Annotated in this window: 60 protein-coding genes and 1 pseudogene (1 of these 61 cut by a window edge); 38 read left to right on the top strand and 23 right to left on the bottom strand. The window is 70.8% G+C overall.

Annotated features, from left to right (window positions below):
- Nucleotides 1-90 precede the first annotated feature (90 nt).
- Together GEV07_05140 and GEV07_05135 are read left to right on the top strand one after the other, a co-directional pair.
- Nucleotides 91-276 carry a hypothetical protein gene (locus GEV07_05140; GenBank protein ID MQA02121.1) on the top strand — a complete coding sequence of 62 codons (186 nt, stop codon included), beginning with the start codon at nt 91-93 and terminating at the stop codon, nt 274-276.
- Nucleotides 277-419: 143 nt separating this feature from the next.
- Nucleotides 420-983, top strand: coding sequence for a hypothetical protein (locus GEV07_05135; GenBank protein MQA02120.1), 564 nt, complete (start codon nt 420-422; stop codon nt 981-983).
- A 12-nt stretch (nt 984-995) separates the two neighbouring features.
- Here GEV07_05135 and GEV07_05130 read toward each other — a convergent pair whose 3' ends face one another.
- Both GEV07_05130 and GEV07_05125 read right to left on the bottom strand, forming a co-directional pair.
- Nucleotides 996-1790, bottom strand: a complete 795-nt coding sequence (locus GEV07_05130) for an inositol monophosphatase (protein ID MQA02119.1) — start codon at nt 1788-1790, stop codon at nt 996-998.
- 36 nt (nt 1791-1826) lie between these two features.
- Entirely contained in the window at nt 1827-3305 is a 1479-nt protein-coding gene (locus GEV07_05125; protein MQA02118.1) for a carbohydrate kinase, read from the bottom strand.
- 95 nt (nt 3306-3400) lie between these two features.
- On the opposite strand from GEV07_05125, the gene GEV07_05120 reads away from it, so the two are divergent.
- Genes GEV07_05120 through GEV07_05110 form a run of 3 tightly spaced genes read left to right on the top strand, consistent with a single transcriptional unit; the run spans nt 3401 to nt 5947 of the window.
- Nucleotides 3401-4159 carry an SDR family NAD(P)-dependent oxidoreductase gene (locus tag GEV07_05120; protein ID MQA02117.1) on the top strand — a complete coding sequence of 253 codons (759 nt, stop codon included), beginning with the start codon at nt 3401-3403 and terminating at the stop codon, nt 4157-4159.
- A 33-nt stretch (nt 4160-4192) separates the two neighbouring features.
- Complete coding sequence (locus GEV07_05115) at nt 4193-4726, top strand: orotate phosphoribosyltransferase (GenBank protein MQA02116.1); 534 nt, start codon at nt 4193-4195, stop codon at nt 4724-4726.
- A gap of 3 nt (nt 4727-4729) precedes the next feature.
- On the top strand, nt 4730-5947 hold the full coding sequence (locus GEV07_05110; GenBank protein ID MQA02115.1) for a cysteine desulfurase-like protein: 1218 nt from the start codon (nt 4730-4732) through the stop codon (nt 5945-5947).
- 6 nt (nt 5948-5953) lie between these two features.
- On the opposite strand, the gene GEV07_05105 is transcribed toward GEV07_05110, so the two are convergent.
- Nucleotides 5954-6949, bottom strand: coding sequence for a DUF368 domain-containing protein (locus GEV07_05105; GenBank protein MQA02114.1), 996 nt, complete (start codon nt 6947-6949; stop codon nt 5954-5956).
- A gap of 165 nt (nt 6950-7114) precedes the next feature.
- Here GEV07_05105 and fbaA point away from each other — a divergent pair, with 165 nt between their 5' ends.
- Genes fbaA through purD form a run of 5 tightly spaced genes read left to right on the top strand, consistent with a single transcriptional unit; the run spans nt 7115 to nt 11809 of the window.
- The gene (fbaA, locus tag GEV07_05100; protein MQA02113.1) at nt 7115-8143 is read left to right on the top strand and encodes a class II fructose-bisphosphate aldolase; all 1029 of its coding nucleotides are present in this window, start codon (nt 7115-7117) and stop codon (nt 8141-8143) included.
- A gap of 16 nt (nt 8144-8159) precedes the next feature.
- The gene (locus tag GEV07_05095) at nt 8160-8579 is read left to right on the top strand and encodes a DUF3151 family protein (protein ID MQA02112.1); all 420 of its coding nucleotides are present in this window, start codon (nt 8160-8162) and stop codon (nt 8577-8579) included.
- Nucleotides 8580-8613: 34 nt separating this feature from the next.
- Nucleotides 8614-9897 (top strand): adenylosuccinate synthase, encoded by a 1284-nt coding sequence (locus GEV07_05090; GenBank protein ID MQA02111.1) that lies wholly within the window; start codon nt 8614-8616, stop codon nt 9895-9897.
- 18 nt (nt 9898-9915) lie between these two features.
- A complete protein-coding gene (locus tag GEV07_05085) occupies nt 9916-10506 on the top strand; it encodes a DUF1707 domain-containing protein (protein MQA02110.1) in 591 nt (196 codons plus the stop codon).
- Nucleotides 10507-10564: 58 nt separating this feature from the next.
- A complete protein-coding gene (gene purD / locus GEV07_05080; GenBank protein MQA02109.1) occupies nt 10565-11809 on the top strand; it encodes a phosphoribosylamine--glycine ligase in 1245 nt (414 codons plus the stop codon).
- 10 nt (nt 11810-11819) lie between these two features.
- Here the strand turns inward: purD and GEV07_05075 are convergent, their stop codons facing one another.
- Entirely contained in the window at nt 11820-13022 is a 1203-nt protein-coding gene (locus GEV07_05075) for a mandelate racemase/muconate lactonizing enzyme family protein (GenBank protein ID MQA02108.1), read from the bottom strand.
- Entirely contained in the window at nt 13019-13837 is an 819-nt protein-coding gene (locus GEV07_05070) for an FCD domain-containing protein (protein ID MQA02107.1), read from the bottom strand. The genes GEV07_05075 and GEV07_05070 overlap by 4 nt, the downstream gene beginning before the upstream one ends.
- Nucleotides 13838-14020: 183 nt before the next feature.
- Between GEV07_05070 and GEV07_05065 the strand changes: the two genes are divergently transcribed.
- The 7 genes and pseudogenes from GEV07_05065 to GEV07_05035 all read left to right on the top strand — a co-directional run bounded on the left by GEV07_05065 (nt 14021) and on the right by GEV07_05035 (nt 21399).
- Entirely contained in the window at nt 14021-15136 is a 1116-nt protein-coding gene (locus tag GEV07_05065) for a cellulase (GenBank protein ID MQA02106.1), read from the top strand.
- 41 nt (nt 15137-15177) lie between these two features.
- Nucleotides 15178-15648 (top strand): extracellular solute-binding protein, encoded by a 471-nt coding sequence (locus tag GEV07_05060; protein ID MQA02105.1) that lies wholly within the window; start codon nt 15178-15180, stop codon nt 15646-15648.
- Complete coding sequence (locus GEV07_05055) at nt 15642-16490, top strand: extracellular solute-binding protein (protein MQA02104.1); 849 nt, start codon at nt 15642-15644, stop codon at nt 16488-16490. The genes GEV07_05060 and GEV07_05055 overlap by 7 nt, the downstream gene beginning before the upstream one ends.
- Before the next feature lie 8 nt (nt 16491-16498).
- Nucleotides 16499-17422 (top strand): ABC transporter permease subunit, encoded by a 924-nt coding sequence (locus GEV07_05050; GenBank protein MQA02103.1) that lies wholly within the window; start codon nt 16499-16501, stop codon nt 17420-17422.
- 11 nt (nt 17423-17433) lie between these two features.
- Entirely contained in the window at nt 17434-18267 is an 834-nt protein-coding gene (locus GEV07_05045; GenBank protein ID MQA02102.1) for an ABC transporter permease subunit, read from the top strand.
- A gap of 21 nt (nt 18268-18288) precedes the next feature.
- Nucleotides 18289-20562: a DUF3459 domain-containing protein gene (locus GEV07_05040; GenBank protein ID MQA02101.1), complete on the top strand. Its 2274-nt coding sequence runs from the start codon at nt 18289-18291 to the stop codon at nt 20560-20562.
- Nucleotides 20563-20614: 52 nt separating this feature from the next.
- Nucleotides 20615-21399: pseudogene (locus GEV07_05035) on the top strand (SDR family oxidoreductase).
- 4 nt (nt 21400-21403) lie between these two features.
- Here GEV07_05035 and GEV07_05030 read toward each other — a convergent pair.
- The 4 genes from GEV07_05030 to GEV07_05015 are packed head-to-tail and all read right to left on the bottom strand — an operon-like array spanning nt 21404 to nt 24653.
- Nucleotides 21404-22834 (bottom strand): adenylosuccinate lyase, encoded by a 1431-nt coding sequence (locus tag GEV07_05030; GenBank protein MQA02100.1) that lies wholly within the window; start codon nt 22832-22834, stop codon nt 21404-21406.
- 27 nt (nt 22835-22861) lie between these two features.
- Nucleotides 22862-23443 carry a TIGR03086 family protein gene (locus GEV07_05025; protein ID MQA02099.1) on the bottom strand — a complete coding sequence of 194 codons (582 nt, stop codon included), beginning with the start codon at nt 23441-23443 and terminating at the stop codon, nt 22862-22864.
- Between the two features lie 6 nt (nt 23444-23449).
- On the bottom strand, nt 23450-23989 hold the full coding sequence (locus GEV07_05020; protein MQA02098.1) for a DUF1697 domain-containing protein: 540 nt from the start codon (nt 23987-23989) through the stop codon (nt 23450-23452).
- Nucleotides 23990-24017: 28 nt separating this feature from the next.
- A complete protein-coding gene (locus GEV07_05015) occupies nt 24018-24653 on the bottom strand; it encodes a VOC family protein (GenBank protein ID MQA02097.1) in 636 nt (211 codons plus the stop codon).
- Here GEV07_05015 and GEV07_05010 point away from each other — a divergent pair.
- Both GEV07_05010 and GEV07_05005 read left to right on the top strand, forming a co-directional pair.
- Nucleotides 24619-25476, top strand: coding sequence for a helix-turn-helix domain-containing protein (locus tag GEV07_05010; GenBank protein ID MQA02096.1), 858 nt, complete (start codon nt 24619-24621; stop codon nt 25474-25476). The two genes, GEV07_05015 and GEV07_05010, sit on opposite strands and share 35 nt — an antisense overlap.
- A gap of 272 nt (nt 25477-25748) precedes the next feature.
- Nucleotides 25749-26957, top strand: a complete 1209-nt coding sequence (locus GEV07_05005) for a GAF domain-containing protein (protein MQA02095.1) — start codon at nt 25749-25751, stop codon at nt 26955-26957.
- Nucleotides 26958-27133: 176 nt separating this feature from the next.
- Here the strand turns inward: GEV07_05005 and GEV07_05000 are convergent, their stop codons facing one another.
- Nucleotides 27134-27922 carry a methyltransferase domain-containing protein gene (locus GEV07_05000; GenBank protein MQA02094.1) on the bottom strand — a complete coding sequence of 263 codons (789 nt, stop codon included), beginning with the start codon at nt 27920-27922 and terminating at the stop codon, nt 27134-27136.
- Here GEV07_05000 and purS point away from each other — a divergent pair.
- The 3 genes from purS to purL all read left to right on the top strand — a co-directional run bounded on the left by purS (nt 27897) and on the right by purL (nt 31429).
- The gene (purS, locus tag GEV07_04995) at nt 27897-28142 is read left to right on the top strand and encodes a phosphoribosylformylglycinamidine synthase subunit PurS (GenBank protein ID MQA02093.1); all 246 of its coding nucleotides are present in this window, start codon (nt 27897-27899) and stop codon (nt 28140-28142) included. The two genes, GEV07_05000 and purS, sit on opposite strands and share 26 nt — an antisense overlap.
- A 32-nt stretch (nt 28143-28174) precedes the next feature.
- Nucleotides 28175-28882, top strand: coding sequence for a phosphoribosylformylglycinamidine synthase subunit PurQ (gene purQ, locus GEV07_04990; GenBank protein ID MQA02092.1), 708 nt, complete (start codon nt 28175-28177; stop codon nt 28880-28882).
- Nucleotides 28883-29128: 246 nt separating this feature from the next.
- Nucleotides 29129-31429, top strand: coding sequence for a phosphoribosylformylglycinamidine synthase subunit PurL (purL, locus tag GEV07_04985; protein MQA02091.1), 2301 nt, complete (start codon nt 29129-29131; stop codon nt 31427-31429).
- On the opposite strand, the gene GEV07_04980 is transcribed toward purL, so the two are convergent.
- The 3 genes from GEV07_04980 to GEV07_04970 form a co-directional block, all read right to left on the bottom strand.
- A complete protein-coding gene (locus GEV07_04980) occupies nt 31426-31668 on the bottom strand; it encodes a hypothetical protein (protein ID MQA02090.1) in 243 nt (80 codons plus the stop codon). The genes purL and GEV07_04980 overlap by 4 nt on opposite strands.
- A complete protein-coding gene (locus tag GEV07_04975; GenBank protein ID MQA02089.1) occupies nt 31617-32045 on the bottom strand; it encodes a hypothetical protein in 429 nt (142 codons plus the stop codon). Before GEV07_04975 ends, GEV07_04980 begins: the two co-directional genes overlap by 52 nt.
- 81 nt (nt 32046-32126) lie before the next feature.
- Nucleotides 32127-32756 carry an NAD(P)H-binding protein gene (locus GEV07_04970; protein MQA02088.1) on the bottom strand — a complete coding sequence of 210 codons (630 nt, stop codon included), beginning with the start codon at nt 32754-32756 and terminating at the stop codon, nt 32127-32129.
- 86 nt (nt 32757-32842) lie between these two features.
- On the opposite strand from GEV07_04970, the gene GEV07_04965 reads away from it, so the two are divergent.
- The gene (locus tag GEV07_04965; protein MQA02087.1) at nt 32843-33439 is read left to right on the top strand and encodes a TetR family transcriptional regulator; all 597 of its coding nucleotides are present in this window, start codon (nt 32843-32845) and stop codon (nt 33437-33439) included.
- A 5-nt stretch (nt 33440-33444) separates the two neighbouring features.
- On the opposite strand, the gene GEV07_04960 is transcribed toward GEV07_04965, so the two are convergent.
- Nucleotides 33445-34137 carry a maleylpyruvate isomerase family mycothiol-dependent enzyme gene (locus GEV07_04960; protein ID MQA02086.1) on the bottom strand — a complete coding sequence of 231 codons (693 nt, stop codon included), beginning with the start codon at nt 34135-34137 and terminating at the stop codon, nt 33445-33447.
- Between the two features lie 231 nt (nt 34138-34368).
- Here GEV07_04960 and GEV07_04955 point away from each other — a divergent pair, with 231 nt between their 5' ends.
- Genes GEV07_04955 through GEV07_04945 form a run of 3 tightly spaced genes read left to right on the top strand, consistent with a single transcriptional unit; the run spans nt 34369 to nt 37360 of the window.
- On the top strand, nt 34369-34770 hold the full coding sequence (locus GEV07_04955) for a hypothetical protein (protein ID MQA02085.1): 402 nt from the start codon (nt 34369-34371) through the stop codon (nt 34768-34770).
- A gap of 9 nt (nt 34771-34779) precedes the next feature.
- Nucleotides 34780-36279 (top strand): amidophosphoribosyltransferase, encoded by a 1500-nt coding sequence (locus GEV07_04950; GenBank protein MQA02084.1) that lies wholly within the window; start codon nt 34780-34782, stop codon nt 36277-36279.
- Nucleotides 36280-36301: 22 nt separating this feature from the next.
- Nucleotides 36302-37360, top strand: a complete 1059-nt coding sequence (locus tag GEV07_04945; protein ID MQA02083.1) for a phosphoribosylformylglycinamidine cyclo-ligase — start codon at nt 36302-36304, stop codon at nt 37358-37360.
- Between the two features lie 48 nt (nt 37361-37408).
- Here the strand turns inward: GEV07_04945 and GEV07_04940 are convergent, their stop codons facing one another.
- Both GEV07_04940 and GEV07_04935 read right to left on the bottom strand, forming a co-directional pair.
- Complete coding sequence (locus GEV07_04940) at nt 37409-37639, bottom strand: DUF3073 family protein (protein ID MQA02082.1); 231 nt, start codon at nt 37637-37639, stop codon at nt 37409-37411.
- 151 nt (nt 37640-37790) lie between these two features.
- The gene (locus GEV07_04935) at nt 37791-38918 is read right to left on the bottom strand and encodes a valine dehydrogenase (GenBank protein MQA02081.1); all 1128 of its coding nucleotides are present in this window, start codon (nt 38916-38918) and stop codon (nt 37791-37793) included.
- Between the two features lie 92 nt (nt 38919-39010).
- Between GEV07_04935 and GEV07_04930 the strand changes: the two genes are divergently transcribed.
- The 6 genes from GEV07_04930 (at nt 39011) to GEV07_04905 (ending at nt 42748) form a co-directional block, all read left to right on the top strand.
- On the top strand, nt 39011-39736 hold the full coding sequence (locus tag GEV07_04930; GenBank protein MQA02080.1) for a prepilin peptidase: 726 nt from the start codon (nt 39011-39013) through the stop codon (nt 39734-39736).
- Nucleotides 39737-39795: 59 nt separating this feature from the next.
- The gene (locus GEV07_04925) at nt 39796-40701 is read left to right on the top strand and encodes a hypothetical protein (protein MQA02079.1); all 906 of its coding nucleotides are present in this window, start codon (nt 39796-39798) and stop codon (nt 40699-40701) included.
- A gap of 169 nt (nt 40702-40870) precedes the next feature.
- The gene (locus GEV07_04920; protein ID MQA02078.1) at nt 40871-41086 is read left to right on the top strand and encodes a BldC family transcriptional regulator; all 216 of its coding nucleotides are present in this window, start codon (nt 40871-40873) and stop codon (nt 41084-41086) included.
- Nucleotides 41087-41229: 143 nt separating this feature from the next.
- Complete coding sequence (locus tag GEV07_04915; GenBank protein MQA02077.1) at nt 41230-41889, top strand: hypothetical protein; 660 nt, start codon at nt 41230-41232, stop codon at nt 41887-41889.
- A gap of 63 nt (nt 41890-41952) precedes the next feature.
- Entirely contained in the window at nt 41953-42162 is a 210-nt protein-coding gene (locus GEV07_04910; GenBank protein MQA02076.1) for an HTH domain-containing protein, read from the top strand.
- Nucleotides 42149-42748 (top strand): peptidase, encoded by a 600-nt coding sequence (locus tag GEV07_04905; GenBank protein MQA02075.1) that lies wholly within the window; start codon nt 42149-42151, stop codon nt 42746-42748. Before GEV07_04910 ends, GEV07_04905 begins: the two co-directional genes overlap by 14 nt.
- Nucleotides 42749-42751: 3 nt before the next feature.
- Here GEV07_04905 and GEV07_04900 read toward each other — a convergent pair whose 3' ends face one another.
- The 5 genes from GEV07_04900 to GEV07_04880 all read right to left on the bottom strand — a co-directional run bounded on the left by GEV07_04900 (nt 42752) and on the right by GEV07_04880 (nt 46307).
- Nucleotides 42752-43360: a methyltransferase domain-containing protein gene (locus tag GEV07_04900; GenBank protein ID MQA02074.1), complete on the bottom strand. Its 609-nt coding sequence runs from the start codon at nt 43358-43360 to the stop codon at nt 42752-42754.
- Nucleotides 43357-44253, bottom strand: coding sequence for a 3-methyl-2-oxobutanoate hydroxymethyltransferase (gene panB / locus GEV07_04895; GenBank protein MQA02073.1), 897 nt, complete (start codon nt 44251-44253; stop codon nt 43357-43359). Before panB ends, GEV07_04900 begins: the two co-directional genes overlap by 4 nt.
- Nucleotides 44250-45113, bottom strand: coding sequence for a pantoate--beta-alanine ligase (locus tag GEV07_04890; GenBank protein ID MQA02072.1), 864 nt, complete (start codon nt 45111-45113; stop codon nt 44250-44252). The genes panB and GEV07_04890 overlap by 4 nt, the downstream gene beginning before the upstream one ends.
- On the bottom strand, nt 45110-45853 hold the full coding sequence (locus tag GEV07_04885) for a DUF2520 domain-containing protein (GenBank protein ID MQA02071.1): 744 nt from the start codon (nt 45851-45853) through the stop codon (nt 45110-45112). Before GEV07_04885 ends, GEV07_04890 begins: the two co-directional genes overlap by 4 nt.
- Nucleotides 45854-45989: 136 nt before the next feature.
- Nucleotides 45990-46307: a PadR family transcriptional regulator gene (locus GEV07_04880; protein ID MQA02070.1), complete on the bottom strand. Its 318-nt coding sequence runs from the start codon at nt 46305-46307 to the stop codon at nt 45990-45992.
- Between the two features lie 136 nt (nt 46308-46443).
- Here GEV07_04880 and GEV07_04875 point away from each other — a divergent pair, with 136 nt between their 5' ends.
- From GEV07_04875 to GEV07_04865, 3 genes are all read left to right on the top strand, one after another.
- The gene (locus GEV07_04875; GenBank protein MQA02069.1) at nt 46444-46848 is read left to right on the top strand and encodes a hypothetical protein; all 405 of its coding nucleotides are present in this window, start codon (nt 46444-46446) and stop codon (nt 46846-46848) included.
- 5 nt (nt 46849-46853) lie between these two features.
- Nucleotides 46854-48380, top strand: coding sequence for a multicopper oxidase domain-containing protein (locus tag GEV07_04870; protein MQA02068.1), 1527 nt, complete (start codon nt 46854-46856; stop codon nt 48378-48380).
- Between the two features lie 69 nt (nt 48381-48449).
- On the top strand, nt 48450-50990 hold the full coding sequence (locus GEV07_04865) for a DNA translocase FtsK (GenBank protein ID MQA02067.1): 2541 nt from the start codon (nt 48450-48452) through the stop codon (nt 50988-50990).
- A gap of 225 nt (nt 50991-51215) precedes the next feature.
- Here GEV07_04865 and GEV07_04860 read toward each other — a convergent pair whose 3' ends face one another.
- Both GEV07_04860 and GEV07_04855 read right to left on the bottom strand, forming a co-directional pair.
- Complete coding sequence (locus GEV07_04860; GenBank protein MQA02066.1) at nt 51216-51404, bottom strand: hypothetical protein; 189 nt, start codon at nt 51402-51404, stop codon at nt 51216-51218.
- Between the two features lie 9 nt (nt 51405-51413).
- A complete protein-coding gene (locus GEV07_04855; GenBank protein MQA02065.1) occupies nt 51414-52085 on the bottom strand; it encodes a hypothetical protein in 672 nt (223 codons plus the stop codon).
- A 418-nt stretch (nt 52086-52503) separates the two neighbouring features.
- Here GEV07_04855 and GEV07_04850 point away from each other — a divergent pair, with 418 nt between their 5' ends.
- The 3 genes in view from GEV07_04850 to GEV07_04840 are tightly spaced (at most 44 nt apart) and all read left to right on the top strand, a layout consistent with a single transcriptional unit that may run on beyond the window.
- Nucleotides 52504-53931: a sigma-70 family RNA polymerase sigma factor gene (locus GEV07_04850; protein ID MQA02064.1), complete on the top strand. Its 1428-nt coding sequence runs from the start codon at nt 52504-52506 to the stop codon at nt 53929-53931.
- Between the two features lie 24 nt (nt 53932-53955).
- Nucleotides 53956-55407, top strand: a complete 1452-nt coding sequence (gene rimO, locus GEV07_04845; protein MQA02063.1) for a 30S ribosomal protein S12 methylthiotransferase RimO — start codon at nt 53956-53958, stop codon at nt 55405-55407.
- 44 nt (nt 55408-55451) lie between these two features.
- Nucleotides 55452-55823 carry the 5' portion of a CDP-diacylglycerol--glycerol-3-phosphate 3-phosphatidyltransferase gene (locus tag GEV07_04840; GenBank protein MQA02062.1) on the top strand. 237 nt of this gene lie beyond the right edge of the window, so the window shows 372 of its 609 coding nt (coding positions 1-372); the start codon lies at nt 55452-55454; its stop codon lies beyond the right edge, outside the window.

The following is a 55823-nucleotide window of genomic DNA, read 5'->3' as shown; positions in this document are numbered from 1 at the left end:
CTAGGAACGGATTCTCGTAGCTCGTCGTCCGAGCGCCGTCCGACGGTGCGCCGCGACCGAATGGCGTACCTCCAACGGAAGGGGTAGCGCGTGGCCAACGAGACGCCGGCCGAGCGCAAGGCTCGGGAGCTTGCTGAGGTACTCAAGAAGCGCGAGGAGGCCAGGCAGGCACGCGAGGCGGCGAAAGCCCGGGAGGCGAAGACCAAGAAGACGGGCGACGACCTTGCCGCCTTCCACAAGAGCAACCCGCGCTGGAAGCCCGGGAAATCTCGGTGACATCGCTGGGCCCGGAGCCGAGATCGGCTCCGGGCCCGCGTAGTTGCACCCGCCGTATCGACCATGGGTCGGCTCATCCGTGCAACGATCATCTGGTCCGAGGCGTCGGCCGGCCGCCGGCGTTTGCTGCACCTGGGAGTGATGTGGGCAAGGCATCGGCCAAGTCGCGGTCCAGGCGGCGCGGTGCGCGGAAGGCGACGCCGGCCGACGACGAGGTGACGCCGGCTGCCGATGGGGGCGAGGAGGCCGCTGCCACCGAGGAGTGGGGACGCCGGCCGCGGACGGTGCTCGTCGGTGCGGTGCTGGTCTACGTCGGCGCCGGGCTGGTCGCGCTGTTCGGGGTGTTGGTCGTGATCGGGTCGACCGACCCGTCGTTCCTGCGGAGTGTGGAGTCGTCGGCGGGCCTCGCGGACATACCGACTGCCGTCTTCAACCAGTTCGTGCGCGACCTGAGCATCGTCGTCGCGGTGTTCGGCGCCATCGGGATCGTGGTGGCGGCGCTCGCGCAGCGCGGCCGGCGCCGGGCACGCATCGTGCTGACCGTCCTCGCCGTGCTCTACGTGCTGCCACTGCTCATGGCCGCCGTGGACGGCTCCCTGCCCGCCCTGGCGATGGCGGCGTACGTCGTCGCCGCGGCGGTGCTGTTCTGGGTCCGCGGCGCCAACCGCTGGTACCAGTCGGAGTGGGACCGCCGCCGCTCGAAGTGACCGCCTGGCCGGTCAGGACCGGAAGGTGAGCGCGGCGGCTACGGCGGGGTAGAGCGTCGGGCCGGCGGCGAGCACGGCGAGACTGGGTTCGCCCGCGCCGCCGGTGGCGATGCCCACGGTCGCGCCGGCCTCGCGCGCTACGAGCGCGGCCGCGGCGACGTCCCAGTGGTTCACCTCGTCCTCGTAGAACGCGTCGGCGCGGCCGGCGGCGAGGTCGACCAGGTCCACGGCGCAGGAGCCGGTGCGCCTGATGTCGCGCACCAGCGGCAGGATCTCGGCGATCTTGCCGCCCTGCTCGCCCCGCCGCTTCGCGTCGTAGGAGAACCCGGTGGCGAGCATCGCCTGGCCAAGCGACGCGGGGTCCGGGACGGCCAGCCGGGTGTCGCCGCGGTACGCCCCGCCGCCGCGGGTGGCGTGGTACATCTCGTCCCGCGTCGGGACGTAGACCGCGCCGGCCAGCGTGTTCGCGTCGTCCTCCACGGCGACAGAGACCGCCCACTCGCCGCGCCCGTAGACGAAGTTCACCGTGCCGTCCAGCGGGTCGATCACCCAGCGCAGCCCGCTGCCGCCCGCGGTGGCGCCGGACTCCTCGGCCAGCACGGCGTCGTGCGGCCGGCGTGCCGCGATCGTGGCGGTGACCGCCTGCTCGGCAGCGCGATCGGCGTCGGAGACCACGTCGGTGTCGCTGGACTTGGTATCGAGCTGCAGCGGCCCCGACTGCCGGTCGAGGAGCAGCGTGCCCGCGGCCCGCGCCGCGTCCACCGCCAGCGCCGCGAGCTCGGCCAGGTCCCAGCTGTCGTCCGGCATCGGCCTCCCACTCGGGTCGCGCTTGCGCACCCGACGCTACCGGCTGCGCGGTGCCAGCCGGTGCGAGGCGGGCCGCAGCTCGTCCTGGAGCGATCGGTACACCTGGTAGCTCTCCTCGTACGCCAGCTCCGCCTTGCCGGTCGGCTCCACCGGCGCGCCCATCCGGATCAGGCCCACCGCCTCGGCCCAGTCGGCGAACGCCCCGGTACCGACGCCGGCCGCTGCCGTCGCACCGACGGCAGCGACCGGGGTGTCCATCAGCGGGTAGAGCGGCCGGCGCAGCACGTCGGCGAGGATCTGCCGCCACAGCGGCGACGTCGCCCCGCCGGTGAGCCGGGCCAGGCCGAGGCGCAGGTCGTGCTCGGTGAGCACCTCGACCAGCTGCCGAAAGCCGTACGCCGTGGCCTCCAGGCAGGCCCGGTACAGGTCGGCGGCGTCGTGCCCCAGGTGCAGCCCGACGAACGAGCCGCGCAGCAGCGGGTCGTGCAGCGGCGACTGCTCGCCGTCGAAGTACGGCTGGCAGACGATGGTCGCCGGCAGCCGGTCGGCGGCCGCCGCGTCCAGGGTGCCCGGCCGGGGCGTGCCGGTGAGCCGTTCGACCCACCGGACGAGGGCGCCGGTGGTGGCCATCCGGCCGTACGGCAACCAGCGCCCGGGCACCGGGTGCTCGGCGAGAAACAGCCGCTGGTCGACGAGCCGCTCGCCGGCGACGGCAAGCAGCTCGCCGCTGTCGCCGAGGCCGAGCAGCAGGTCGCCCGGGTCGGTGAGGCCGGCGGCGCACGCGGTGAGCACGTGGTCCGCGCTGCCGGCGACGATCGGGGTGTCCGCAGTCAGGCCGGTCGCCTCGGCCGCCGCGGTGCTGACCGTGCCCACCTGCTCGCCGGCCCGCCGCACCGGCGCCAACCGCTCGCCCGACAGCGCGGCCGCGTCGAGCACGGCGTCCGCCGGCTCGCCGGCGAGTGTGTAAAGCCCGCTCGCACGCGCCCAGTTCGTCTCGATGTGCACGGTCGCGCCGAGCACGGTGGCCAGCCACTCCGCCGGCCCGAGCACGGCGGCGGTACGCCGCCACGCCTCCGGCTCGTGCGTGGTGAGCCACATCAGCAGCGGCGCGACCGCCGGCCGGGTCAGCGCGCTGCCGGTCAGGTTCAGCAGGTCCACGCCGGCGAGCTGGAGGTGCAGGCCGGCGCGCTGCTCCACCGCCCGTTCGTCGGCGGGGAGGATGGCCGGCCGCAGCGGCTTGGCCGCCTGGTCGGCAAGGACGACCGCGGGTGCCGTGCCGGCGACCGCGACGGCGGTGATGTCGCCGGGCGTGGCGCCGGCCGTCTTCACCACCTTGGGCAGCAGCTCGCAGACCTGCCGCCACCACTGCCGCGGGTCGACCTCCGCCCAGCCGGGGCGTGTGCTGCGCACGTCGGCGGCGCGGCTGTCGTAGGCGACGACGCCGCGTCCTGGCTCGACGACGGCTACCGTGGTGGCCGCCGTGAGGTCGATGCCGAGCAGCAAGGGATTTCGCACTGCCTACAGCTTCCCCGACCCGGCCGAGCGCGCCCACCTCCGGGTATCTGTGGACCGCTTACCAGGCGATCTTCCGGGCGTGCGAGGCTTGGAGCATGGCACGCGCACTCGTGACTGGCGCTACGGCGGGAATCGGTCGAGCCTTCGCACAACGGTTGGCCGAGGCCGGGTGGAACCTGGTCTTGGTCGCCCGCGACGCGGGGCGGCTCGAGGAGGCCGCCGGGCAGCTCAAGCGGTACGCCGTCGACGTCGAGGTGCTCCCTGCCGACCTCAGCGAGGACAAGAGCCTCGCGACCGTCGAGCAGCGCCTCGCCGACGACACCGAACCGGTCGACATGCTGGTGAACAACGCCGGCTTCGCGATCCGGCGCAGCTTCCTCTCGACCAGCGTCGACGAAGAAGACCGACTGCTCCGCGTGCTCGTCCGCGCGGTGCTGCGACTGACCCACGTGGGTGTGCAGGCGATGGTGCGGCGCGGTCGCGGCGTGGTGATCAACGTGTCCAGCGTCGCGGGGTTCGTGCCGCAGAGCACGTACAACGCGGCGAAGGCCTACGTCACCGCGCTGACGGAGAGCGTCGCGACCGAGCTGAAGGGCACCAGCGTACACGTGCTCGCCCTCTGCCCCGGCTACACGCACACCGAGTTCCACGAGCGGGCCAGCATCGACAAGGGCGCCATCCCCGAGCCGCTGTGGCTGGACGTCGAGCGGGTCGTCGACGGCGCGTTCGACGACCTGCGCCGTGGCGTGATCGTCAGCGTCCCCTCGCTGCGCTACAAGGTGATCACCCAGCTGTCCCGGCGTGCGCCGCGCAAACTGGTCACGGCGATCAGTAGCCGCCTCGGCCGCCAGTAGTCCGCCGGGCCGGGGGCCAGTAGGGTCGTTGGCATGTCCGATCGCGATGACCTCCTCGCCCTCATCAAAGAACACGCGGTCGTCCACGGCGCCGTGACGCTGAGCTCAGGGCAGGTCGCCGACCACTACGTCGACCTGCGCAGGACGACGCTTGCCGGGTCGTCGGCGCCGCTGGTCGGCCGGGTGATGCGCGAGCTGACCGCCGACCTCGACTACCAGGCCGTCGGCGGCCTGACGCTGGGCGCCGACCCGGTGGGGACGGCCATGATGCACGCGGCTGCCACTGCCGGCGAGCCGCTCGACGCGTTCGTCGTCCGCAAGGCCGGCAAGGCGCACGGCCTGCAGCGGCGGATCGAGGGTCCCGACGTCGCCGGCCGCCGGGTGCTCGCCGTGGAGGACACGTCCACCACCGGCGGGTCGGTGCTCACTGCGGTGGACGCGCTGGTCGAGGCGGGCGCGGACGTCGTAGGCGTCGCGGTGATCGTCGAGCGCTGCGCGAAGGCGGCGATCGAGGCACAGGGCCTGACCTACAGGTACGCCTACGAGCTGGCGGACCTCGGCATCTGAGGGGTGAGCGTGGCTGAGTTCGACGTGACAGCGGTGCGGGGGCGGTTCCCGGCACTGCGCGACGACACTGCGTACTTCGACGGACCCGGCGGCTCACAAGCGCCGGAACAGGTGGGGCAGGCGATGGTGCAGCTGCTCGCCGGTGGCGTGGCCAACCGCGGCCGGGTGACCAGGGCGGAGCGCCACGCCGACGACGCGGTCAGGGACGCCAGGGTCGCCATGGCCGACCTGCTCGGCGCCGAGCCGCGGGGCGTGGTGTTCGGCCGGAGCATGACGCAGCTGACGTACGACTTCGCCCGCACCCTGGCCAAGCAGTGGCGCGCCGGGGACGAGGTCGTGGTGACCAGCCTGGACCACGACGCCAACATCAGGCCCTGGGTGCAGGCGGCGGACACCGTCGACGCCAAGGTGCGCTGGGCGGAGTTCGACCCGGCCACCGGCGAGCTCGGCACCGACGCCGTCGCGTCGTTGCTGACCGAGCGCACCCGGGTGGTGGCCGTCACCGGCGCGTCGAACCTGATCGGCACCCGACCCGACATCCTCGCGCTCGCCCGTGCGGTGCACGAGGCCGCCGCCCTGCTGTACGTCGACGGCGTGCACCTGACACCGCACGCGGTCATCGACATGGACGCGATGGGCGCCGACTTCTTCGCCTGCTCGCCGTACAAGTTCCTCGGGCCGCACCTGGGTGTGCTCGCCGCAAGCCCGCAGACGCTGGAACGGCTGCACCCGGACAAGCTCAGGCCCGCCACCGACGAGGTGCCGGAACGGTTCGAGCTCGGCACGCTGCCGTACGAGCTGCTCGCCGGCACCACGGCTGCGGTCGACTTCCTCGCCGGCCTGGTGCGCGGCGACGGCAACCGCAGGGCCAGGCTGACCAGGTCGGTGACCGTGCTGGAGGAGCACGAGCAGCGGCTCGCCGCCAGGCTCGCCGAAGGGCTGGCGGCCATCGACGGCGTGCGGACGTACGGGCACGCCGCCCGACGCACGCCGACGGAGCTGTTCACCGTGGCCGGGGTGGACGGTGCCCGGGTGCACCACCTGCTCGCTCAGCGCGGCGTCAACGCGCCGGCGGGCAGCTTCTACGCGCTCGAGTGCGCCGAGCGGCTCGGCCTCGGCGAGGCCGGCGGCGTGCGCGCCGGCATCGCGCCGTACACCAACGAGGAGGACGTGGACCGGTTGCTCGCCGGCGTCAGGGACATCGCGGCCACCGGTCGCTGAGCTGCGTCAGCGGGAGGTGTCGGCCGGCTGCTCGTCGTTGTCCGCCGCCGGCTGCTCCGGCTGCCGGTGGCGGACGACCCGGCGTTCGACCAGGATGACGGCGACCACGAGCACGAAGCCCAGCGCAGCCAGTCCGGCCGCAGCGGGGACGTGGTCGCCGGGCGCGAGCAGCGACCGGTCGCCGTCCTGCCACGGCCACAGCGCGCGCAGGCAGCCGGCCATCACGCCGGTCAGGACCACCAGCGTCACCCGGCGCCTGTGCTCGAGCAGCCACTGCAGGACCTTCACGACCGAGCCGAGGCCGATGGCCGCGCCGAGCGCGAAGAGGCCGAGGTAGCCGAGGTCCCTGTCGTTGACCGCGCCGAGCGTCGGCGCGTAGAGCCCGAGTGTGAGCAGCAGGAACGAGCCGGACAGGCCGGGCAGCACCAGCGCTGAGATGGCGATCGCCGCGGCCAGGACGATGACGACCGGCGTCGGCTGCAGGTTGCCTGGCGGCAGGCTGACGACCAGGTACGCCGCGACCGCCGCGACGAGGGCGACGACGGCGTCGCGCCAGCGCCAGCCGTCGTCGCCGTGCAGCCGTGCGGCCTGGTCGGCCAGCGAGTACGGCACCCACAGCGACGCGAGCACGAGCCCGAAGAACAGGCCGCGGGTCTGGATCGGGTAGTCGTGCACCCAGGTCTCCATGAACCTGGCCATCACGACGAGCGCCGCGAACATGCCGATGACCAGCGGGATGATCACCCGCCACCGGATCAGCCGGAACTGTTCGCCCGCGCGGGCCCAGCCGCGGCCGCGCGGCACGTCGGCGATCGCGCAGCGCACGCTCGACAGCAGGTGCCCGGCGCCGTCGATGGCCGCGTCGTAGACGCCCACGACGAGTGCAACGGTGCCGCCGCTGACGCCGGGGACCGTCTCCGCGGTGCCGATCAGCGCACCGCGTACGACGTTGAGCAGGTGGGTTGGCCAAGACGACGACCGGCCGGTCGCGGACGACTTCATCCCGCTCACGCTACCCGGCCACGGCGGTTTTCCGGCGGTCGGGCGGCGGCTGGTGTGCCCAGGGAGAACGCGGGCCCGTCGCACCGGGGGCAGGTGATGACGCGACCGGCTGGGGTTGAGAGACTGGACGTCGAATCCCATGGTCTGGCGAGGAGTGTGCGGACGATGCCCATCGCGTCACCTGAGGTCTATGCGGCGATGCTCGACAAGGCGAAGGCGGAGCGGTTCGCCTACCCCGCGATCAACGTGACGTCGAGCCAGACTCTCAACGCTGCGCTGCGTGGTTTCACCGAAGCCGGCAGCGACGGCATCGTGCAGGTGTCCACCGGCGGCGCCGAGTACCTCTCCGGCCCGACGGTGAAGGACATGGTGTCCGGCGCGGTCGCGTTCGCCGAGTTCGCACGGGTGGTCGCGGACAAGTATCCGGTGAACATCGCGCTGCACACCGACCACTGCCCGAAGGACAAGCTCGACGGCTACATGCGGCCGCTCGTCGAGCTGTCGAAGGAGCGGGTGGCGAAGTTCGGCGAGCCGTACTTCCAGTCGCACATGTGGGACGGCTCCGCCGTGCCGCTGGACGAGAACCTCAGCATCGCCGACGAGCTGCTCGACAAGTGCGTCGCGGCCCGCGTGCTCATGGAGATGGAGATCGGCGTCGTCGGCGGCGAGGAGGACGGTGTCGTCGGCGCGATCGACGAGAAGCTCTACTCCACGCCGGAGGACGCGCTGGCCACCGCGGAGCGGCTCGGTGCCGGTGAGCGCGGCAGGTACATGCTCGCCGCAACGTTCGGCAACGTGCACGGCGTCTACAAGCCGGGCAACGTGAAGCTGCGGCCCGAGGTGCTGAAGACCATCCAGGACACCGTGGGCGCCAGGTACGGCACGGAGAAGCCGTTCGACCTGGTCTTCCACGGTGGTTCAGGTTCGCTGCTCGAGGAGATCCACGAGGCGCTCGACTACGGCGTCATAAAGATGAACATCGACACCGACACCCAGTACGCGTTCACCCGGGCGGTCGCGTCGCACATGTTCACCAACTACGACGGCGTGCTCAAGGTGGACGGCGAGGTCGGCAACAAGAAGCAGTACGACCCGCGCACGTGGGGCAAGGCCGCGGAGGAGTCCATGGCAAAGCGAGTCGCGTTCGCCTGCGAGAACCTGCGGTCCGCGGGCACGTCGCTGGCGAACGCCTGAGCGGCGGGAGCCACCGATGACCGAGCCACGCGAGAACCTGCTCGCCTCCCCGCCCCCGACGCAGCTGCCCGACGACGCCGACGAGCGTGCCGCGCTGGCCGCAGCGGCTGATCCGGCCGAGGTCGTGCCGGCGTTCCCGTCCTCGTCGCTGGTCTGGGCCACGCTCGCCGACCGGGCGTACGAGGCTGGCGATGTCGTCGCTTCGTACTCATATGCACGCACCGGGTACCACCGCGGGCTCGATCAGTTGCGGCGAGCGGGCTGGCACGGGCATGGTCCAGTTCCGTGGGAACACGAACCGAACCGCGGCTTTCTGCGGGCTCTGCATGCACTTGCCCGGGCGGCCGCGGCGATCGGGGAGGACGAAGAGGCGCAGCGCTGCGCGACGTTCCTCCGCGAGAGCAGCCGCACGGCTGCCGAGACACTCGGCCAGTGAACGCCGTTACAGCGGTGACAGAGGTGCGTGCCTGATGCCTGCGATCGTGCTGCTCGGTGCCCAATGGGGTGACGAGGGCAAGGGCAAGGTCACCGACACCCTCGGCAGCGCCGTCGACTACGTGGTGAAGTTCAACGGTGGCAACAACGCCGGCCATACGGTGGTCATCGGCGACGAGACGTACGCCCTGCACCTGCTGCCCAGCGGAATCCTCACGCCCGGCGTGGTTCCCGTGATCGGCAACGGCGTCGTCATCGACCTGAACGTGCTGTTCGAGGAGATCGACGCGCTCGTCGCGCGCGGCGTCGACCCATCCGCGCTCGTGGTGAGCGCGAACGCACACGTCATCGCCTCGTACAACCAGACGGTCGACAAGGTGACCGAGCGCTTCCTCGGCAACCGCAAGATCGGCACGACCGGCCGCGGCATCGGCCCTACCTACGCGGACAAGATGAACCGCGTCGGCATCCGGGTGCAGGACCTGTTCGACGAGAAGATCCTCAGGCAGAAGGTCGAAGGCGCCCTGGAGCAGAAGAACCACCTGCTGGTGAAGGTCTACAACAGGCGCGCCGTGGACGTGGACGAGGTGGTCGACGAGCTACTCGCGCACGCCGACCGGCTGCGCCCGATGGTCGCCGACACCTCGCTGCTGCTCGACCAGGCGCTCGACGCCGGCAGGACGGTGCTGCTCGAGGCGGGCCAGGCGACCATGCTCGACGTCGACCACGGCACGTACCCGTTCGTCACCTCGTCGAGCACGACGGCCGGCGGTGCGTGTGCCGGCTCGGGTATCGGTCCGACCCGCATCGACCGGGTGGTCGCAGTCGCGAAGGCGTACACGTCGCGGGTGGGTGAGGGGCCGTTCCCTACCGAGCTGCTCGACGACAGTGGCGAGCGGCTGCGCGATCTCGGCCACGAGTACGGCACCACGACCGGCCGGCCGCGCCGCTGCGGCTGGCTCGACCTGGTGGTGCTGCGCTACGCGGCGCGGGTCAACGCGCTCACCGACCTGTTCATCACCAAGCTCGACGTGCTCGACACGTTCGACAAGATCCCCGTGTGTGTCGGCTACGAGGTCGACGGCGAGCGGCTCGACGACATGCCGCTCACGCAGACCGGTTTCCACCACGCGACGCCGGTGTACGAGTACCTCGACGGCTGGTGCAGCGACATCACCGGTGCCAGGTCGTTCGCCGATCTGCCGGCCGAGGCGCAGGCGTACGTGCGCACGGTGGAGGAGTTCACCGGGGTGTCGGTGTCCGGCGTCGGCGTCGGTGCCTCCCGCGACGCGGTCGTCCAGCTCCGCGACCTGCACTGAGGTCGTAGGGTGCAGGACATGTCCGACGATCACCCTGCACCGCCGGCCCGCGCCTCGGACGCCGACCGCGAACGCGTCGCCGAGCTGCTCAACGAGGCGCTCGCCGACGGCCGGCTGGCCGTTGACGAACACAAGGAGCGCATCGACCGGCTCTACGCCACCAAGACGCACGCAGAGCTGACGCCGCTGACCGCCGACCTGGGCACCGTGGGGCGCGACGTCGAGCGCCGGCGGTCCGCGGACGCGGTGCCGGTCGAGCGGGTGGCCCCGCAGGTCGCGATCCTCGCGTCCACCATGGTGCGGCCGACCGGCCGGGTGCGGGGGCGGATGTCAGGCGTCGGTTTCTTCGGCAGCGCGCGCATCGACCTGTCGTACGCGACGGTCGACGAGGGAGGCGTGCAGATCTCTGCGCAGGCGATCATGGGTTCGGTAGACATCGTCGTGCCGGCGAACGCCAGGGTGAACCTGACGGGTATGCCGCTGCTCGGCGCGCTCAGCCCCACCAGGGAGCCGGGACCAGCCGACGGTCCACGGATTGACATCAAGGCGGTGGCGCTGCTCGGCTCGATCACCGTGCACCGCGCCGAGCCCGAGGAGCTCGAACAGTAGCCCTACGGCTGGTCCCCACTGAGTTCCAGGGCGCCCACCCTGAGTAGGCTCGCCGGTCGTGAAGGTCTTGGTCGTAGGCAGCGGCGGTCGCGAGCACGCGTTCGTCCGCGCGCTCGCCGCGGATGGCGGCGTCACGCAGCAGTACGCGGCGCCAGGCAACCCCGGCATGGAGGCGCAGGCGGAGGTACATGCGGTCGCGGTCGACGATGTCGCCGCGGTGGTGGACCTCGCGCGCCGGCTGGGCGTCGACCTGGTCGTCGTCGGCCCGGAGGCGCCGTTGGTCGCCGGGCTCGCGGACGCGCTGACGGAGGCGGGCATCGCCTGCTTCGGCCCGACGGCCGCCGCCGCGCAGCTGGAGGGCTCAAAGGCGTTCGCCAAGGACGTGATGTCGGCGGCCGGGGTGCCGACCGCTGCCGCGCACACCTGCGAGTCGCCGGCCGAGGTGGAGAAGGCGCTGGACGCGTTCGGCGCGCCGTACGTGGTGAAGCAGGACGGGTTGGCCGGCGGCAAGGGCGTGCTCGTCACGCCAGACCGGGCCGCCGCCGTCGCGCACGCCTCCGCTGCCGGCAAGGTGGTGGTCGAGGAGTACCTCGACGGCCCCGAGCTGTCCGTGTTCGCCGTCACCGACGGCACGACCGTGGTGCCGCTGCAGCCGGCGCAGGACTTCAAACGCGCGTACGACGGCGACGACGGGCCGAACACCGGTGGCATGGGCGCGTACTCGCCGCTGCCGTGGGCGCCGCCCGACCTGGTTGACCAGGTGCTTGCGCAGGTCGTGCAGCCGACCGTGGACGAGATGCGCCGCCGCGGCACGCCGTTCGCCGGCATGCTCTACGCCGGGTTGGCCGCCACCAGCCGTGGCCTGCGGGTGGTGGAGTTCAACTGTCGGCTCGGCGACCCGGACGGGTTGGTCGTGCTCGCGCGGCTGCAGTCGCCGCTCCTGCCGTTGCTGCATGCCGCGGCCGTCGGCGACCTCGCCGCCGTGCCGGCACCGGCCTGGTCAGGCGCCGCGGCGGTGACCGTCGTCGTCGCCGCGGAGCACTACCCGGCCGCGCCGGTGAAGGGCGACCCGATCGAGGGCCTGGCCGAGGCGGCGGCGGTGCCAGGAGCGTACGTCCTGCATGCCGGCACCAAGCGCACCGGCGACGCGCTGGTCACCGCAGGCGGCAGGGTGCTCGACGTGATCGGCACCGGCCCGACGGTGGCGGCCGCCCGACAGACGGCGTACCAGGCACTTGGCCACGTCCGCATCCGCGGCAGCCAGCACCGCACGGACATCGCAGCCGCCGCGGCGCACAGCTAGCGGAGCTCGGTCAGTCGCGGGTCGTGGTCCGGCGCTCGACGTCCTGGCGGTCGTCGAGGTCCGGGCGCAGTGCGGTACCGAGGCCGGCGCCCTGCGGTGGCGCGATGGTGCCGTCGGCGACCGTCGGCAGCGCCGTGACCAGGTCGCCGTACCAGCCGTAGTACGCCGCCCGTACGAACTCCTGCACCAGCGCGTTGGGTGCGGAGGTGGACAGGTGCGTGCACGCGGTCAAGGCGACCGGACCCGTGCAGTCGTGCGGGGCCACGGGCACGCCGTAGGTGTCCGCCAGGGTCGCGATCTTGCGCGCCTCGGTGAGGCCGCCGGTCCAGGTGAGGTCGACGGTGACGACGCCGAGTGCCTGCTCGGCCAGCAGCGGGAGGAAGGCAGCGCGACCGGCGAGTGTCTCGCCCGCAGCGATCGGGATGTCGGTCCGCCGGCTGACCGCCGCCAGGCCGTCGACCAGGTCGGCACGCACCGGGTCCTCCAGCCAGGACGGCTGATACGGCTGCAGGGCCGCCGCGATCCGCTGCGCTGCGGGCACGTTCCACAGACCGTGCAGTTCGACCATGACGTCCATCGCGTCGCCGACCGCGTCGCGGATCAGCCGGAACGGCTCGGTGGCCCGGCGCAGCTCGTCCGGGCTCAGGTGGGTGCCCCGGCTGGCCTCCGCGTACGGGTCGAACGGCCAGATCTTCATGCCGTTGATGCCGGACGAGAGCAGGTCGGTGGCAAGCTTTCCGGCGTCGTGCAGGAAGGCGTACAGGTCTTCGTACGGCCCGGTGGGCTGTTCTTCGACGCCCCAGTTGGCGACGTTCTGGCCGGTGTGCTGCCTGATGTAGCGGGTGCCGGCGCAGGTGTTGTAGAGCCGGATGCGTTCGCGGGTGCGGCCACCGAGCAGGTCGTGCACAGGTAGCCCGGAGGCGTTCCCGAGTAGGTCCCACAGCGCGATGTCGACCGCGGACCGCGCACGGGTCTCCACACCCGTGCCAGCGAAGCCGACGTAGCCGGCCAGCGCCCCGTTGAGGTGCTCGATCTGCCGCGAATCCTCGCCGAGCAGCTTCGGCGCGACGGCGTCGTGGATGTGCGTGGCCACCGCGGCCGCACCGTAGAACGTCTCCCCGAGTCCGACCAGGCCGTCGTCGGTGAACACCTGCACGAACAGCAGGTTGGGGAACTCGCCGACACGCACCGTGTCGACGCGATCGATGATCACGCCCCACCGCCGATCAGCCGCTCCTCGGCGTCCTCGGTGAACTGGCTGAGCGCCGACGAGATCACCGACTGCAGCGAGGCGCCCTTGCCCAACAGGTCGTCGACCTTGCGCATGGCGATGCGTTCGAGCGACTCGTCGAGGTCGCTGCCGTACGTGCGGAGCGCGAGCGTCAGGTGTTCGGTCATCGCCGCGCCGGCCGCGGCCGCATCCCTGTTCTCGATCGCGGCGAGCACCTGCCGGTGGTACGGCACCCCCTCTGCGGCGACGTGCGGATCGTCCAGGCTGCGCAGCATCTGCTCGAACACGAGTCCGGAGATCGAACCGAACATGATGTCGAGCACCGGGTTGTGCGAAGCCCGGGCGAGGAGCGCGTGGAACGCGATGTCCGCCTTCGCCCTGCCGATCACGCCGGTGGCCCGGTCGAACCCTTCCAGCGCACGCCCCATCGCCGCGACGTCGTCGTCGGTGGCGCGCTCGGCGGCCAGCGCCGCGGCCTGGCCCTCCAGCATGGTGCGTGCCTCGACGAGCTGCCGCGGCGTGGTCTGCCCGCGGCGGTAGAGCACTTCGACCAGGCGGCCGGCGTCCAGTGCGCCAACGGCGCGGACGAACGTGCCGCGGCCGGGGGAGATCTCGACGAGCCCGCGCTCCTGCAGCTCCCTGAGCACCTCGCGGACGACCGGCCGGGAGATGTGGAAGCGTTCGGCGAGCTGTCGCTCGGACGGCAGCTTGGCGCCCGGCTCGGTGCCACCGTCCAGGAGCTCGTTCGTCAGGCGCTCCAACAGCGCCTGCCGTGGGACATCGATCTGCGCCGCCATGCCACCCCGTCCTTCCGTGTATACCCGTTCGCCGAGGCTTGACGCCTTGCCGCGCTAAGTGCACAGTAGTGCGGTATGAGCGGTATGACCAGTCAGACCACTCTATCCAGAGACCCGTAGACACCGAAAGTGCGCAGGTGACTAACGGTGTTGACCAGCGGCAGCCGCCCGCTCGCCATCGCGATGTGGGACTTCTCCTGGCTCGAACGCCGCTGGTCCGGCGGCGGTTACGAGGACTGGGGAGCAGCGCTCGACGGTCTCGCCGAGCGTGGCTACGACGCGGTTCGTATAGACGCGTACCCGCACCTGGTGGGCATCGACCCGCAGCGGGAGTGGGAGTTGCGCCCGGTGTGGACCCAGCACGCCTGGGGTGCACCTGACCGGCTCCGGGTGCGGGTGCAACCGGCGTTGAACGAGTTCATCGCAGCCTGTGCGCAGCGCGGCATCGCGGTCGCACTGTCGTCCTGGTTCCGCGACGACCGCAGCGCAGCGCGGATGACCATTGCGAACCCGCGGCGACTGGGCGAGATGTGGGTACGCACGCTGGACGGCATCGCCGCGGACGGCCTGATGGGGCACGTGCTCTACGCGGACCTCTGCAACGAGTACCCGTTGCCGCTGTGGACACCGTTCCTCTACGGCACGGAAGAGGGCGAACCGGCGTCCAGGACCGACCCCGAGGTCGTGCGCTGGATGGCGGAGTCGATCGCGACCGTGCGTGCACGGCATCCGGGCGTGCCGTACTGCTTCTCGTTCTGCAACGAGTTCGACAGCTACGCACAACAGGACGTCGATTGCCTCGACTTCCTCGAGCCGCACCTGTGGATGGTGCAAGAAGAGTGCAGCGACTTCTACCGGCGGCTCGACTACGGACTCGGCCCGGACCGGTTCGACCCGGCGCACTACAGCCGCCTGGCCGCGCGTGGCGAGGCGCTGTACCGCAGCGACCCGGAGCACTGGCAGGCCCGGTTGGACGGGCACATCCGCCGCGCAGCCGACTGGTCCAGGCATGTCGCGAAGCCGCTGATCACCACCGAGTGCTGGGCGATCGTCAACTACAAGGACTGGCCGGGACTCGACTGGGGCTGGGTCAAGGAGCTCTGCGAGCACGGCCTGACGACCGCGCTGGCGACCGGTCGGTGGGCCGCGCTCGCGACCAGCAACTTCTGTGGCCCGCAGTTCGCCGGCATGTGGCGCGACGTGGGCTGGCACCAGCGTCTGACCGCGCAGATCCACGACTGCGCGACCAACCTCTCTGCGGACGAGAGTCCGGTCGTCCGGCAGCTTACGAAGGAGTGAGAGTCGTGTCATCGACCAGTCGGCAATCCCCGAGTACGGCCATGCGTCGCCCGACCCGGCGCAGCTTCCTGCGAACGGTGGGCGCGGGTGCATCTCTTGCCGCGGCGGCTCCGTTGCTCTCCGCGTGCGGCAGTGGCGGTTCAGGTGAAGCATCGCTGACCTACTGGACACACCAGTACGACCCGGCGATCGGCGTGAACAAGAGGTTGATCAAGGAGTTCCAGAAGAAGAACCCAGGCATCACCATCACGTACGACTACGTGCCGCACGCCAACTACGAGCAGAAGTTGTTCACCGCGCTCGCCGGCGGTACCGGACCTGACGTCTTCTGGGCCGGCGACTGGTTGGTCCCGCAGTTCATGGAGAACAACGTGATCGCGCCCGTCGATTACGCGGCGTTCGGGGTCAAGGACAAGGACGAGTTCCTCGCGCTGTTCGACGAAGGTGCGCTTGACCCGTTCGTCAAGGCGCCGACGTCTACAGCGGTGGTGTCTCCGAGTACGAGGTGCTGAGCCTCTTCTACCACCCACAGCACCTGGTCGGGGCGAACCTGCCGAAGACGCTGTCGAAGGACGATCCGGTGAGCTGGCACCAGCTCGCTGAGTACGCGGGTAAGACCGTCGAGAAGAAGGGCGGCAAGCGCACCCGTAACGGGCTGCAGTGGGAGTTGAACGTCAACATCTGGTCGGTCCTCGTCCTGGAGCCGCTGGTGCGTCAACTCGGCGGCGAGATCTACGACGAGAAGGCGGGCAAGCCGTTGTTCACCTCACCCGAAGTGGTGCAGGTGATGGAGTTCCTGCGGGACCTGCGCTTCGAACATCAGGCCATCGATCCCGCCTTCTACACACCGAACAACGTGGTGCAGTACTTCGCCGAGGACCGGCTCTCCATGAACGTCAGCGGGCCGTACCAGCCGTCGCTCATCGAGGACACCAACCCGGACGCCGAGTACCGGGCCGCCCCGCTGCCCGTGATGGAAGGCGGAGAACGGGTGACGACCGTGTACTCGTGGGCCTGGTTCGTGAACGCGAACGCCGACGACAAGAAGCAGCAGGCCGCGTGGAAGTTCGTGGACTTCCTCACCAAACAGGGCAAGCTCTGGTGGGACGAGGTGCGGTACCCGCAGGCACGCAAGCTCGAGGTAGCGGGCGGCAAGAGCATCAACGACTACCGCACGGGGACCTCCCCGACGTTCGCCGTATCGCTCGAGGACTACGAGTACGGCAGGTACCAGTTCAGGTCTACCGACTACTACAAGGTCGCGTCGGCGCTGCAACGTGCGCAATCGAGGGTGCTGCAGGGGCAGGACGTCAAGGCGACGCTGGCGAAGGCGCAGAAAGAGGCGGAGGCGTAGGAACGGGCATGGCTACCTCGGCCACCACCGACCGTCGCGCGTTGCCCGCTACGCCCAGACGATCGCGGCGGGCACCGGTACGGGAAGTCAAGTACGGCATCCTCTTCGCGCTGCTGGCCATCGTGTTCTTCGCGGTCTTCTACGTCTACCCGCTCGGCTGGGCCGGATGGATCAGCCTGCAGGACTGGAACCTGCTCGGCGCACCGCGGTTCGTGGGTGCGGCGAACTACCTGCGCCTACTGACCGACGCGGAGTTCCTGAACTCGTTGAAGGTCACGCTGTACTACACGATCGGCACGGTGGCACCGATCTGGGTGATCGCGCTGGGCCTCGCCCTGGTGATCAACCGCGCGTTCCGGTTCAGGCAGGCGTTCCTCGCCGCGTACTATCTGCCGGCGGTCGTGTCGTTGACGGTCTGGTCGCTCGTCTGGCTGCTCATGTTCAACCCGTCGTTCGGCCTGCTGACGGTGATCACGGAGCCACTGGGGCTGGGCACCGTGCGGTGGTTGTCCAGCGAGAACCTGGCCATGCCCTCGCTGATCCTGTTGAGCGTGATCAAGGGCATCCCCGTGTACATGCTCATCTACCTGATCGGCTTGCGGGCCATCCCTGAGGAGTACCACGAGGCCGCTCGGGTGGACGGAGCCAACGCGGTGCAGCGGTTCTGGTACGTCACCTTGCCGCTGCTGCGGCCGGTGATGCTCTACGTAGCCGTCATCTCGATCATCACGGCGTTCCAGGTGTTCACGCCCGCATACCTGCTGACCCACGGTGGTCCGGGTTCGGCTACCCGGGTGCTTCCGATCTTCGTCTATCAGCATGCCTTCGAGTACTTCGAGATGGGCTACGCGAGCGCCGCCTCGATCGTGCTGTTCCTGCTCCTCATGGTGCTGACCGTGGTGCAGTTCCGGCTACTGCGTGCGCGCACATGAAGGGGACGAACATGCGATTAGCTGTGGAAGCCGCGGTGCGTAGGACGGGCTTCTACGTACTGCTCACCGCAGGGCTACTGCTCATGCTCGCTCCTGTGCTGTGGATGGTGTCGGCGTCGTTCATGGGCAGGGACGACATCATGTCCAGCCCCGTCAACCTGTTGCCGCCGAGTTGGCGGCTGCGCAACTACGCCGAGATCTTCACTGCCTTCAACATCGGTCACTACATCATGAACAGCGGCATCGTGACGGGCACTGTCATCGCGCTCAACGTGGTGTTCTGCACCATGACCGGGTACAGCCTCGCGAAGTTCCGCTACCCGGGCCGCAACCTCGTCTTCGGTTTCATCCTCGGCACGTTCATGATCCCGTTCACAGTCATCGCCATCCCGTTGTACCTGCTGGTGCGCTCGCTCGACTGGATCGACAGCTACCAGGGCCTGATCGCACCGTTCGCGCTCACCGCGTTCGGTGTGTTCCTGATGCGCCAGTTCATCGCCAGCATCCCGGACGAGTACATCGAGGCAGCGCGTATCGACGGCGCCAGTGAGTTGCGGATCTTCCTGCGGATCATCACTCCGCTGTGCCGTCCCGCGATGGCGACGCTGGCCGTGCTCACGTTCGTCACCAACTGGGACGAGTTCCTCTGGCCGTTGATCGTCACCACGACGGACGCGCACAGGACGGTGACGATCGGGCTCGCGCACTTCCTCGAGCAGCACCAGAACCAGTGGCACCTGCTGATGGCGGGAGCCGTAGTGGCCGCGCTTCCCTCGGTCATCATCTTCCTGCTCGCGCAACGCAAGTTCCTGGAGAGTGCCGGCGGCATCTCCGGCATCAAGTAGACCTAGGCCAAGGAGGCCCGAGTGGCGGTGGTACCCGAGACGGAGCTGACGGTCGGCGGCCGCGATGGCCAGCCGTTGCTGTACCTCGACCCGGACACGGGGCTGCCGGTGGCCGTGGCCGGCCGGTCCGAACGCCGGCAACCGATCGCGGTTGCGGCGACGCTGCGCACCGGAGGCGACGAGGTCTACCTGCCACCACACGATCTCGGCTATCTGGACACCGTCGACCTCGACCGGTTCACGGTGGTCCCCGGCTCGCTGCGACGCCGCGTCGACGGCCCTGCGGACGTCTACACGATCACCGCGGAAGCCGACGGCTGGACGCTGCGGTGGGAGTACACGCTCCGCTCGCGCAGCCCGCGGCTGGCGATCGCCGTCGAGCTGACACCGGCAGCCGGGGCTGCGGCCGCGACCTTGCGCGACCTGCGGTTGACCTTCGACGTGCGGGTGCCCGATCTCGGGACATGGTGTGTGGAGGCACCGGGCAACGAGCTCCGCCCGGGGCTTTCCGCGGCGGCGCTCGAGGAGGAGGAACTGGCGATCTCCACCGCGGGCGGCGTACGCGGCTCGACCGGACTGGTCGTCCTGCACAGGGACGAGCACACGGTCGTGGTGTGGCCACTGTGTCGCACCGAGGTCGGGGACGTGCGGGTGCGCAGCCTCCCCGAGGCGCTGCGGGTGGACGTACGGACCGGACTGGCCGGGCACCTCGAGGAGACCGAGGCGCTGCGCTACGAGGCGGTGCACCTGGACGTCCTCGACGCGAGTTGGCCGCAGGTACGTGACCAGGTCCCGTCGTGGTACCCCGGTCTCGGCATCGCCACTCCGGGCGACCGGCCTGACTGGATCGCTCCCGCCAGCATCTTCGAGGTGCAGATCGGCTACTCGGTCTTCGCCGGTGACTACCGCTACGGTCCATATCCGGACGCCCGGGCGCTGCTCGACGACCTGCCGCGGATCCACGAGCTCGGCTACGACGTGCTGCAGATCATGCCGCGGCAGCCGTACCCCAGCTACAACGTGCACGACTACGCCGACATCACCACCACGTACGGCGACGAGGCAGTGCTGCGCGAAGTCGTCGCGACCTGTCACCGGCACGGGATGAAGGTGATCCTCGACATCCTGCTGCACGGCGTCATCGACATGGAGGTGATGGCGCAGACGGCCGACCGGGTGCGGCGCGGACCGTACTTCGAGCGACTCGCGGAAGGCAGCACCCAGTTCTGGGGGAGCGGTGCGGCGGCCGTCGACGCGCGCGACATCGCCTGGTCGCGGCACATTCTCGACTTCGAGCAGTACTGGTCGGACGGCTCACCCGCGCGTCACCCACTTGCCGAGCGACATCCTGAGTGGTTCCTGCGCGACTCGGCCGGGGAGGTCATCGGCATCTACACGAAGGCGTTCGACGTCGCCAACGCGTCCTGGCAGGAGTACTTCTGCGCGGCGGCGGAGCAGCTGGTGCGCAGGCTCGACGTCGACGGCTTCCGCTTCGACGCGCCGACGTACACCGCGTTGCCGAACTGGTCGCCGACGACCAGGCGGCGGGCGAGCTACTCGCCGTTGGGTTGCCTGGAGCTGTTCGGGAAGCTGCGGCCACGGCTGCGGAAGCTCAACGACTCGATCATGCTCTACACCGAGCCGTCCGGTCTGCTGTTCCGGCAGACCATGGACATCACGTACAACTACGACGAGCAGTGGTTGATCCCCGCCGTGCTCGGGGCACGGACGGGAGTGCGGGCGTGCGGCGTCCGGGATGCCGCGGATCTGGCCGCGTGGTTCCGCGACCGCGACGCCGTGCTGCCCGAAGGCTCGGTGATCGCGCACCACATCGACTCGCACGACACGTTCTGGTGGCCGTTGCCCGGCGAGAAGTGGCGCCGTGAGCAGTACGGTCTCGACGCCACGAGGGCGTTGCTCGCGGTCTTCGCGCTGGGCGGCGGCGCGTACATGACGTTCGTGGGTGGCGAGGCAGGCATCGAGCCGGATGTACGCAGGGTGCACCGGCTGCGCCGCGAGCACCCGGAGATTCGCCGTGGTGTCACCGACTACGCGGCCGTCGAGGTCGACGACCGTGCCGTCTACGCGGTCGTCCGCCGTAGCGGGCGGCGGTGCAGCGTGGTGCTCGTCAACCTATCCGCGACACCGGTGGATACCGGCTGCTCGATCGACGCCGAGCGGCTCGGTCTCGGTGAGGGCCGGTGGTGCTGCGGGACGTCTGGGACGACGCCGGCGACTGATGGTTGCGGCGGTCGTCGGCGCGGTTGGTCGGTGCCGGGTGGCGCACGCCGATAGCGTTCGGCTCGTACCAGGTTCGTGTGCTCGACGTGGAAGGAGGCGGCGACTGATGGTTGCGGCCGACCCGTCGAACCCGCTCGGGCTCACCGACCGGGTGGTGCTGGTCTCCGGAGGCGCCGGAGCCATCGGGCGGGTGATCGTCGAGACGTTGCACCGCTTCGGCGCCACGGTCGTGGTGAACGACGTGCTGCCGACCACCGACGCCCGTGCGGTGTTGCCGGCGGGCGACCGGGTGGTGTACCTGTCTGCCGACACCGCGGACCAGCAGGCCGTCGACGGGCTGCTCGACGACTGCGTGCGCGAGCTCGGGCGGTTGCCGGACGCCGTCTGCTGTCACGCCGGCGTCGCCGCGTCGCACCCGGTGCACGAGTTCCCGCTCGACGAGTTCGACCAGTTGGTGCGGGTGAACCTGCGCGCGGCGTACGTCCTCGCCAGGGCGGCGGCGGCGCGCTGGGTGGCGGACGGCGTCGCGGGCCAGCTGGTCTTCACCACGTCCTGGGTGCAGGACGTGCCGTGGCCGGGCATCGCCCCGTACAGCGCGACGAAGGCGGCGCTGAAGTCGCTGACCCGGAGCTTCGCCCGCGAGCTCGCGCCGAACGGGATCAGGGCGAACGCGGTGGCGCCGGGCATCGTCGCGGCGGGAATGGCCAAGCGGCAGTGGCACACCGAGCCCGACTACCGGGCGCGTGCGCAGCGCGCGATCCCGGTGGGGTACCTGCAGCCGCCGCAGAGCGTCGCGGACACGTCCTGTACCTGCTCAGCCCGCTGGCCAGCTACCTGACCGGTCAGGTCCTCGTCGTCGACGGTGGTGCCAGCCTCTACCCGATGGACTGACCCGTCAGAGGATCGGTTCGGGGGCGTAGCTCGCGGCCTCGGGGTGGGACTTGGCGATCTCGTCCACGCGGGTGAGGACGGTGGACACCTGGGCGGCGGCCGCGCCGGTGAAGGTCAGCGGGTCGGCTAGCACCTGGTCGAGCTCGGCGCGGTCGAGCGGCAGCCGGTCGTCGGCGGCGAGCCGGTCGAGCAGGTCGTTGCCCTCCTGGCCCTGCTCCCGCATGGCGAGCGCGACGGCGACCGCGTGCTCCTTGATCGCCTCGTGTGCCTGCTCTCTGCCTACGCCCTTCTTCACCGCCGCCATCAGCACCTTCGTGGTGGCGAGGAACGGCAGGTAGCGGCGCAGCTCCCGGTCGATCACCGCCGGGTACGCGCCGAACTCGTCGAGCACCGTGAGGAACGTCTGGTACATGCCGTCCGCGGCGAAGAACGCGTCCGGCAGCGCCACCCGGCGCACAACGGAGCACGACACGTCGCCCTCCGCCCACTGGCCGCCGGCCAGCTCGGCGGTCATCGACTGGTAGCCGCGCAGCACCACCTGCAGCCCGCACACCCGCTCGCACGACCTGGCGTTCATCTTGTGCGGCATCGCCGACGAGCCCACCTGGCCGGGCTGGAAGCCCTCGGTGGCCAGCTCCTGGCCGGCCATCAGCCGGACGGTGGTGGCGAGGCTGGCCGGCGCGGCCCCTGCCTGTACAAGCGCCGAGAGCACGTCGTGGTCGAGCGACCGCGGGTACACCTGGCCGACGCTGGTCAGCACCTGCGCGAAGCCGAGGTGTCTGGCGACGGCCGCCTCCAGGTCGGCGAGCTTCGCCTCGTCGCCGCCGAGCAGGTCGAGCTGGTCCTGCGCGGTGCCCATCGGGCCCTTGAGGCCGCGCAGCGGGTACCGGCGCAGCAGCTCGTCGATCCGGTCGTACGCGACGAGCAGCTCCTGCGCGGCGTTGGCGAACCGCTTGCCCAACGTCGTCGCCTGCGCGGGGACGTTGTGGCTGCGGCCGACCATGACCAGCTCGGCGTGCTCACCCGCGAGCGCCGTCAGCCGTACGAGCGTCGCGACCACCCGGTCCCTGACGATGCCGAGCGCGTCGCGTACCTGCAGCTGCTCGACGTTCTCGGTCAGGTCGCGCGAGGTCATGCCCTTGTGCACGTGCTCGTGGCCGGCGAGCGCGCTGAACTCGTCGATGCGGGCCTTCACGTCGTGCCTGGTGTGACGTTCCCGCTCGACGATCGAGGCCAGGTCGACCTGCTCGGCCACCCGGTCGTACGCCTCGAGCACCCCGTCCGGCACTTCGACGCCGAGCTCGCGCTGCGCGCGGAGCACGGCCAGCCACAGCCGGCGTTCGAGCACGACCTTGTGCTCCGCCGACCACAGCCGCGTCATGGCGGCGGACGCGTAGCGGGTGGCGAGCACGTTCGGGAGCGGGGCACCGGTCATGCGCCCAGTCTCCCACCGGGACGCCGGTCAGCCCGCCTGGCGGCCGAAGAACGCGGCCAGCCGGTCGTACGCCGGTGCGTCCGCCGGCACCTGCACCTCAGGGCCGAACGCCTTGCCCTCGGCCTCCGTGCCGCGGAACGCCGGCTGCAGCGCGCCGCGGGCCCAGTCGAGCGCGTGCTCGGCGATCTCGGGATCCAGGTCGGCGCGCTGTCCGGTGGCGGTGACCAGGTCCCAGGTGTGCGCGGCGCACTCGGTCACCTGCTGGTCGATGACGAACCGCAGCGGCAGCTCGCCGATGCCCAGGTCCACCTTGCGGTCCAGGTCGCCCGCGGCCTGCCAGGCGGCGAGCAGCTCGTCGGCCCGTGCGCGGAACGCACCCGGCCAGTCGTCGCCGGGGTCGGCGGCCGATGCGGGCATGCCGGGGGACTCGCCCCGTGCCCGGGCGGCGAAGGTGCCAAGCACGTCCACCAGGTGGCCGACCAGCGCCCGCACGTCCCACGAACTGCACGGGGTCGGTAGGTGGGCCTGGTCGGGACGGATGCCCGCGATGACCCGCTCGGTCTGGTCGAGTGCGCGGTCAAGCAGGGCCAGCGGTTCGGTCGCCACGATCTCTCCTCAGCTGTCGAGCAGGTCACCGAGCTTGGTGACGGTGTTCCAGTTCCTCGTGGTCACGGTGACCCCGAGGTGCTTGGCGACGAAGTCGCCGACCGGAGGGGCGGCCACCAGCCCGTCCGGGCACCACTGGTAGATCACCCGGTCGCCGACGCGGACCCGCTCCGGGTCGAGCTCGACCGGGTCGTGGGCGGCGAGGACAGCCGGCTCCGGAGGTACGGAAAGGAAATGTGCCATCAGCCGCGAGCCGTTGGTGGCGATCTGGCCAAGCGGGTTGTCCGCGACCGTGGCGCGCATCTCGTCGGCCGTACGTACGAGGCACGGCACGTCCATGGCGAACTCCGCCGCGAGGGCGGCTTCGAGCTCCTTCTCCAGGTCCGCCGGTTCCATGTCGTCGCCGGTGAAGACGGCGTTGCCACTGTTCAGCACGGTCCACACGTCGCGGTAGCCGAGCCGGTCGAGCAGGGCGCGGAGGTCGGCCATGGGGACCTTACGCGTGCGGCCGAGGTTGATGCCCCGCAGCAGCGCCGCGTACCTCGCCATGACTACCTCCGCTCCCTCGGCGCCGCAGCTACTGCTGCGCCGCGAGCCACTCGTCGACGCGCCGCTGCGCCTCCCCGCGGGAGATGTCCTCGATGCGCGTCATGACCGCCCAGCGCCGGCCGTACGGGTCCAGGATGCTCCCGAACCGGTCGCCGGTCACGAAGTCTTGCACCGGTTCGCGCAGGGTTGCACCCGCGGCCACGGCACGGGCGACGGTGGCGTCGGCGTCCGCGCAGTAGAGCGCCAGCGACGCCGAGCCCTGGTCGTCGGTGCCGGGCGAGACCAGCCCGAAGGCAGGGTTCGGGTCGCCGAGCTGCAGCATCGAGTCGCCGATCCGCAGCTCCGCGTGCGCGACCTTGCCGTCGGGGGTGTCGTTGCGGCTGATCACCTCGGCGTCGAAAACCTGCTGGTAGAACTCGATCGCCTTCGCCGCGTTGGTGACGACGATGAACGGCGTGAGGCTGCGGTAACCGGCTGGCAGCGGGATGTCGTCGGATGTGGTCACGGGGGTTGCTTCTCCTGGTGTCGTCGTAGGGCGGGAGTACTGTCGATGAGGTCGATCCTCGTCGCGTTCGTTCCCTGCGTCTTGTAAGAACGCGACACCGCCGAGTAGAGGGAGCGTGACGGCGGTGCCGACCGGCCCGACCACGAGTACGAAGGGCATCCTGCAGCCCAAACAGGCCGCCGAGCACATCGACCTGCGGCGGTACCCGGCCGCGCCCGACGTCGGACGCTTCGTGGAGCGCTACTGGGCGGTGCACTGGAGCCTCGGGCCCGGCGAGAGCTACGCGGTGCGGCTGATCTCGCATCCTTGCGTGAACGTCACCTTCCTCGACGGTGTCGGCGCCCAGGTGCACGGGGTGGGCACGACCACGTCCACCCACCCGTTGTCAGGCTCCGGCTCGGTGTTCGGCGTGAAGTTCCGGCCCGGCGGGTTCCGGGCATTCGCGGACCGTCCGGTGGCAGCGCTCACCGACAGGTCGCTGCCGATGCGCGAGTTGTTCGGGCCGGCCGCGGACGGGCTCGCGGCGACCGTTGCGGAAATCGATACCGACGGCCGCCGGGTCGAGGTGGTCGAGGTGGTCGAGGAGTTCCTGCGCCGCCGGCTGCCCGCCGCCGCCGACGCGACGTACCTCCGGCTGACCGAGATGGCCGCGGTGATGTTGGAGGACCGGTCCATCACCCGGGTCGGTCACGTCGCCGACCGCTTCGGGATGTCCGTGCGCTCGTTACAGCGCGTATTTCATAAGTACGTCGGCGTTGGTCCGAAATGGATGATCAGGCGCTACCGACTGCACGACGGCGCCGAGCTGCTCGCGACCGACAAGAGTGCCGACGTCGCCAGTTTGGCGGTACAACTCGGGTGGTTCGACCAGGCGCATTTCACCCGCGATTTCCGTGCACATGTCGGCGCGTCCCCGGTGGAATATGCGATGGCCTGCGCCGCCGCCGAAGACCGGAAACCGCTGGCGCTTCTCGGTAGCTGAGTTGTTTGGACAGCCGACAAGTGTGTGTCAAGGAATGAAGTTGTGCCGCCGTAGTCGTACCGTCGCAGTGATTGGAGTTTCTGTATCGGGTACGGAAAGGGCTACTCTCGTCTCGGAGGATTTGAAAGCTGGTCGGTGTGCGCCCCAATCAAGACTTGTCGGTGACGGCCGCGAGCGGCGGCTCCGTCACGAACGCGCCCTGGACGCCGCCGGCGCTGTCGTACACCTCCAGGCAGCTGCACATCGCACACGAGCAGTTCGTCGCCACCGGCATGCTCGGCGCGCAGGTGCGTGCACTCGTCGCCGACTCGTGGCGGCGGTGTGCCGACGGTGGCGTCGACCCGGAGAGCGCCGCGCCGCTCGAGCTGGTCGGTGACGAGCTCGACGAGTACCGACAGGCCAGCCCGATGGCCGCGGTACTGCCCATCGTCAGGGAGCTGCTCGTCGACGATGCACACGACAACTCGTTCATCGTGGTCATCAGCGATGGAAACGGGCGCGTGCTGTGGGTCGAGGGCGATCACCGGCTGCGCGCCGGTGGTGAGCACGTCAACCTGGTCGAGGGCGCGAACTGGCGCGAGGACCTCGCAGGTACCAACGCGGCCGGCACGGCGTTGCTCCTCGACCAGCCGCTCCAGGTGGCGGGTGCCGAGCACTTCAAGCGCAAGGTCCAGCCCTGGAACTGCGCGGCCGCACCCGTGCACGACCCGTCGACCGGCCTGGTGCTCGGCACGGTGGACGTCACCGGCGCCGGCCCGGTCGCCCTGCCGAACGCGCTGACCATGGTGAAGGCCGTGGTCGCCGCGGCGGAAGGCGAGCTGCGGCTGCGCCAGTTGATCGGCGCGGGCCGGCACGCGGCCGGCCGCCTGAAGATGCCGCCACCGATCGTGCCGAGTGCACGGCTGGAGGTACTCGGTACTGACGCCGCCGTGCTCCACATGCCGGCCCGCACGACGCGGCTCAGCCAGCGGCACGGCGAGCTGCTGCTGCTGTTGGCCATGCACCCGGAGGGCCTGACGGCCGAGCAGTTGTCCGTACGGCTGCACGAGCACGACGTGCAGTCGGTGACGATCAGGGCGGAGATGTCGCGGTTGCGGCGCATCCTCGGCGGGGCGTTCCTCGCCTCCCGCCCGTACCGCATCCTGGAGCGGCTCGACACGGACATCGACGACCTGCGCCGCGCGCTCGATCGCGGTGCGTTCACCGAGGCGCTCGACCTGTACGCGGGACCGGTGCTCCCGCGGTCGGAGTCGCCGACGATCATCGAGGCGCGGGAGGAGATCCGGCGCCATCTCAGGGACACCCTGCTCGGCCACGCCTCGCCCGAGGTGCTGCTGCGCTACGCGGAGGACTCCGACGGGCGCGAGGACGTCGAGGTGTGGCAGGCCTGCCTCGACCGGTTGCCGGCCGATTCGCCGACGTACAGCAGAGTGCGCAGCCAGCTGCACTGGTTGCACCGTCAACTGTCTATCGCAACCTAGTTGCAACGTTGGCCCTCGTAATGTCGCCTGGACGGTGACCACCGACCACGTCACCGGCATGGGCGAGTACGCCGCCCATGTGGTTAGTACCGGAGGCGGTGGGGGTGCTACACCGCCTCCGGTCCACCACGCACGGAGGTTGTCGGCCGGTCACGGGGGAACCGGTCGACTGCCGGTCAGAACCGGCGCCACCACAGGTTGACGGCGTAGTCGACGCCCGTCCCCTGGTGCTCCGCGATGACCTCCGCGGCCACCTGCGGGTTGAACTCGATCCCGACCACCGCCTCGAAGTCCGCCCGGTCGGCGAACTGCCAACGCATGTCGACGGTGTGCCTGGTCCAGCCGCGGCGCGCCCAGAAGTCCTCCACCGCTCGCGGGTCGTACCGGGGGAACGTGCGCCTGAACCAGCCGCCGAACGTGCTCCGCGTGGCGTCGTTGTCGATGACGAACGCCACCCCGTCGCGCCGCATCACCCGGCTGAGCTCGGCCAGCCCGGGCTCGCAGCCGGGGCCGAAGAAGTACGCCCACCGCGCATGCGCGACGTCCACCGACCGGTCCGGCACCGGCAGCGCCTGCGCGACGCCGGCCCTTACCCGCACGTTCGGCAGCCCCGCACACCGGCGGCGGGCCGCGGCGACCAGCCCGTGGTGCGGCTCGACCCCGACGACGCGTGCGGCCGACGCCGCGAACCAGGGCAGGTGGTAGCCGGTGCCGCAGCCGACGTCGAGCACGTTCGCGCCGGCCCAGTCGCGGATCTCGCGTATCGCCTGCTCGATCGCGCCGTCCGGGTCGACGCCCTCGTTCTCCTTCTCGTAGGTACGCGGATGGCGCCAGATGTTCGGGCTCGGGCGGGCACCCGTGACGGCGTCGGACACGCAGCCGAGGATACGCTCAGTGCGAGGACCGTCCCCGCGCCGAATGCCCAGCCGAAGGAGAACGATGGCCCGCGTCGTGGTCGATGTCATGCTGAAGCCCGAGCTGCTCGATCCGCAGGGGCAGGCAATCGCGAAGGCGCTCGAACGGCTCGGGCACGCCGGTGTCACGTCGGTGCGGCAGGGCAAGCGGTTCGAGCTGGAGGTCGAGGGCGAGGCCGACGCCGCCGCGCTCGAACGGGTCCGCGGCATCGCCGACACGTTGCTCGCCAACCCGGTGATCGAGGACTTCACCGTCCGCGCCGAGCCGTGAGGTCCTCGCGGTACTCTGCGAGCGTCCGCACAATCCCGAGCCTGGAGTCTTCGGTGTCGTCACCTCGCGTTGGCGTGGTCACTTTCCCCGGGTCGCTCGACGATGGCGACGCCCGCCGGGCGGTACGGTTGGCCGGCGCAGAACCGGTCGCCCTCTGGCACGGCGACGACGACCTGCACGGGGTCGACGCGGTCGTGCTCCCCGGCGGCTTCTCGTACGGCGACTACCTCCGCTGCGGCGCGATCGCCAGGTTCGCGCCTGTGATGAACTCGCTGATCGCCGCGGCCGGCCGCGGGCTGCCGGTGCTTGGGATCTGCAACGGCTTCCAGGTGCTGTGTGAGGCGCACCTGCTGCCAGGTGCGCTCGTGGCCAACGACCACCAGCACTTCGTCTGCCGCGACCAGCGGCTGCGGATCGAGACCGCGCGCACGGCGTGGACCAGCGGCTACACGGACGGCCAGCAGGTCGTCATCCCGCTGAAGAACGGGGAAGGCGGCTACGTCGCCGACGACGCGACCCTGGACCGGCTGGAGGGTGAGGGCCGGGTCGTCGGCAGGTACCTCGAGGTGAACCCGAACGGCTCCGCCCGCGACATCGCGGGCGTCTGCAACGAGGCGGGCAACGTGGTCGGCCTGATGCCGCACCCGGAGCACGCGGTCGACGAGCTGACCGGCCCGACCACCGACGGCCTGCCGATCTTCGCCTCGGTGCTGACCCGACTGGTGGAGGTCTCCGCTTGATGACGGCGACGACGGACGCGCAACAGCTGGACACGGTCGAGCGGGCGGCGGCGACACCCGAGGTCGCGCTCCCGTTCTTCGCCTCGGTGCTGACCCGACTGGTGGAGGTCTCCGCTTGATGACGGCGCCGATAACGACGGTCGCGCGGCAGCTGGGCACGGTCGAGCGGGCGGCGGCGATAACACCCGAGGTCGCGCTCCCGTTCTACGCCTCGGTGCTGACCCGACTGGTGGAGGTCTCCGCTTCATGACGGCGCCGACGGACGCGCAACAGCTGGACACGGTCGAGCGGGCGGCGGCGACACCCGAGGTCGCGCTGCCGTATGGCGAGCTCGGCCTGACGGCGGACGAGTACCAGCGGATCGAGCAGATCCTCGGCCGGCGGCCCACCGCGAGCGAGCTGGCCATGTACTCGGTGATGTGGAGCGAGCACTGCTCGTACAAGTCGAGCAAGGTGCACCTGCGTACGTTCGGCGAGCGGGCGCCGGCGAGCGACGCGCTCATGGTCGGCATCGGCGAGAACGCCGGCGTCGTCGACATCGGCCAGGGATACGCGGTCACGTTCAAGGCGGAGTCGCACAACCACCCGTCGTTCGTGGAGCCGTACCAGGGCGCCGCCACCGGCGTCGGTGGGATCGTCCGCGACATCCTCGCCATGGGCGCCCGGCCGGTCGGGGTGATGGACGCGCTGCGGTTCGGCCCGGCCGAGGCACCGGACACCTCGCGCGTGTTGCCCGGCGTGGTCGCCGGCGTCGGCGGGTACGGCAACTGCCTCGGCCTGCCGAACATCGGCGGCGAGGTGTCTTTCGACCCGTGCTACCTCGGCAACCCGCTGGTGAACGCGCTGTGCGTCGGGGTGATGCGGCACGAGGACGTCACCCTCGCCAAGGCACCTGGCCCGGGCAACAAGGTGGTGCTGTTCGGCGCGAAGACCGGCGGCGACGGCATCGGCGGCGCGTCGGTGCTCGCGTCGGCGACGTTCGACGGCGAGGGCAAGCCGGCGAAGCGGCCGAGCGTGCAGATCGGTGACCCATTCACCGAGAAGCTGCTGATCGAGTGCTCGCTCGAGCTGTTCCGCGCCGGGCTGATCGTCGGCCTGCAGGACCTCGGCGCCGCCGGCCTGTCGTGCGCCACCAGCGAGCTCGCGTCCGCGGGCACCGGCGGCATGGACGTCGTACTCGACGACGTGCCGCTGCGCGACCCGTCGCTCACGCCGGAAGAGATCCTGATGAGCGAGTCGCAGGAGCGGATGATGGCGGTCGTCGAGCCGGCCAACGTCGACGCGTTCCTGGCCACCTGCGCCAAGTGGGAGGTTGAGGCGACCGTCGTCGGCACGGTCACCGACGGCGGCCGGCTGCGGATCAGCTGGCACGGGCAGACCATTGTGGACGTCGAGCCTGGCACCGTCGCGCACGAGGGGCCGGTGTACCAGCGGCCGTACGAGCGACCGTCCGCGCTCGACGTCAGCCGGGCGAACGACCCGGTGGTGCTGCCGCGGCCCGCCACCGGCGACGAGCTGCGGTCGACCCTGCAGCGGCTGGTCGGGTCGCCGGAGCTCGCGAGCAAGGACTGGGTGACCGACCAGTACGACAGGTACGTGCTCGGCAACACCGTGCTCGCCACGCCGGACGACGCCGGCGTGCTGCGGGTGGACGAGGAGTCCGGGCTCGGCGTCGCGCTCGCGCTCGACGGCAACGGCAGGTACTGCGCGCTCGACCCGTACGTCGGGGCGCAGCTGGTGCTCGCCGAGGCGTACCGGAACGTGGCGGTCAAGGGCGCCCGGCCGGTTGCGGTCACCGACTGCCTGAACTTCGGCTCCCCGGAGGAGCCCGGCGTGATGTGGCAGTTCGCCGAGACCGTCCGCGGCCTCGCCGACGGCTGCCTGGCGTTGGGCACGCCGGTGACCGGCGGCAACGTGAGCTTCTACAACCAGACGGGGGAGCAGCAGATCCACCCCACCCCGGTGGTCGGCGTGCTCGGCGTGCTCGACGACGTCACCGACCGGCTGCCCGTCGGCTTCCCCGAGGACGACCTGCTGCTCTACCTGGTGGGCACGACCAGGGAGGAGCTCGGCGGGTCGGTGTGGGCGCACGTCGAGCACGGCCACCTCGGTGGTCAGCCGCCGCTGGTCGACCTGGCGGTCGAGCGGGCGCTCGGCGAGCTGATGCAGCGGCTGACCGGCGGCGGCCTGGCGCAGGCGGCGCACGACCTGTCGCACGGCGGGCTGTCGCAGGCGCTGGTGGACAGCTGCCTGGCCGGCGGTCGCGGCGCAACCGTCGCGTTGCCGGCGGGCATCGACCCGTTCGTCGCCCTGTTCAGTGAGTCGAGCGGCCGGGTGCTCGTAGCGCTGCGCGGCGACGCCGAGCACGAGTTCATCCGGCACTGCCGTGAGCTGAGCCTCCCGTACGAGCACCTCGGCGCGGTAACCGGCGACGCGCTGCGCTTCCGCGAGCACGAGGCCGACCTGGACGGCACCCCGCTGTTCGAGGTCTCGCTGGCGCAGCTGCGCGAAGCGTCCACGGGCACGCTGCCCGGCCTGTTCGGCTAGACCAGGTCGGTCGGTCGGAAAGTCACCTCGACCGGCTGCTCGACCGCGACGACACCGACACCGGTCACCGTGGCCGCCGCGGTGTAGGTGCTGTCGTCGCCGAGCTCCAACACGGTGACCGAGGGCTCGTCCGGGTCGAGCATCCAGTACGAAGGCACGCCAGCGCGCTCGTACAGGTTGCGCTTGGTCACCAGGTCGTAGCCGCGGTTCGACGGTGACAACACCTCGACGGCGAGCAGCGGCGGCGGAACCGGACCGTCGCGGTTGTCGCGGGGAGCACGAGGATGTCCGGTTCCACCTGGCTACGCGGACCGGCGTCCACATCGAACGGGGCAACCACGACCTCGAGGTGTGCGGGCGCTGCGGCGCGTAGTGCGCTCGCGAGTTCGAGGAGACCGCGCTGGTGGATGCGGCGGGGCGCGGGGCTCAAGACGACGACTCCGTCGACCAGCTCGTGCCGGCGCCGGTCGTCGGGCAGCTCGTCGAGGTCCGCTACGTCGAAGCCTCCGGCGCGGCTGAGGTAGATCGTGCCTTCGACGATCTGCACGATCGCGTCGGGAGGGTACGCCTGCAACTCGCCAATGGTCACCGTGTCCTGGACGGTCATGACAGTCATGGTCGCTCCGTTCGCTGCTCATCTGTCAAGTCTGAGCGCGCGATGACCCCGTTCCCTCGCCGTCCACAGGGCAACCTGCGGCTAACTCGCGATGGAGACGGGTGCACCGATCGGCCCGTGTTGGGTGAGGCAGCGCAGCAGGCAGTCGGCGACGTCGGCGCGGGAGATGCGGTAGCTGCCGCGCACGTTCAGCGCGACCCGGCTGTGGTACGTGCCGGTGCGCGGGCCGTCGGTGAGCTGCGGTGGACGCACGATCGTCCAGTCCAGGCCGCTGTCGCGAACCACGTCCTCCATGGCGCGCATGTCGGCGAACGGGTGCTTGAGTACGGCGCCGAGGATCGGCTTGACCAGCAGCCGGACGAGCGGGCCGTCGCCGCCGTGGGCGAGGCCGCTGGCGCTGACCACCACCAGCCGGTGTACGCCGGTGTCGTGCATGGCCCGCACGATGCTGGTGGCGCCGTCCGTGCAGATGCTGCTCGGCGTGCGCATGCCGCGGCTGCCGAGCGCGGACACCACCGCGTCGCTGTCGGCGATCGCCGGGGCGATCGCGGCCGGCTGCATCACGTCCGCGGGCACGACGGTGAGGCCGGGACGGGCGGCGAGCTTGCTGGCGTCCCTGACCACGGCGGTGACCTCGCGCCCGGCGTTGGTGGCCTGCTCGACCAGCTGGCTGCCTACGCCACCGGTGGCCCCGAAGACGGCGGTCCGCATCGTCTGCTCCTACGTGAGTGAGTATTTACTAACCGCTCTCTGCTATGGTTAGTGAGTACTCACCGACTTGTCAAGCGGAGGTGCGCATGAGCACGCGCGACCGGATGCTGGACGCTGCCGCGGAGGTCATGCGCACCCGCGGGCTCGCCCGGTCGACCACCAAGGAGATCGCGCGCGCGGCCGGGTACTCCGAGGCCGCGCTCTACAAGCACTTCACCGACAAGACCGAGCTGTTCCTAGCGGTGCTCGAGGAGCGCGGCGGCGGTGACTTCAACCCGTTGCTGACCAGCCTGCCCGAGCTGGTGGGCACGCAGCCGGTGGCTGAGGTGCTGCAGACCGTCGCGCGTTCCGCGGTGGAGTTCTACGAGGAGACGTTCCCCATCGGCGCGTCGCTGTTCTCCGAACCGCGTCTGCTCGCCGCCCACCGCGAGGCGCTGCGGGCGCGCAACGCCGGACCGCAGCACGTCAGCGCAGCGGTGGCCGCGTACCTGGCGGACGAACGGGACCGCGGCCGGATCAGCAGCGACGTGGACCCGACCGCCGCGGCCGCGCTGCTCGTCGGGGCCTGCCTGCACTTCGCGTTCCTGCGCCACTTCACCGGCGAGGAGCAGGACGACAAGGCCAAGGACGAGTTCGCCGCCGGCATCACCACCACGCTGCTCGCCGGGCTGGCGGACAGGTAGCCAGGTCAGGGCACGATGAGGCCGGCCAGCAGGCGCTGACCGGCGGCGCGGTCGCCCTGCCACGCCAGGCTCGGGGCGGCACTGTCCAGCCGGTGCCAGAGCAGGAGCAGCAGGTCCGCGGCGGAGCCGCTGACCTCGGCGACCGGCTCGCCCGGGCCGTACGTCCACGACGTGCCGGCGTCGTCGGCGGTGAACCGCACCGCCACGTCGGGTTCGTCCGCCCGGCCGCGCTTGACCTGTCGCGGCGCCATGGTGTCGAACACCTCGCTGACGCCGTCGGCGGCCAGGGTCGGGTCGAGCTTGCCCGGTCGACCGACCGCGTGCTCGGCGTCCCAACGGTGCACCAGCGCCTCCAGGCAGCGACGGCGTTGCCAGAACGCGACGGTGTGCGGCGGGAAGAACGTCCAGGCCTCGGTCGACGGGTCGGTGTCCAACACCGTCAGCAGCACCGTGCACGTCTGGTCGAACCAGGTGGCGAGTGCCTTCGGGTCCCGCGGCGCCGCCGGGCCACGGTAGTCCTTACGACGTTCGGTGACTGCCGCCGCCGACCACAGGTGGCCGTTGCCGAGATGATCGGCCAGGTCGTAGAGCGTCCAGTCGCCGCAGTGCTCGACCGGTGTGTCCAGGTCGCCGTCCAGGCAGGCCGCGAAGGACGTCATCTCGTTGCGCAGGTGGGTCAGGTACGCCGCACTGTCCATGCCCCTGACGGTATCGCGGTGCGCGCGGTCAGAGACCCAGCGCGGCACGCAGCGCTACGTCGACCCGGTCGGCCAGGCGGACGGCAATCCGAGCGCTCGCCTCGGCGTGTCGGTGCCGTGGTTGACGGCGGCTCGTGATGGACTAGCTGACAGCGCCGGGCGCGAGGGAGGGGAAGGCCTTCGCCCCGGCGTTTTCCATGCCCACCGGCGCCCGCGCCCTATGCTGGCGACGTGCCGAGCAGACGCCAGGCTGACCCCGCCGCCGTCGACCGCGCCCTGGCCGCCGTCGACGCCGATACGGAACCGGCGCGCGCCGATCTCGCCGCCGCCGTCCGCCAGCTGGCGAACGCGCTGGCCAGGCAGGCCCCAGGCAAGGCGGTCGAGCTGCGGGTGCCGCCGTTCGCCGCCGTGCAGTGTGTCGAAGGGCTGCGCCACACACGGGGCACACCGCCGAACGTGGTGGAGACCGACCCGGTCACCTGGCTGTGCCTCGCGACCGGCAGGTTGACCTGGGCGGCAGCGACCGACGACGGCCGGGTGCGCGCGACCGGCAGCCGGGCCGATCTCTCCGCGTACCTGCCGGTGACCGGCCGGGGACCTGCGCATGTGCCGATGGCCGGTGGCAGCACGTAGACTCGTGGTGTGCCTATGCGTGACGGCAAGTTGACGCACGAAATCGATCCCCACGACCGTGGCCCGCAGGACGCCTGTGGCGTCCTCGGCGTCTGGGCGCCCGGCGAGGAGGTCGCCAAGCTCGCCTACTTCGGTACCTACGCCCTGCAGCACCGCGGCCAGGAGTCGGCCGGCATCGCCGTCGGCGACGGCCACCAGATCCTCGTGGTCAAGGACATGGGCCTGGTAGCGCAGGTCTTCGACGAGTCCACCCTGGCGTCGCTGACCGGCCACGTCGCGGTCGGCCACTGCCGCTACTCCACGACCGGGTCATCGGTGTGGGCGAACGCGCAGCCCACCTTCCGGCCGACGGGCGCGGGCGGCGTCGCGCTGGCACACAACGGCAACCTCACCAACACCGGTGAGCTCGCGCTGCGCGCGCGGCAGGCGCTCGCCGACGAGATCCTGTTTCCTGGCATCGGCGGCGAGTCCAGCACCGACACCGGCATCCTCACCGAGCTGCTCGCGAAGAGCGACGACACCACCGTCGAGCAGGCGGCACTCGAGCTGCTCCCCGACGTGCAGGGGGCGTTCTCGCTGGTCTTCATGGACGAGAACACGCTCTACGCGGCCCGCGACCCGTACGGCGTGCGGCCGCTTGCCCTCGGCCGGCTGGACAGCGGGGGCTGGGTGGTCGCCAGCGAGACCTGCGCCCTGGACATCCTCGGTGCCGCGTTCGTCCGCGAGGTGGAGCCAGGCGAGCTGGTCGCGGTGGACGAGCACGGGCTGCGGTCGTCGCAGTTCGCGCAGCAGAAGCCGAAGGGCTGCATCTTCGAGTACGTCTACCTGGCCAGGCCCGACTCGACCATCGCCGGCCGCGGCGTGCACGCCAGCCGGGTGGAGATCGGCCGGCGGCTGGCCAAGGAGGCGCTGGCCGACGCCGACCTGGTGATCCCCACCCCGGAGTCCGGCACCCCGGCGGCGATCGGGTACGCGCAGGAGAGCGGGATCCCGTACGGCCAGGGGCTGACCAAGAACTCGTACGTGGGGCGCACCTTCATCGAGCCGAGCCAGACGATCAGGCAGCTCGGCATCAGGCTCAAGCTGAACCCGCTGCGCGAGGTGATCGCCGGCAAGCGGCTGGTGGTCGTGGACGACTCGATCGTGCGCGGCAACACTCAGCGGGCCATCGTCCGGATGCTGCGGGAGGCCGGCGCCGCCGAGGTGCACGTGCGGATCGCCAGCCCGCCGGTGCGCTGGCCGTGCTACTACGGCATCGACTTCGCGTCCCGTACGGAGCTGATCGGCGCGGACCTGTCCGTCGACGAGATCGCTACCTCGCTCGGGGCCGACTCACTCGGCTACATCTCGCTCGAGGGTCTGGTCGAGGCCACCACGATCGACAGGTCCCGGCTGTGTACCGCCTGTTTCGACGGCGACTACCCGATCGCGCTGCCGGACGAGAACCTGCTCGGCAAGCATCTGCTGGAGGACGTCCCGCAGCCGCAGCCGCAGTCGACGAACGCATGAACGCGCCTGAGGAGGCACACCCGTGAGCTCGGGGAACGACAGCGGGACGTACGGGGCTGCCGGGGTCGACATCGAGGCCGGCGAGCGTGCGGTGGCCCTGATGTCCAAGCAGGTCAAGGCGGCCAGCCGGCCCGAGGTGCTCGGCGACTTCGGCGGGTTCGCCGGCCTGTTCCGGCTGGACGTGGGCAGGTACACGGCCCCGGTGCTCGCGACGTCCACCGACGGCGTCGGCACCAAGCTGGCGGTCGCGCAGGCGCTGGACAAGCACGACACCGTCGGCCAGGACCTGGTCGGCATGGTCGTCGACGACCTGGTGGTCTGCGGGGCCGAGCCGCTGTTCATGACCGACTACATCGCGTGCGGCCAGGTGGTGCCCGAGCGGATCTCCGCCATCGTCGGCGGCATCGCGGAGGGCTGCCGGCAGGCCGGCTGCGCACTGCTCGGCGGTGAGACGGCCGAGCACCCCGGGCTGATGCAGCCGCAGGAGTACGACCTCGCCGGCGCGGGCACCGGCATCGTCGAGGAAGAGGCGGTGCTCGGCCCGGAGCGGGTGCGCGAGGGCGACGTGGTGATCGCCATGGGCTCGTCCGGACTGCACTCCAACGGGTACGCGCTGGCGCGCCACGCGCTGCTGCGGATGGGCCGGATGAGCTACGACGCCGAGCCCGAGGAGCTCGGCCACTCGCTGGGGGAGGAGCTGCTCGAACCCACCCGCATCTACACGCAGGCGTGCCTGACCATCGCGGCGGAGACTGACGTGCACGCGTTTGCGCACGTCACTGGCGGTGGGCTGGCAGCGAACCTGTCGCGGGCGCTGCCGCAGGCACTCGACGCGCGGATCGACCGGGCGACCTGGACACCGCAGCCGGTCTTCCGGCTGATCGAGGCCAAGGGCCGGATCGAGTGGGACGAGATGGAGCGCACCTTCAACCTCGGCGTCGGCATGCTGGCCGTGCTCGGCCAGGACGACGTGGACCGGGCGCTCGCGATCCTCGTCGGGCGCAAGGTGCCGGCGTGGGTCGGCGGCGAGATCGTCGCGGGAAGCGGCGATGTACAGCTGTTGGGTGCGCACCCGAAATAGCGCGCCGGAAGGTCCCGGCAGGCCGCCGGGACCGCTGCCAGCTAGGTGTCAGCGCGCAGACGGATTCGGGTTGTCCGCGTAATCCGAATACCGCGCGACGAGATCGTCGTCGTCGCGTGCCGTGTCATCGGCACGTTGCCCTACGTCATCCGTACCGTCGATGGTCGGCGACGATGCCCCAAGCTCCTCGGCAAGCTGCGAAAGATCAGTGCCGCCAGTCTGGTACTTGAGCTTGCGGGCGACCTTCGTCTGCTTGGCCTTAGCCCGGCCGCGCCCCATTGGCTCGACCCCCTCAACGCGGAGTAACCAACCCCGATGGACTACACGAGTTGCGGACCCCGGCAACGGAGCCGGGTCCTGGTTGCTGGGTCCCACCGTATCGTGCCAGTGAGCCGGTCGGCGACGCCACGGTCGCCGAAGTGGCCATCAGTCACATCACGTGGATGCCCCGTAGCCGGCCGATCGACTCCATCCGCCGCTGCGCGATCCGGTCCGCGGCGACCGCGGGCGGCACGCCCTCCTCGGCGGCGACGGTAAAGATGCTGGCCACCGTCTCGTAGATGCCCTCGACCCGCTTCTTCGCCCGGTCGAAGCTGAAGCCGTCGATCTCGTCGGCGACCTGGACGAGCCCGCCGGCGTTGACCACGTAGTCGGGGGCGTAGAGGACGCCGCGGTCCTGCAGCTGCTTCTCCACCCCGCGGTGCGCCAGCTGGTTGTTGGCGGCGCCGCACACCACCGTCGCGCGCAGCGCGTGCGTGGTCGCGTCGTCCAGCGCGCCGCCGAGTGCACACGGTGCGTACACGTCCAGCGGGGTGCGTACGAGCGTGTCGGTGTCGGCTACGGCATGCACCTGCGGGTGGTCGCCGGTGACCCTGGCCACCCGGTCCTGGCGGACGTCGGTGACGGCCACCTCGGCGCCGTTCGCGACCAGGTGCTCGACCAGGTGATATCCGACCTTCCCGACACCGGCCACGCCGACCCGCCTGCCCCGCAGGCTCGGGCTGCCCCAGAGCCGCTCGGCGCAGGCCCGCATGCCCTGGTAGACGCCGTACGCGGTGAGGACGCTCGAGTCGCCGGCGCCGCCGTTCTCGGTGGAGCGGCCGGTGACGTAGCGCGACTCCCTGGCGACGACGTCCATGTCGGCCACGTACGTGCCCACGTCGCACGCGGTGAGGTACCGCCCGCCGAGCGACTGCACGAAGCGGCCGTAGGCGCGCAGCAGCGCCTCGCTCTTGTCGGTGTTCGGGTCGCCGAGGATGACGGCCTTGCCGCCGCCGAGGTCGAGCCCGGTGACCGCGGCCTTGTACGCCATCGCCTTGGCGAGGCTGAGCGCGTCGTCGAGCGCGGCCTGCTCGGTGCGGTACGGGTGGAACCTGGTGCCGCCGAGCGCGGGGCCGAGCGCGGTGCTGTAGATGGCGATGATGGCCTTCAGGCCGCTCGCCTCGTCCTGGCAGAAGACGACCTGTTCGTGGCCGGTGTGCCTGCCGAAGACGATCGGTTGGTCGGTGCCAGCTGCCGACTGGACCTGATAGGTCCCTTCGTGGTCGGACTGCGACATGGGTGGTGTCTCCTGTCCGTTCGCCCCCACGCATGGTGACGCGGGTACTGCATCCAGCTTATTCGCCCGGCGCCTGCCGGCTGTAGTCGTCGGTGTGGACGGCGCGTTCCCGGTACGGGGATGCCGGTAGATTGCCCGGCCATGGACGAGGCAGGGACGCCGCGGTGACGTACCTCGTCCCGGCGGTGGCCGGCCTGCTCGGCCTGCTCGTCGGGCTGGTGGTGGCGGCCGTGCTCGCCGGGCGGCCGGCGCACCGGCCGCGGGTGCAGCGACCCCGCGACGTGCTGCTGCCGGTGTTGTCGGCGGCGGCGTGCGCGGCGCTCGCGGTGCGCTTCGGTCTGGCCCCCGAGCTGCCCGCGTACCTCTACCTCGCGCTCGTCGCCGTGCCGCTGGCCGCCGTCGACGTGCAGCAACACCGGCTGCCCGACCTGCTGACGCTGCCGTCGTACCCGATCGGGGTGGGACTGCTCGCGCTGGCGGCGCCGTTCATCGAGGGCGGCGGCAGGCGGCTGCTCGGCGTGCTGCTCGGCATGCTCGGCCTCGGCCTGTGCTACGGCCTGTTGCACCTGGTCAACCGCGACGGCATGGGGCTCGGCGACGTGAAGCTCGCCGGGGTGCTCGGCGCGTACCTGGGCTGGCTGGGGCCGGACACCTGGGTCGTCGGCGCGTTCCTCGGCGTGCTGTTCGGCGGCCTGTTCGCGCTGGCGCTGCTGGTGCTGCGGGTGGCCGACCGGCGCAGCCGGATCCCGTTCGGGCCGTTCATGCTCGCCGGCGCGTTGGTAGCAGTGCTGGTCAGCGGGTACGAGCTGCTCGGCTAGCCGGGCAGCGCGGTCGGCTGGCGTAGGAATCGGTCACCTAATCGTGCGACGATGCGGGTATGTCGCCGTACTCGGCCTACCTGCGTGTGTACGAGCCGCTCGTCGCGTTCCGCGAGCCGGCCCGCGCGGCCTGGGCGCTCTACTCCGACCCCGAGGTGGACACGCCTGACCCGCGCGAGCTGCTGGCCGTCGAGGAGGCGGCGGCGCGGCGCCGGTTGGCGGCCACCCCGCCTGTGCTGGTGCCCGACAGGGAGAGCGACCACGCGCTCGTGCATCGGATCGACCAGACGACGTACATCTGCCCGTTGCAGACGCGCAGCCGGTCGATCGCCGCCTACGCGACGCTGGAGGAGCTGCTGCCCAGGGAGGTCTTCGAGGCTGCGGCGCCGGCGGAGTCGCGGGCACTGGCGGAGACGCGCGCCAGCGAGTCGGGTGGCGCCCAGACCTACATCAAGCAGGCACGATGGCACGTGCCGGTCGCGTGGTTCATCCTGTTCAGGCAGACCGAGCGCCGGCTCGTCCTGGTTCCGGACGACGTGACCCACGCCGGCGGCGCGGGTACCGAGGTGGCCGGCGGCGAGGACGGCGGGACCGAGCCGGTCACCGTGCCCGCCGAGGGTGCGGATCGCACCATGAGCTACCTCACCCGGATGGTCGAGGCCAGGAAGCGGCTGGCCCGCAGCCTGGCGGTCCTGCGCAAGACCGTCGACGGGACCGTCGTGGACGAGGTCGAGGCACTGGGCCGCTGGTTGGAGGAGTTCCACCCACACGCGCTGGTGGAGCTCGACTACGGTGGGTTGGTCAGTCTGGTCGATGACGCGTTCTTGTTGACTGACCGTTCGGTAGTGGATGTTGCGGAGGGTCTAGCCGCGCTAGCGGACGGTGACGGGGAGCAAGCAGCGCGCCACTATCAGGCGGTTATGACCCGGTGGTCCGCGGTGGAACGACGGGAATGCGCCAACTAACGCCTTCACGCGATGCGTTCCCTTTGCGACCTGCTGTCATGATGTGCACAAGCGTGAGACACTACGCTGCGGAGCATTCGGAGCATGAAGTGCGTCATATGTGCACTTACCCGACATGCTCCACAGGGTGCGACGGGGGGTCGTAGACCGGTAACAGGAGAAGGTCCATATGGGCACTCGCAAGAGCGACGCGGAGGCGTTGCTGACACCAGCCGAGGTGGCGGCGATGTTTCGTGTCGATCCGAAGACCGTCACCCGTTGGGCGAAGGCAGGGAAGCTGTCCTCGATCCGCACGCTGGGCGGTCATCGACGGTATCTGGAATCCGAGGTGAGGGCGCTGCTCGAGGGTGTTCCCCATGCGGTAGAAGACGAGCCGGCGAGCTGACGCGCCAGGGCGTGTCTCCCAATGGCGTTCGAGGCGTACCCGGACCGCCATTGGGAGACACACCCTCCCGGCTGAGCCGAGCCGATCGAGCTGTCCACCATGCCTGGTACTGACCTTCGTCGCGACTTCCCCGTCCCCGGTACCTGCCGGTGAGCGGCGGTGCGGGCGGGCCGACGGTGGTCCGCGTCCCGCCGCAGCGGCTGGCGCGCTGGCTCGACAACTTCGCGGACCGGCACGGTACTTCGACCTGCGCCGCCTCCGGCGACGAGGTGGTGGTCACGGCGGCCGACGGTGCCGTCGCGACGTGCGCCGTGCCGTTCCCGCCGCTGCGGGTGCGTGCCGACCTGCCCGACGGCGGTCTGGTCGAGCACGCCAACCGCGAGCGTCGGGTCGGGGTGCTGCTCGTGCGGCGCGGTGGCCACGCGGTCGGCGTCTTCGCCGGGGACGAGCTGCAGGCCGTAAAGGTCGGCAAGCGCCACGTGCAGGGCAAGTCGAAGGCCGGTGGCTGGTCGCAGCAACGGTTCGCGCGGCGGCGTGAGCAGCAGGCCAGGGTCGCCTTCGCCGCCGCGGCGGACGCCGCGCACCTGGTGCTCGGTCCGGCGCTCGGCGACCTGGACGCAGTGGTCTGTGGCGGTGACCGGTTCGCCGTCGACGCCGTGCTCGCCGACCCGCGGTTGGCCAGCGTCGCGGAGATCGCCGACCGAAGGCTCTACGCCGTGCCCGACCCGCGGCGCAAGGTGCTCGAGCAGATGCCGGCGAAGTTCCGTGCCGTACGGATCACCGTGGCAGAACCCGGCGAATAGCACGCTCCTCGCTCTGTCAACGTGCGTTGACACGGCAGCCTTTGTCAACGTAGATTGACAGTTATGACGAAAGCCACTGAACTCGCCAGAGCGGCGAGCGACCGCGATCCCCACGTCGGCCTGCGTGCGGTGGCCGCGTTGCGGCGGCTGCTCGAGCGGCTCGAGGTGGTGCAGGTCGACAACGCCCGGCGGCAGGGGTGGTCCTGGCAGGAGATCGCGGACCAGCTCGGGGTGAGTCGGCAAGCGGTGCATCGCAAGCATGGAGGGCGTTAGGCCGATGTTCGAACGCTTCACCAAGGACGCCCGCAGGGCTGTCGAGACGGCTCAGCAGTACGCCGCCGAGGTGCACGCCGTCGAGGTGCGCGAGGAGCACCTGGCGCTCGGTGTGGTCACCGCGACCGACAGTCCGGCGGTCTCGGCACTGGAGCTGGCCGGCGCCACGGCGGAGGTGCGTGCCCGGCTGCAGGCCGAGTTGATCGCGCTCTGCAGACGCGCAGGCGTCACCGACGCCGACGCGGACGCGTTGCGTGAGCTCGGCATCGACGTGGACGAGGTGCTCGACCGGTTGGAGGAGCTGGCCCAGGTCCCCGCCGGGTGGCCGGCCACCCGGCTGCGGGACCGGCTCTTCCGGCGGCGGGTGAGCGACGGCACCGTGCTACCGGCCGTGCCGTGGTCGGACAACGCGAAGGGCGTGCTCGAACGGGCACTGCGGGAGGCGGTCGACCGCCGCGACGCGCACATCGACGACGGGCACGTGCTCGTCGCCCTGCTGAACGGCGACGGGGTCGTCGCGGAGACCATGGCCCGCCACGACATCACGTACACGGTCGTCCGCCGCGCGCTGGCGCAGCGGAACTGACGGTCACACCGACCGGGGGTCGGTGGCCACCAGGCACACGTCGATGGCGGTGCCGTCGGGGGTCTCTCGGAACACCTCGCCAAGCCGCTCCACACGCAGCCCGGCGGCCGCGGCCTGCAGCTTCTCCTCGTCGTAGAGCAACTGCGGGTTCTGCGGCCCGCCGACGCCTTCGGTGAGGTTGCGCAGTGCGTGCCCGACGACGACCAGCCGGCCGCCGGGCGCCAGCCACTCGCGCAGCCGGCCGAACACGTCCTCTGGGACGTGCAGGTACGCGACGAGGATCAGGTCGTAGCTGGTGTCCGCGGGCGGTGCCCAGGTGGTGACGTCGGCCACCACCCAGTCGACAGGTACGTCGCTGTCGGCCGCGCCCGCGCGGCCACGTGCGATGCCGACAGCGGAGAAGTCCACCGCGGTGACGTCCCAGCCGCGTCCGGCGAGCCATACCGCGTGCCTGCCCTCGCCGGCGGCGACGTCGAGGGCGCGTCCGGCAGGCAGGTCGCCGACGAGCGTGGCCACGGTGGCGTTGGGGGTGGCGGACCAGAGCCGGTCCGTGTTCGCGTAGCGATCGTCCCACACGGCCGCGTCGTGCCCCGGTCGTGAAGGCGTGCTCATGCCGGCTGTTCCGCGAGTCGACGCTGCAGTTCGGCGACCATCTCGGGGTCGGCGGCGTAGCCGTGTTCTGCGGCCGGGTAGCGCCGGTTGCGTACGTCGTCGGCGTACTCGGTCACCCCGGCGTCCATGGCGTCCTGCAGGTCCGCGTAGCGCTTCACGAACTTGGCGCCGACACCGTCGCGGATACCCAGCAGGTCGTGGAACACCAGCACCTGACCGTCGGCCGACGGGCCGGCGCCGATGCCGATGACGGGGATGGTCAACGTCGTGACGATCGCCTCGGTCACCGGCGACGGCACCGCCTCGAAGACGATCGAGAAGCACCCGGCGTCCTGGAGTGCCTTGGCGCCTCTGGCGATCTCCAGCGCCGCGTCGGCCGACCGGCCCTGCGCGCGCCAGCCGCCGAGCGCGGTGGCGGTCTGCGGGGTGAGGCCGACGTGCCCCATCACCGGGATGCCGGCGTCCACGATCGCCTTCGCCCTCGCCACCGACATGGCGCCGCCGCCCTCGAGCTTCACCACGTCGCAGCCGGCCTCCCTTACGTACCTGATCGCCGTCGCGACGGCCTGCTCGTCGCTGACCTCGTACGAGCCGAACGGCAGGTCGCCGACGAGCAGCGGGGTGCGCAGCCCACGACGTACGGCCTTGGCGAGCATGACCATCTCGGCCATGGTGATCTGGGTGGTCGTGCCGTCGTAGCCGAGCACCGTGGTGGCGGCCGAGTCGCCGACGAGGACGATGTCCACGGCCGCGCGTTCCGCGGCTCGTGCGGACGGGTAGTCGTACGCGGTGACCATGACGATCGGCTCGCCGCGCTGTTTCCGCGCCAGCAGTGACGGCACCGTCACCGGCTTGCGCTGGTCGGACTCCGCCGCCTTCGGTGCACTGCTCATGCTGCCCATCCGTTCGCTCGAACGACCGTGTTGTCGATCAGTCTGGTGTCGCCGATCCAGGCGGCCACGACCACCAGGGTGGGGCCATCGACGACGGTGACCGGGGCGAGCGTGGTCGGCTCGACCAGTTCGAAGTATTCCGGCTGTACGGCCAGCTCCGCCATGGCGGTGACCGCCGCCGTACGGATGGTCGCTGCGTCCCCGTCGCCGGCGCGCACGGTGTGCTCCGCGGTGTCCAGGCCACGACGCAGCGCCAGGGCCCGCTTACGGTCGACGTCGTCCAGCCGCACGTTCCTGCTCGACAGCGCGAGCCCGTCGGCCTCCCGTACTGTCGGGCAGACCTCGATCCGCACCGGCAGGTCGAGGTCGTGCACCAGCTGCCGTACGACCACGCACTGCTGAGCGTCCTTCTGGCCGAAGTACGCGACGTCGGGCAGGCTCATGCAGAGCAGCTTGGTCACCACGGTGGTCACGCCGTGGAAGTGTCCCGCGCCGCGCTGCGCGCCTTCAAGCGTCTCGGTGAGTGGACCCGTGACCTGCACGCTTGTGCTGAAGCCCACGGGGTACACCTCGTCCACCGGCGGCGCGAACAGCACGTCGACGCCGGCCTGCTCCGCCAGCCGCTGGTCCCTGGCCTCGTCCCTGGGATAGCTGTCCAGGTCGGTGGCCTGGTTGAACTGGGCGGGGTTCACGAACAGCGTCATCACCACCACGTCGCACTCGGCCCGTGCCAGGTGCAACAGCGACAGGTGGCCGTCGTGCAGGAACCCCATCGTCGGCACCAGGCCGATGGCCGCCTCGGCGGGGCGGGCAGGGCGCAGCTCCTCGCGGAGCGCGGCCACCGTACGAACGATCTTCATGCCGCCACCTCCTCGGTGCGGCCGGTCAGCCGCCGGGTCTGCTCGACGAGCGCGTCGAAGAGCGGCAGCAGCTCAGGTGCTCGGTCGCCGACGGCCTGCCGTTGCGCGGCGACCGTCTCCTCGTCGCCGCGGACCACCGGGCCGGTCAGCGCCGCCCGCGAGCCGTGCGTGGCGCAGTTGTCCAGCGCGGCACGGGCGAGTGGGGCGAGGAACTCGCTGGGCACTCCGGTGCCCGCCAGTAGCCGCGCGGCGCAGGCCTGCACGGTGATCGCGAAGTTCGCGGCGAACGACGCGGCCGCGTGGTACGCGCCGCGATCCGCGTCCGCGACGGTGACCGCGGGCATGCCGAGCGCGTCCGCGAGGGTACGGGCGGTCGTCAGCGCGTGGGGCGTCGTGCCTGCGACGGTGCACGCCGCCCCGGCCAGCTCGTCGCCGCCGTCCCCGCGCACGGTCATCAGCGGGTGCAGGACGAAGCCCTCGTGCGGGTCGAGGACGGTGGGGCTCGTCGCGCCGGAACAGTGCCCGACGAGCGGGCCGGGCTCCACGGCTGCCGCGGCTGGGGGTATCTCCCTGTCGGGTACGCACAACAGCACGACGTCGTACGTAGCTCCGGTGAACCCACGGCCGAACGGACCGGCCACGTCGATGCTCTCGGTGTGGTTAAGTGCCTGGGTGAGGGCCGTGCCGAGACGGCCGGCGCCTACGACGGCAACGCGCAGGCGTGCGTCATCGCTCTTCATCTGGATCCAGCTCCTGTACGGATGCCGGTCCGCGGTGTTGTGGTGCGGACTGGTGGTTCGTCTCCCGTCCGGCCCTCTCGGTGCCGGCGGGACTAGCCCGACCACCGTACAACGCCGCGCGGTGCAGCGAACAGCGTCAGCTGTCCAGGACACCGCCGATGGTGCGGGTGAACAGCTGCCAGTCGGTGCGCTGTTTCGCCAGTGCACGACTGCCCGCCGCGGTGAGCCGGTACGTGCGGCGGCGCCGGCCGTCGACGACCTGCCACGAACCGCGGATGTGACCGGCGTCCTCGAGCCGGCGCAGCGCCGGGTAGACGCTGCCGGTGTTGAGCTCCAACTCCCCGCCGGTGCCGTTCTTGATGGCCATGATCACCGCGTAACCGTGCAACGGCCCGCTCTCCAGGACGGCAAGGATCATCGGCTCGAGATGCCCGCGGACGGCGTTGGGATCCATGCCACCCATCTTACGGTCCCTGTCGACATATGTCACCAGTCGTCATGTAGGCTGTCTACCGGTGGGGCAGAGAATGCGAGGAGGCTGGATGTCTCAGGCTGTTGGTCAGCCGAACCGCACCCTGCCTGTGAAGCCCTTGGCACGTACCAGAGTGACCTGGGTGATCCTGCTGATCACGGCGTCGCTGCATGCTGCGGTGGCGGTGACACAACCGATCCTGGCGGGTGCGTGCCTCAACGGCGAACTTGCTGCGATGCAGGTGCACGGCCCGCTCGGCAGTGGCCTGGTCACGGTCACCATGTTCCTGCTGGCGCCTGCCGCCGTGCTGTTCATCTTTCCCGGCAAGGGCTCCTTCTGGCCGGCGATCATCACCGTGTTGCTCTTCTTCGGTGAAGGGCTCCAGATCGGGATGGGGTACACGCGGCAGTTCGGCATCCACATCCCGCTTGGCGTCGCGATCGTCGGTACGTCGGTCGCGTTGGTCTGGTACCTGGTGGCGTGGCGCTACCGGCTGGCCAAGAAACTGCGGGGGCAGCCGTGAGGCGGCTGTCGCGCCGCGGCTTCCTCGGAGTTGCCGGTGGTGTGGGCGCAGCGCTGGCGCTGCCCGGTTGCGCGTCGCTGCTCGGCGAGGTGCAGACGGGGCAGCTGTTGCGCAGCACCGCGAAGCTGCCGCGGCCGTTCACCGTGCCGTTGCCGATACCGCGGGTCGCGAAGCCGTCCAGACGCACGGCGGACGCTGACTTCCACGACGTGACGTCGCGGGTCGCCGACGTTGAGATCCTGCCCGGTACGCGTACGGAGATCTTCGGTTACGACGGCACCTTCCCCGGCCCGACGATCGTCTCGCGGCGCGGCCGCAAGACCGTGGTGCGGCACGTCAACGAGCTGCCGGTGCCGATGGTGGTGCACCTGCACGGCGGCCACACGCCGCCGGAGAGCGACGGTTACCCCGTCGACCTGGTGCTGCCGCGCGGCTACTCCGGTGAGCATCGGCACGCGAACGTCGGCCACGTCACGCGCAGGGAGCGCCAGTACGCGTACCCGATGGAGCAGCGTGCGGCGACGCTCTGGTACCACGACCACCGGATGGACTTCACCGGTCCGCAGGTGTACCGCGGCCTGGCCGGCTTCCACCTCGTGCACGACGACGAGGAGGACCGGCTGCCGTTGCCGAAGGGCGACAAGGACATCCCGTTGATGATCTGCGACCGCGCCTTCGACGAGGACGGGACGTTCACGTACCCGTCCCGCGACCCGGCACTGGAGAGCAAGCCTGGGGTCGAGCACGCGTACATGGCCGGCGTGCTCGGCGACGTCGTGTTGGTCAACGGGGCGCCGTGGCCTGAGCTCGAGGTCAGCGCGACCCGGTACCGGCTCCGGCTGCTGAACGCGTCCAACGCGCGCCGTTACCGGCTCGGTCTGGACCCGAAGCCGGGCAAGGGCGCGCCGTTCGTCCAGATCGGGTCGGACGGCGGGCTGCTCGCCGAGCCGGTGCGGCAGGAGGAGATCCAGATCGCGCCGGCGGAGCGGTTCGACGTGGTGATCGACTTCTCCGCGTTCCCCGTCGGCAGCACGGTGACCATGACCAACGCGCTCGCCGACGCCAAGGGGACGGAGCAGGTGATGCGGTTCCGGGTGACCCGCAAGGAGGCGGACGACAGCCGCATCCCCGCCACCCTCAGCAAGCTCGAGCTGCCCCGGCCGGACCAGGTGCGGGTGGAGCGGGAGTTCCGGTTCGGCCGCGACGATCTCAGCCACCACCAGACCTGGACGATCAACGGGAAGATGTTCGACCCGGAGCGGATGGACGCAAAGCCGAAGCTCGGCCAGGTTGAGCGGTGGCGGTTCGTCACCGACCTGCACCACCCAGTGCACCTGCACCTGGACAGCTTCCGCGTCCTGCGCGGCGGCCCGTACGTCCACGGCTGGAAGGACACCGTGGACGTCCGTCCAGGCGAGGTCGTCGACGCCCTGGTGCGGTTCACCGACTACGCCGGACCGTACGTGTTCCACTGCCACAACCTGGAGCACGAGGACATGATGATGATGGCCGCCTTCGAGACCGTGACCTGACCGGGTAACCCGAGCACCCTCCGTGTGGCGGGTGGTGCTTGTGTGACAAAAGTCGTTACGGTGAGGAACATGGCGACCCGTACGTCCAGCAGATCCCGCTCGTCGGCGAAACAGTCGGGCGGGAAAGGACGCACCCGTTCGTCGACCACCCGGCGGTCCAGCAGCAGTTCGGCGGCCAAGAAGAACGGCAGGTCGAACGCCGCGACCAAGTCGCCGGACCCGATCCTCATGGTCATCGGCCTGGTCTGGAAGGGGCTGGCCGGGGTCTGGCTGCTGGTCAGCGGCGGTCTCGGCCGGCTGGTGCGGATGGCCGGCAAGAGCGCGCGCGACCTGGAGCCCGACCAGCGCAGGGACGGCCTCGGCCTGCTCTTCCTCGCGCTCGCGGTGGTCGTCGCCGTGGCCGTGTGGTGGCAGCTGCCGGGGCCGGTCGGCGAGGGCATCGTCGCCGCGGTGGCAGGTGCCGCCGGGCGGATGGCGGTGGTCGTGCCGATCCTGCTGCTGCTCGCCGCATGGCGGCTGATGCGCAACCCGGAGAACAACGCCGCCACCGGGCCGGTGGTCATCGGGTGGAGCGCTCTGCTCGTCGCCGTGCTCGGCATCGTGCACATCGCCACCGGCCTGCCCAGCCCGAGCGACGGCGCGGCCGCGCTGCGCGGCGCGGGCGGCCTGATCGGCTTCCTGGCGGCGTTGCCACTGGTCTCCGTGCTGTCGACGTACCTCGCGGTGCCGTTGCTCGGCCTGCTCGGCGTGTTCGGGCTGCTGGTGATCACCGGGACGTCGCTGCGGGAGATCCCGGAGAAGTTCCGCTACATCAGGGACCAGGTCAGGCTCGGCAAGGACGGCGCGGCAGGCGACGATGACGGCGCCGACGGCGCGGACCGGTCGCTGGACGCCCCGGTGGAGTCGCTGCGGCGCAAGTCCTCGCGCAAGCGGGTCAGCGACGACGTCGCCGGCGGCCGCGCCGGCGACGAGCCGTACGAGTCGCCGGTCGTCGAGCCGAAGCCGAAGCCGGTGCCCGCCGCCGAGGTGAAGAGCGCGCAGCCGCCGGAACCTGCGCCCGTGCCGTCCACCGCGGAACAGCTGGTGCTCAAGGGCGACTACGCGCTCCCGCCGAGCAACCTGCTGGCGGCCGGCAGCAAGCCGAAGGCACGTACCAAGGCGAACAACGTCGTGGTCGAGGCGCTGACCGAGGTGTTCGAACAGTTCAACGTGGACGCCCAGGTCACCGGCTTCACCCGCGGTCCGACGGTCACCAGGTACGAGGTCGAGCTCGGCCCGGCGGTGAAGGTGGAGCGCGTCACCGCGCTGTCGAGGAACATCTCGCTGGCCGTGAAGAGCGCCGACGTCCGGATCCTGTCGCCGATCCCTGGCAAGTCCGCGATCGGCATCGAGATCCCCAACACCGACAAGGAGAACGTCAGCCTCGGCGACGTGCTCAGGTCGAACACGTCGACCAGCGACCACCATCCGCTGCTCGTCGGACTCGGCAAGGACGTCGAGGGTGGCTACGTGGTGGCCAACCTGGCGAAGATGCCGCACGTGCTCATCGCCGGTGCCACCGGTGCGGGCAAGTCGGGCTGCATCAACGCGCTGATCACGTCCATCCTCATGCGGGCCACGCCGGACGAGGTGCGGATGGTGCTGGTCGACCCGAAGCGGGTCGAGCTCACCTCGTACAACGGGGTGCCGCACCTGATCACGCCGATCATCACCAACCCGAAGAAGGCCGCCGAGGCGCTGCAGTGGGTCGTGAAGGAGATGGACCTCCGCTACGACGACCTGGCGGCGAGCGGGTTCAGGCACGTCGACGACTACAACAAGGCGGTGCGTTCCGGAAAGCTCAAGCCGGAGCCTGGCAGCGACAAGGAGTACCGCCCGTACCCGTACCTGATGGTGGTCGTGGACGAGCTCGCCGACCTGATGATGGTCGCGCCGCGCGACGTCGAGGACGCGATCGTCCGGATCACGCAGCTGGCCCGCGCCGCCGGCATCCACCTGGTGCTCGCCACCCAGCGGCCAAGCGTGGACGTGGTGACCGGCCTGATCAAGGCGAACGTGCCGTCGCGGCTGGCGTTCGCCACCTCGTCGCTTGCGGACAGCCGGGTGGTGCTCGACCAGCCGGGTGCGGAGAAGCTGATCGGCCAGGGCGACGGGCTGTTCCTGCCGATGGGCGCGAACAAGACGATGCGCATCCAGGGTGCCTGGGTGCCGGAGTCGGAGATCCGCGCCGTCGTCAAGCACACGAAGGACCAGGCCGACCCGCACTACCGCGAGGACGTCACGGCCGTCCAGACGAAGAAGCGCGAGATCGACGAGGACATCGGCGACGACCTGGACCTGGTCTGCCAGGCGGCCGAGCTCGTGGTGAACACGCAGTTCGGCTCGACGTCCATGCTGCAGCGCAAGCTGCGGGTGGGGTTCGCGAAGGCGGGCCGGCTGATGGACATCCTGGAGAGCCGCGGCGTCGTCGCGCCGAGCGAGGGTTCGAAGGCCCGCGAGGTGCTGCTCAAGCCGGACGACCTGCCGGCCACCATGGCGTTGCTGCGCGGCGAGGACCCACCGGCACCGGCCGAGGCCCCCGACGAGGACACCGAGCCGGCGGAGGACTGAGCACCCTCGCGCCGGACCGACATGCAGGTCCTGGTCAGGCTGACGCGCGGGCCGGCATGAAGGTCGGTTGATCGCCTGCCGGGACGATCAGCCGCGGAGGGATGCACGACCCGCGCGTCAGGCTGAAGGGACCTGCCGGCGTCCGCCTGTGGCTGCGGACGCCGGCCGGTCAGCGGCCGCGGGAGGCCTCTGGTCGGTGGTCAGGTCCAGGTGAGGTCAAGGCGCCTAGGACGCTTGCTTGTGGTGGCGGTAGTCGACATGGGCGTTCTCCTCTGCCTGCGACGCGGACTCGGTGTCTGCTGGTTCGGCGGCGTCCTGCTTGCGACGCCGGTGGGTACCGGTCGTCGTCGTCATCAACTTCGTCAGCCGCTCACGCAGCGGTTCGCCAGAACGGCGGTGTTGACCTGTGCTCACGACTTCACCTCACTTGTGTGGTGTCTCGGGACAGTCGGACTCGGCAAGTACGTCCAGTTGCATCAGCGCGCCCGGCAACGTCGTCGGGAGCCTGATGCGGCGCACGAGCACGTCGGTGCCCGACGTGTCGCTGAGCGTGGCGGAGAGATCCGCGGGTACGACGGTGGTCGCGTGCAGGGTGAGCACGGCCAGTGCGCTCGGGCCGACGGTGGCGATGGTCTCGCCGCTGCAGAACGTGGTGTGCAGCACGCGTGCGATCGCCAGCCGGCAGGTGGTGCCCAGCCACCCGGTAGGCAGTGCCTCGAACCGGACGGTCAGCAGACCGTGGGTGGCAGGTACCTCCCGGCTCAGCGCCGCCGCCTCCCGGTAGACCTCACCGAGCCGCACGCGCAGGTACTCCAGGCGGGCGATGCCGGTCAGTGGATCGACACTCTCGGTGACCAATTCGGCCGCCGGCGCTGACTCTGCGTATGACTCGGCAAATCGTCTGACCACGTTCGGCGGCGGCAACCGGCGCAGCACGGAGAACAGCGCCCAGAGATCGTCGAAGGCTTCCGGCAGACCCACGCCGGCCTTCGCTCGCGCCCGGGCGAGCTCGGCGCACGGCTGCGCCAACCCGTCCTCCGCGACGATCGCGTCCAGGAGCGAGTCGACCGGCGGTGCCCACCAGTCGGTGGGCACGCGCCACCCCCGCACTGCCGAGGCGTGTTGCCAGGCGGTCCTGAGCAGGCCCCTATCTGCTCGGATGTCCGCTTGTTCCCCGGTAGTTGGGCGTCCGAGGCTACGACGCCACCCCCGTTGGGGCGTCGTCGCCACGCACCGCCGATCCACTCGTCTTCCTCCCCCGGGCTTGGTTGTGTTTGGTCGGAGACCCGAGCCCCGCCCCCCAGCGGAACCCGGGCGCGCCAGCACCCCCTGGCGCCCGCCAAGCCCTTTCCCCCCTTTGGGCCTGGCGACTCCGACTCGGCCGACCCCCATCGACCGACCCGTACGGCCGGCCGCGAGGGCCGGAGCCGTGCGATATCTAGGTGACGGAGCAGCCCGGAGGTCATGACGCGGGTTTCCCGACTTCTTTTTCGAGCCCGTATCCTTTCCTGCTGTGAGCAGCGAGAGCCCCGATGATCAAGTCGCTGGCGGGACCGACACGGCCGATGCGCCCAGCGATGCTGCGCTGCTCGACGCCGTCAGGGACGGCGACGCCGACGCTTTCGACGTCGTCTACCGGCGCCACGTGGACGCCGCCCGCCGGCTCGCCCGGGTGCTCGCCGCGGACCAGGCGGCCGCCGACGACCTGGTGGCGGAGTCGTTCGCGCGGCTGCTGACCACGCTGAAGTCCGGTGGCGGGCCGGAGTCCGCGGTGCGTGCGTACGTGCTGACGACCATGCGGCGGGTGCACATCGACTCCGGCCGCGCGGGCAGCAAGGTCGAGCCGGTCGAGGAGGTCGCCGACTACGAGCGCCCGGAGTCGCCGGACGACCCGGCGGTGAGCAAGCTCGACCAGGCGTACGCGGCGCAGGCGTTCGCCGGGCTCCCGGAACGCTGGCAGGCGGTGCTCTGGCACATCGAGGTGGAGGGCGAGTCCCCCGCCGAAGTGGCGCCGCTGCTCGGCCTGAACCCGAACGCCGTGTCAGCGATCGCCTACCGTGCGCGCGAGCAGCTCCGCCAGCTCTACCTGCAGCAACACCTCGCGACGGTGGAAGGCGAGGAGTGCAGCTGGTGCAGTGAGCGGCTGGGCGCGTACGTCAGGGACAAGCTCGGCAGCAGGGAGAGCGGCCGGGTCAGGGAGCACCTGGACGAGTGCGACAAGTGCCGGATCATCTACCTGGACCTGGTCGAGGTCAACTCCGGGTTCCGGTTCCTGCTGGCACCGGTCGTGCTCGGGTCGGCCGCCGTTCCCTACCTCGCCGCCGCCGGCAAGTCGATCGGGCTGTTCGGGCTGCTGCCGGCGGCCTGGGCCTGGTGGAAGAACGCCAGCAAGAACCCGGCGACGGCAGTGGCCGCGACGGTGGTGCTGGTGATGGCGCTCGGTGTGACAGCGTGGGCCACGGTGGGCAACAGGCTCGCCGACGACGGCGGCAGCCGTACCGCCCAGTCCAGCCAGCCGACAGGCGTCGGTGGCACCGGCGGGGCCACGGCGGACAGCTCGTCCGAGCCGAGCAGCAGCACGTCGAAGGTGGCCGAGACCAAGTCGGAGCCGCCGACCTCGCCGCCGACCAGCGAGCCGACGTCGAGCCGGCCGCCGGCCACCTCGGAGGAGCCGCCGGACGAGCCGGAGCCGGCCACGGAGCCGACCACGGAGCCGGCCACCGAGCCGACGTCCAGCAGGCCGCCGCCGGAGACGTCAGACTCACCGAAGCCGCCGACGACCGAGCCCACCGAGGAGCCGACGACGCCGGAGCCGGAGCCGACGGAGACGGTGCGGCCGGTCTGCGTGCGGATCCCGATCCTGAAGATCTGCCTCGGCGACAACCAGACGCCCTCGGCGGAGCCGAGCGAGCTACCGTCCCGTGGCAACGGCCGGCCCTGACCCGGTCACGTAGTCTCTAGAGCTGTGTCTGAACGACGTGTAGCGCTCATCACGCTGGGTTGCGCCCGTAACGAGGTCGACTCGGACGAACTGGCCGCCCGGCTCGAGCACGGTGGCTGGACCCTGGTCGACGAGGCCGAGGGTGCGGACGCCGTGCTCGTGAACACCTGCGGGTTCGTCGAGGCGGCCAAGCAGGAGTCCGTGGACACCCTGCTCGCCGCCGCCGACGACGGCGCGGACGCGCCGAAGGTCGTCGCGGTCGGGTGCCTCGCCGAGCGGTACGGCGACCAGCTCGCCGAGGCGATGCCGGAGGCGGCCGTGCTCGGCTTCGACCACTACCCGGACATCGCCGGCACGCTCCAGGAGGTGGTCGACGGCCGCGCGCCCGCGCCGCACGCGCCCCGCGACCGCAGGAAGCTGCTGCCGATCTCGCCGGTCGACCGGCAGCAGGCCGGCGCCGTCATGCCGGGACACGGCGCCGCCACCGAGGTGACCGTACGGCGGCCGGGCAGCCTCGGCGGCACGCAGACGCTGCGCAGGCGGCTGGGCAGCGGGCCGAGCGCGCCGGTGAAGATCGCCTCCGGGTGTGACCGTCGGTGTGCGTTCTGTGCGATCCCGTCGTTCCGTGGTGCATTTGTCTCCCGGCCGGTCGACGAGATGGTGCAGGAGGCGGCCTGGCTGGCTGGTGCGGGCGTCCGTGAGCTGGTGTTGGTCAGCGAGAACTCCACGTCGTACGGCAAGGACCTCGGCGACGTACGGCTGCTGGAGCAGCTGCTCGGCCAGCTGTCGGCGGTGTCGGGCATCGACCGGATCAGGGTCAGCTACTTGCAGCCGGCGGAGATGCGACCCACGCTGGTGGATGTCATGACGGCTACCAGCGGCGTCGCGCCGTACTTCGACCTCTCGTTCCAGCATGCGAGCGGGCCCGTGCTCCGCCGGATGCGGCGGTTCGGCGACGGCGAGCAGTTCCTCGACCTGCTCGGTCAGATCCGGGCGCGGGCGCCGCTGGCCGGGGTCAGGACCAACGTGATCGTGGGCTTCCCGGGTGAGACCGAGGCGGACGTCGCCGCGCTCGAGGAGTTCCTCGGCGCGGCCAGGCTCGACGCCGTGGGCGTCTTCGGTTACTCCGACGAGGACGGCACGGAGGCCGCGGGTCACGACGGCAAGCTGCCCCAGCAGGTTGTGGACGAGCGGGTGGAGCGGGTCACCCAGCTGGTCGACGAGCTCGTCGCGCAGCGGGCCGAGGAGCGCATCGGCGAACAGGTCGACGTGCTCGTCGAGTCGGTGGCCGTCGGGATCGCCGAGGGCTGTGCGGCCCACCAGGGGCCTGAGGTGGACGGCGCGACGAGTGTCCGCGTGCCGGCCACGGTGCGCGTCGGTGACCTGGTCACGGCGTCGGTCGTGGCCAGCGACGGCGTCGATCTCACCGCGGACGCGAACGCGGACCGGGACGGGTCGTCCGTTCGATCTCGGTGACCGGAGCAATGGGCGGGCCCGAGCCACCCGGAGAGGCTGAACAGATGGAACCAGCAGGAGTCGATCCCGTCGGTGGCGGCACGGAACCGGCCGTCCCCGCACGCTCGGTGCCCATAGTCAACCCGGCCAACGCGGTGACCGTGCTGCGCATCCTGATGGTGCCGGTCTTCGGCTGGATGCTGCTCCAGCCCGGTGACGGGTGGCGGCTCGGCGCGCTTGCGGTGTTCCTGCTCGCCTCGCTCACCGACCACGTCGACGGTGAGCTCGCCCGGCGAAAAGACCTGATCACCGACTTCGGCAAGATCGCCGACCCGATCGCCGACAAGGCGCTGATGGGGATGGCCCTGGTCGGGCTGTCCATCATCGACGAGCTGTGGTGGTGGGTGACCGTGGTGATCATGGTCCGCGAGATCGGT

The sequence above is a fragment of the Streptosporangiales bacterium genome (genome assembly GCA_009379825.1).
In the GTDB taxonomy this organism is placed as follows: Bacteria; Actinomycetota; Actinomycetes; order Streptosporangiales; family WHST01; genus WHST01.
This window is presented reverse-complemented; position numbering and strand designations above follow the sequence as displayed.

Excerpts from the sequence above, each read along its gene's own strand:
- GEV07_04920 (MQA02078.1), top strand. The coding sequence starts at position 40,871 with ATGGGCACTCGCAAGAGCGACGCGGAGGCGTTGCTGACACCAGCCGAG.
- GEV07_04940 (MQA02082.1), bottom strand. The coding sequence starts at position 37,639 with ATGGGGCGCGGCCGGGCTAAGGCCAAGCAGACGAAGGTCGCCCGCAAG.
- GEV07_05020 (MQA02098.1), bottom strand. The coding sequence starts at position 23,989 with ATGGCGAGGTACGCGGCGCTGCTGCGGGGCATCAACCTCGGCCGCACG.
- GEV07_05120 (MQA02117.1), top strand. The coding sequence starts at position 3,401 with ATGGCACGCGCACTCGTGACTGGCGCTACGGCGGGAATCGGTCGAGCC.
- panB (MQA02073.1), bottom strand. The coding sequence starts at position 44,253 with ATGAGCAGTGCACCGAAGGCGGCGGAGTCCGACCAGCGCAAGCCGGTG.
- GEV07_04885 (MQA02071.1), bottom strand. The coding sequence starts at position 45,853 with ATGAAGAGCGATGACGCACGCCTGCGCGTTGCCGTCGTAGGCGCCGGC.
- purS (MQA02093.1), top strand. The coding sequence starts at position 27,897 with ATGGCCCGCGTCGTGGTCGATGTCATGCTGAAGCCCGAGCTGCTCGAT.
- GEV07_05070 (MQA02107.1), bottom strand. The coding sequence starts at position 13,837 with ATGGCGGCGCAGATCGATGTCCCACGGCAGGCGCTGTTGGAGCGCCTG.
- GEV07_05105 (MQA02114.1), bottom strand. The coding sequence starts at position 6,949 with ATGAAGTCGTCCGCGACCGGCCGGTCGTCGTCTTGGCCAACCCACCTG.
- GEV07_05050 (MQA02103.1), top strand. The coding sequence starts at position 16,499 with ATGGCTACCTCGGCCACCACCGACCGTCGCGCGTTGCCCGCTACGCCC.
- GEV07_04970 (MQA02088.1), bottom strand. The coding sequence starts at position 32,756 with ATGCGGACCGCCGTCTTCGGGGCCACCGGTGGCGTAGGCAGCCAGCTG.
- GEV07_05130 (MQA02119.1), bottom strand. The coding sequence starts at position 1,790 with ATGCCGGACGACAGCTGGGACCTGGCCGAGCTCGCGGCGCTGGCGGTG.
- GEV07_04925 (MQA02079.1), top strand. The coding sequence starts at position 39,796 with ATGTCGCCGTACTCGGCCTACCTGCGTGTGTACGAGCCGCTCGTCGCG.
- GEV07_04865 (MQA02067.1), top strand. The coding sequence starts at position 48,450 with ATGGCGACCCGTACGTCCAGCAGATCCCGCTCGTCGGCGAAACAGTCG.
- fbaA (MQA02113.1), top strand. The coding sequence starts at position 7,115 with ATGCCCATCGCGTCACCTGAGGTCTATGCGGCGATGCTCGACAAGGCG.
- GEV07_05095 (MQA02112.1), top strand. The coding sequence starts at position 8,160 with ATGACCGAGCCACGCGAGAACCTGCTCGCCTCCCCGCCCCCGACGCAG.
- GEV07_04900 (MQA02074.1), bottom strand. The coding sequence starts at position 43,360 with ATGAGCACGCCTTCACGACCGGGGCACGACGCGGCCGTGTGGGACGAT.
- GEV07_05005 (MQA02095.1), top strand. The coding sequence starts at position 25,749 with ATGCTCGGCGCGCAGGTGCGTGCACTCGTCGCCGACTCGTGGCGGCGG.
- GEV07_04965 (MQA02087.1), top strand. The coding sequence starts at position 32,843 with ATGAGCACGCGCGACCGGATGCTGGACGCTGCCGCGGAGGTCATGCGC.
- GEV07_04975 (MQA02089.1), bottom strand. The coding sequence starts at position 32,045 with ATGACTGTCATGACCGTCCAGGACACGGTGACCATTGGCGAGTTGCAG.
- GEV07_05065 (MQA02106.1), top strand. The coding sequence starts at position 14,021 with ATGTGGGACTTCTCCTGGCTCGAACGCCGCTGGTCCGGCGGCGGTTAC.
- GEV07_05015 (MQA02097.1), bottom strand. The coding sequence starts at position 24,653 with ATGCCCTTCGTACTCGTGGTCGGGCCGGTCGGCACCGCCGTCACGCTC.
- GEV07_04910 (MQA02076.1), top strand. The coding sequence starts at position 41,953 with ATGACGAAAGCCACTGAACTCGCCAGAGCGGCGAGCGACCGCGATCCC.
- GEV07_05115 (MQA02116.1), top strand. The coding sequence starts at position 4,193 with ATGTCCGATCGCGATGACCTCCTCGCCCTCATCAAAGAACACGCGGTC.
- GEV07_05060 (MQA02105.1), top strand. The coding sequence starts at position 15,178 with ATGCGTCGCCCGACCCGGCGCAGCTTCCTGCGAACGGTGGGCGCGGGT.
- GEV07_04880 (MQA02070.1), bottom strand. The coding sequence starts at position 46,307 with ATGGATCCCAACGCCGTCCGCGGGCATCTCGAGCCGATGATCCTTGCC.
- GEV07_04935 (MQA02081.1), bottom strand. The coding sequence starts at position 38,918 with ATGTCGCAGTCCGACCACGAAGGGACCTATCAGGTCCAGTCGGCAGCT.
- purL (MQA02091.1), top strand. The coding sequence starts at position 29,129 with ATGACGGCGCCGACGGACGCGCAACAGCTGGACACGGTCGAGCGGGCG.
- GEV07_04905 (MQA02075.1), top strand. The coding sequence starts at position 42,149 with ATGGAGGGCGTTAGGCCGATGTTCGAACGCTTCACCAAGGACGCCCGC.
- GEV07_05085 (MQA02110.1), top strand. The coding sequence starts at position 9,916 with ATGTCCGACGATCACCCTGCACCGCCGGCCCGCGCCTCGGACGCCGAC.
- GEV07_04890 (MQA02072.1), bottom strand. The coding sequence starts at position 45,113 with ATGAAGATCGTTCGTACGGTGGCCGCGCTCCGCGAGGAGCTGCGCCCT.
- GEV07_05000 (MQA02094.1), bottom strand. The coding sequence starts at position 27,922 with ATGACATCGACCACGACGCGGGCCATCGTTCTCCTTCGGCTGGGCATT.
- GEV07_05090 (MQA02111.1), top strand. The coding sequence starts at position 8,614 with ATGCCTGCGATCGTGCTGCTCGGTGCCCAATGGGGTGACGAGGGCAAG.
- GEV07_05030 (MQA02100.1), bottom strand. The coding sequence starts at position 22,834 with ATGACCGGTGCCCCGCTCCCGAACGTGCTCGCCACCCGCTACGCGTCC.
- GEV07_04960 (MQA02086.1), bottom strand. The coding sequence starts at position 34,137 with ATGGACAGTGCGGCGTACCTGACCCACCTGCGCAACGAGATGACGTCC.
- GEV07_05045 (MQA02102.1), top strand. The coding sequence starts at position 17,434 with ATGCGATTAGCTGTGGAAGCCGCGGTGCGTAGGACGGGCTTCTACGTA.